This window comes from Burkholderia arboris (genome assembly GCF_902499125.1).
GTDB lineage: Bacteria > Pseudomonadota > Gammaproteobacteria > Burkholderiales > Burkholderiaceae > Burkholderia > Burkholderia arboris.
The window spans coordinates 1-56,865 of sequence record NZ_CABVPX010000044.1 but is presented as its reverse complement, the minus strand read 5'-3'; the positions used below and the strand labels follow the sequence as shown (position 1 = coordinate 56,865).

The 56,865-nt window shown below is 66.4% G+C and carries 47 protein-coding genes and 1 pseudogene; 38 read left to right on the top strand and 10 right to left on the bottom strand.

The window, feature by feature from the left end; genetic code table 11:
* Together BLA15945_RS37770 and BLA15945_RS34570 are read right to left on the bottom strand one after the other, a co-directional pair.
* Positions 1–120 (bottom strand): annotated as a pseudogene (locus tag BLA15945_RS37770) (tetratricopeptide repeat protein); the annotation flags it as partial.
* A gap of 8 nt (positions 121–128) precedes the next feature.
* Positions 129–2,198, bottom strand: a complete 2,070-nt coding sequence (locus tag BLA15945_RS34570) for a bifunctional 2',3'-cyclic-nucleotide 2'-phosphodiesterase/3'-nucleotidase (protein ID WP_059233084.1) — start codon at positions 2,196–2,198, stop codon at positions 129–131.
* Positions 2,199–2,491: 293 nt separating this feature from the next.
* Here BLA15945_RS34570 and BLA15945_RS34565 point away from each other — a divergent pair, with 293 nt between their 5' ends.
* The 10 genes from BLA15945_RS34565 to BLA15945_RS34520 all read left to right on the top strand — a co-directional run bounded on the left by BLA15945_RS34565 (position 2,492) and on the right by BLA15945_RS34520 (position 11,622).
* Positions 2,492–3,616: an MlaE family ABC transporter permease gene (locus BLA15945_RS34565; RefSeq protein WP_059233085.1), complete on the top strand. Its 1,125-nt coding sequence runs from the start codon at positions 2,492–2,494 to the stop codon at positions 3,614–3,616.
* Positions 3,613–4,527, top strand: a complete 915-nt coding sequence (locus BLA15945_RS34560; RefSeq protein ID WP_059233086.1) for an ABC transporter ATP-binding protein — start codon at positions 3,613–3,615, stop codon at positions 4,525–4,527. Before BLA15945_RS34565 ends, BLA15945_RS34560 begins: the two co-directional genes overlap by 4 nt.
* Before the next feature lie 24 nt (positions 4,528–4,551).
* Positions 4,552–5,481, top strand: coding sequence for an MlaD family protein (locus tag BLA15945_RS34555; RefSeq protein ID WP_059233087.1), 930 nt, complete (start codon positions 4,552–4,554; stop codon positions 5,479–5,481).
* 68 nt (positions 5,482–5,549) lie between these two features.
* A complete protein-coding gene (locus BLA15945_RS34550; RefSeq protein ID WP_407045125.1) occupies positions 5,550–6,188 on the top strand; it encodes an ABC-type transport auxiliary lipoprotein family protein in 639 nt (212 codons plus the stop codon).
* A gap of 19 nt (positions 6,189–6,207) precedes the next feature.
* A complete protein-coding gene (locus tag BLA15945_RS34545) occupies positions 6,208–7,359 on the top strand; it encodes a VanZ family protein (RefSeq protein ID WP_174994464.1) in 1,152 nt (383 codons plus the stop codon).
* A gap of 147 nt (positions 7,360–7,506) precedes the next feature.
* A complete protein-coding gene (locus BLA15945_RS34540) occupies positions 7,507–7,824 on the top strand; it encodes a (2Fe-2S) ferredoxin domain-containing protein (protein ID WP_059233089.1) in 318 nt (105 codons plus the stop codon).
* 13 nt (positions 7,825–7,837) lie between these two features.
* Positions 7,838–8,482: an alpha/beta hydrolase gene (locus tag BLA15945_RS34535; protein WP_059233090.1), complete on the top strand. Its 645-nt coding sequence runs from the start codon at positions 7,838–7,840 to the stop codon at positions 8,480–8,482.
* Positions 8,483–9,028: 546 nt separating this feature from the next.
* Positions 9,029–10,339, top strand: coding sequence for a D-alanyl-D-alanine carboxypeptidase family protein (locus tag BLA15945_RS34530; RefSeq protein WP_059233091.1), 1,311 nt, complete (start codon positions 9,029–9,031; stop codon positions 10,337–10,339).
* Between the two features lie 48 nt (positions 10,340–10,387).
* Positions 10,388–11,314 carry a D-amino acid aminotransferase gene (locus BLA15945_RS34525; protein WP_059233092.1) on the top strand — a complete coding sequence of 309 codons (927 nt, stop codon included), beginning with the start codon at positions 10,388–10,390 and terminating at the stop codon, positions 11,312–11,314.
* A complete protein-coding gene (locus BLA15945_RS34520; RefSeq protein ID WP_011353335.1) occupies positions 11,314–11,622 on the top strand; it encodes an HP0495 family protein in 309 nt (102 codons plus the stop codon). Before BLA15945_RS34525 ends, BLA15945_RS34520 begins: the two co-directional genes overlap by 1 nt.
* A gap of 24 nt (positions 11,623–11,646) precedes the next feature.
* Here BLA15945_RS34520 and BLA15945_RS34515 read toward each other — a convergent pair whose 3' ends face one another.
* Complete coding sequence (locus BLA15945_RS34515; protein ID WP_059233093.1) at positions 11,647–12,636, bottom strand: transcriptional regulator GcvA; 990 nt, start codon at positions 12,634–12,636, stop codon at positions 11,647–11,649.
* 102 nt (positions 12,637–12,738) lie between these two features.
* Here BLA15945_RS34515 and BLA15945_RS34510 point away from each other — a divergent pair, with 102 nt between their 5' ends.
* The 6 genes from BLA15945_RS34510 (at position 12,739) to BLA15945_RS34485 (ending at position 17,933) form a co-directional block, all read left to right on the top strand.
* Positions 12,739–13,065, top strand: coding sequence for a DUF2917 domain-containing protein (locus BLA15945_RS34510; protein WP_174994463.1), 327 nt, complete (start codon positions 12,739–12,741; stop codon positions 13,063–13,065).
* A gap of 83 nt (positions 13,066–13,148) precedes the next feature.
* Positions 13,149–13,895, top strand: coding sequence for a lipoyl(octanoyl) transferase LipB (gene lipB, locus BLA15945_RS34505; protein WP_059233094.1), 747 nt, complete (start codon positions 13,149–13,151; stop codon positions 13,893–13,895).
* Complete coding sequence (gene lipA / locus BLA15945_RS34500) at positions 13,888–14,880, top strand: lipoyl synthase (RefSeq protein WP_059233095.1); 993 nt, start codon at positions 13,888–13,890, stop codon at positions 14,878–14,880. Before lipB ends, lipA begins: the two co-directional genes overlap by 8 nt.
* 251 nt (positions 14,881–15,131) lie before the next feature.
* Positions 15,132–16,148: a taurine ABC transporter substrate-binding protein gene (tauA, locus tag BLA15945_RS34495; RefSeq protein WP_174994462.1), complete on the top strand. Its 1,017-nt coding sequence runs from the start codon at positions 15,132–15,134 to the stop codon at positions 16,146–16,148.
* 28 nt (positions 16,149–16,176) lie between these two features.
* Positions 16,177–16,974: a taurine ABC transporter ATP-binding protein gene (locus tag BLA15945_RS34490; protein ID WP_174994461.1), complete on the top strand. Its 798-nt coding sequence runs from the start codon at positions 16,177–16,179 to the stop codon at positions 16,972–16,974.
* Positions 16,974–17,933 carry an ABC transporter permease subunit gene (locus tag BLA15945_RS34485; RefSeq protein ID WP_059233098.1) on the top strand — a complete coding sequence of 320 codons (960 nt, stop codon included), beginning with the start codon at positions 16,974–16,976 and terminating at the stop codon, positions 17,931–17,933. Before BLA15945_RS34490 ends, BLA15945_RS34485 begins: the two co-directional genes overlap by 1 nt.
* A gap of 52 nt (positions 17,934–17,985) precedes the next feature.
* Here the strand turns inward: BLA15945_RS34485 and ggt are convergent, their stop codons facing one another.
* Both ggt and BLA15945_RS34475 read right to left on the bottom strand, forming a co-directional pair.
* On the bottom strand, positions 17,986–19,860 hold the full coding sequence (ggt, locus tag BLA15945_RS34480; RefSeq protein WP_174994460.1) for a gamma-glutamyltransferase: 1,875 nt from the start codon (positions 19,858–19,860) through the stop codon (positions 17,986–17,988).
* Between the two features lie 71 nt (positions 19,861–19,931).
* Positions 19,932–20,894, bottom strand: coding sequence for a LysR family transcriptional regulator (locus BLA15945_RS34475; RefSeq protein WP_059233100.1), 963 nt, complete (start codon positions 20,892–20,894; stop codon positions 19,932–19,934).
* A 242-nt stretch (positions 20,895–21,136) separates the two neighbouring features.
* On the opposite strand from BLA15945_RS34475, the gene BLA15945_RS34470 reads away from it, so the two are divergent.
* The 14 genes from BLA15945_RS34470 (at position 21,137) to BLA15945_RS34400 (ending at position 42,553) form a co-directional block, all read left to right on the top strand.
* Entirely contained in the window at positions 21,137–23,263 is a 2,127-nt protein-coding gene (locus BLA15945_RS34470) for a 3-hydroxyacyl-CoA dehydrogenase NAD-binding domain-containing protein (protein WP_174994459.1), read from the top strand.
* Between the two features lie 29 nt (positions 23,264–23,292).
* Positions 23,293–24,489 carry an acyl-CoA dehydrogenase family protein gene (locus tag BLA15945_RS34465; protein ID WP_174994458.1) on the top strand — a complete coding sequence of 399 codons (1,197 nt, stop codon included), beginning with the start codon at positions 23,293–23,295 and terminating at the stop codon, positions 24,487–24,489.
* Positions 24,490–24,503: 14 nt separating this feature from the next.
* Positions 24,504–25,640, top strand: a complete 1,137-nt coding sequence (locus tag BLA15945_RS34460) for an acyl-CoA dehydrogenase family protein (RefSeq protein ID WP_059233103.1) — start codon at positions 24,504–24,506, stop codon at positions 25,638–25,640.
* 30 nt (positions 25,641–25,670) lie between these two features.
* Positions 25,671–26,876, top strand: coding sequence for a CaiB/BaiF CoA transferase family protein (locus BLA15945_RS34455; RefSeq protein ID WP_174994457.1), 1,206 nt, complete (start codon positions 25,671–25,673; stop codon positions 26,874–26,876).
* Positions 26,877–26,971: 95 nt separating this feature from the next.
* Positions 26,972–27,277 carry a DUF485 domain-containing protein gene (locus BLA15945_RS34450; RefSeq protein ID WP_059233105.1) on the top strand — a complete coding sequence of 102 codons (306 nt, stop codon included), beginning with the start codon at positions 26,972–26,974 and terminating at the stop codon, positions 27,275–27,277.
* 11 nt (positions 27,278–27,288) lie between these two features.
* Complete coding sequence (locus tag BLA15945_RS34445) at positions 27,289–28,983, top strand: cation acetate symporter (protein WP_174994456.1); 1,695 nt, start codon at positions 27,289–27,291, stop codon at positions 28,981–28,983.
* Positions 28,984–29,254: 271 nt separating this feature from the next.
* The gene (locus tag BLA15945_RS34440; RefSeq protein ID WP_174994455.1) at positions 29,255–31,333 is read left to right on the top strand and encodes a type VI secretion system Vgr family protein; all 2,079 of its coding nucleotides are present in this window, start codon (positions 29,255–29,257) and stop codon (positions 31,331–31,333) included.
* Positions 31,334–31,350: 17 nt separating this feature from the next.
* A complete protein-coding gene (locus BLA15945_RS37765; protein ID WP_233464360.1) occupies positions 31,351–34,023 on the top strand; it encodes a peptidoglycan DD-metalloendopeptidase family protein in 2,673 nt (890 codons plus the stop codon).
* A gap of 275 nt (positions 34,024–34,298) precedes the next feature.
* Positions 34,299–34,769, top strand: coding sequence for a hypothetical protein (locus BLA15945_RS34425; RefSeq protein ID WP_174994454.1), 471 nt, complete (start codon positions 34,299–34,301; stop codon positions 34,767–34,769).
* Positions 34,770–35,203: 434 nt separating this feature from the next.
* Positions 35,204–35,818 carry a hypothetical protein gene (locus BLA15945_RS34420; RefSeq protein ID WP_174994453.1) on the top strand — a complete coding sequence of 205 codons (615 nt, stop codon included), beginning with the start codon at positions 35,204–35,206 and terminating at the stop codon, positions 35,816–35,818.
* A gap of 557 nt (positions 35,819–36,375) precedes the next feature.
* Positions 36,376–36,924 carry a hypothetical protein gene (locus BLA15945_RS34415; RefSeq protein ID WP_174994452.1) on the top strand — a complete coding sequence of 183 codons (549 nt, stop codon included), beginning with the start codon at positions 36,376–36,378 and terminating at the stop codon, positions 36,922–36,924.
* Between the two features lie 566 nt (positions 36,925–37,490).
* Positions 37,491–38,780 carry a dicarboxylate/amino acid:cation symporter gene (locus tag BLA15945_RS34410; RefSeq protein WP_059233107.1) on the top strand — a complete coding sequence of 430 codons (1,290 nt, stop codon included), beginning with the start codon at positions 37,491–37,493 and terminating at the stop codon, positions 38,778–38,780.
* Positions 38,781–38,784: 4 nt separating this feature from the next.
* A complete protein-coding gene (locus tag BLA15945_RS34405) occupies positions 38,785–40,854 on the top strand; it encodes a sensor histidine kinase (RefSeq protein ID WP_233464359.1) in 2,070 nt (689 codons plus the stop codon).
* Positions 40,855–41,197: 343 nt separating this feature from the next.
* Positions 41,198–42,553, top strand: coding sequence for a sigma-54-dependent transcriptional regulator (locus tag BLA15945_RS34400; protein ID WP_059233108.1), 1,356 nt, complete (start codon positions 41,198–41,200; stop codon positions 42,551–42,553).
* A gap of 97 nt (positions 42,554–42,650) precedes the next feature.
* Here the strand turns inward: BLA15945_RS34400 and BLA15945_RS34395 are convergent, their stop codons facing one another.
* Positions 42,651–43,187: a peroxiredoxin family protein gene (locus BLA15945_RS34395; RefSeq protein ID WP_174994451.1), complete on the bottom strand. Its 537-nt coding sequence runs from the start codon at positions 43,185–43,187 to the stop codon at positions 42,651–42,653.
* A 162-nt stretch (positions 43,188–43,349) separates the two neighbouring features.
* Between BLA15945_RS34395 and BLA15945_RS34390 the strand changes: the two genes are divergently transcribed.
* A complete protein-coding gene (locus BLA15945_RS34390; protein ID WP_059233110.1) occupies positions 43,350–43,922 on the top strand; it encodes a hypothetical protein in 573 nt (190 codons plus the stop codon).
* Between the two features lie 333 nt (positions 43,923–44,255).
* Here the strand turns inward: BLA15945_RS34390 and BLA15945_RS34385 are convergent, their stop codons facing one another.
* Positions 44,256–45,854: a YifB family Mg chelatase-like AAA ATPase gene (locus BLA15945_RS34385; RefSeq protein ID WP_174994450.1), complete on the bottom strand. Its 1,599-nt coding sequence runs from the start codon at positions 45,852–45,854 to the stop codon at positions 44,256–44,258.
* 279 nt (positions 45,855–46,133) lie between these two features.
* A complete protein-coding gene (locus BLA15945_RS34380; RefSeq protein WP_006489451.1) occupies positions 46,134–46,385 on the bottom strand; it encodes an accessory factor UbiK family protein in 252 nt (83 codons plus the stop codon).
* 355 nt (positions 46,386–46,740) lie between these two features.
* Between BLA15945_RS34380 and BLA15945_RS34375 the strand changes: the two genes are divergently transcribed.
* From BLA15945_RS34375 to ptsP, 7 genes are all read left to right on the top strand, one after another.
* Positions 46,741–47,079: a P-II family nitrogen regulator gene (locus BLA15945_RS34375; protein ID WP_038711752.1), complete on the top strand. Its 339-nt coding sequence runs from the start codon at positions 46,741–46,743 to the stop codon at positions 47,077–47,079.
* A 37-nt stretch (positions 47,080–47,116) separates the two neighbouring features.
* Positions 47,117–48,613, top strand: a complete 1,497-nt coding sequence (locus BLA15945_RS34370; RefSeq protein ID WP_174994449.1) for an ammonium transporter — start codon at positions 47,117–47,119, stop codon at positions 48,611–48,613.
* A 244-nt stretch (positions 48,614–48,857) separates the two neighbouring features.
* Positions 48,858–50,147, top strand: coding sequence for a glutamate--cysteine ligase (gene gshA / locus BLA15945_RS34365; RefSeq protein WP_006477713.1), 1,290 nt, complete (start codon positions 48,858–48,860; stop codon positions 50,145–50,147).
* 27 nt (positions 50,148–50,174) lie between these two features.
* Positions 50,175–51,131, top strand: a complete 957-nt coding sequence (gene gshB, locus BLA15945_RS34360; protein WP_059233113.1) for a glutathione synthase — start codon at positions 50,175–50,177, stop codon at positions 51,129–51,131.
* A 230-nt stretch (positions 51,132–51,361) separates the two neighbouring features.
* On the top strand, positions 51,362–51,832 hold the full coding sequence (locus tag BLA15945_RS34355) for a PTS sugar transporter subunit IIA (protein WP_059233114.1): 471 nt from the start codon (positions 51,362–51,364) through the stop codon (positions 51,830–51,832).
* A 73-nt stretch (positions 51,833–51,905) separates the two neighbouring features.
* Complete coding sequence (locus tag BLA15945_RS34350) at positions 51,906–52,175, top strand: HPr family phosphocarrier protein (protein WP_059233115.1); 270 nt, start codon at positions 51,906–51,908, stop codon at positions 52,173–52,175.
* 201 nt (positions 52,176–52,376) lie between these two features.
* On the top strand, positions 52,377–54,149 hold the full coding sequence (gene ptsP / locus BLA15945_RS34345) for a phosphoenolpyruvate--protein phosphotransferase (protein ID WP_059236597.1): 1,773 nt from the start codon (positions 52,377–52,379) through the stop codon (positions 54,147–54,149).
* A 68-nt stretch (positions 54,150–54,217) separates the two neighbouring features.
* Here ptsP and BLA15945_RS34340 read toward each other — a convergent pair whose 3' ends face one another.
* Both BLA15945_RS34340 and BLA15945_RS34335 read right to left on the bottom strand, forming a co-directional pair.
* Positions 54,218–54,970 (bottom strand): HesA/MoeB/ThiF family protein, encoded by a 753-nt coding sequence (locus tag BLA15945_RS34340; protein WP_059233116.1) that lies wholly within the window; start codon positions 54,968–54,970, stop codon positions 54,218–54,220.
* A gap of 105 nt (positions 54,971–55,075) precedes the next feature.
* Positions 55,076–56,626 (bottom strand): S41 family peptidase, encoded by a 1,551-nt coding sequence (locus tag BLA15945_RS34335; protein ID WP_059233117.1) that lies wholly within the window; start codon positions 56,624–56,626, stop codon positions 55,076–55,078.
* Positions 56,627–56,865: the final 239 nt, after the last annotated feature.

Genomic DNA, 56,865 nt, shown 5'->3' with positions numbered 1-56,865 from the left:
CGCGACGGTCACGGCCGCCGCCGCGAGCAGCGCGGCCGGCGGGAGTTTCGCGCGCAGCACGCGCCGCGCGGCGGCGGCGAGGCCGGTTTCGGCCGGCCGCATCGTCCGGATCGGTTGCATCGCGTGTCTCATTGCGTGAGGTCGATCTCGTAAGTGGCGAGGTTCTTGCCCGAGCCGTCGTCGGCCGCGACCTGCGTGATGCCGGTCAGGCCGGCCGCCGCGGCGTCGCCGAGACGGTTCGGCGCGGACGCGAACTGCACGTGCGCGACCGAGCTCGCGAGCTTCGTGAAGCGCCAGCTGCGCTGCGCGCCGTCGGCTGCGCGCGTGATCGCGCCGCGTTTCTTGACGAACGCGATCAGCACGTCGCGGTTCGCGTCGGGCGACGCGAAGATCGTCTTGCTGCCGTCGAGGCCCGGGAAGTTGCCGCCGCCGCTCGCGCGGTAGTTGTTGGTCGCGACGATGAACTGCGCGTTCGGATCGATCGGCGCGCCCTTGTACGTCAGGTTCTTGATGCGGCTGCCGAGCGGCTGCGTGACGTCGATTTCATACGCGAGATCGGCCGACGTGAACATGTCGAAGTTGTAGCCCGGGAAGGTGCTGACGAGCGGCTGCACGGTCGCCTTGGTCGGGTCGATCCGGTTGAAGCGCTTGGCGGCCGTCTCGAGCCAGTTCTTCACGTCGGCGCCGCTCACCTTCACCGCGTACACGGTGTTCGGATACAGGTACAGGTCGGCCGCGTTGTTGATCGCGAGCGCGCCCGGCGCGACGTCGGTGTAGTCGGTGCCGCCGCCGAAGCCGCTCTTGAACGGCGCGCTGACCGACAGCACCGGCAGCGACGCGTACTGCGGCAGGTTCGCCTGCACGTAGGTCTTCACGTAGTCGGCCTGCGCCTCGTTGACGATCTGGATCGCGCCCGGATCGCCGACATCCGCGAAGTACGAGTTCATCCGGTAGTCGGTCGAGCCGATCGGCGTCTTCACGTAGTCGATCGTCGCCTGGTGTTCGCCGGCGATCGCCGCGGACACCGACGGGTCGGCCGCGACGTAGCTCTTGTCGGCGTTCTGGGTCGAGCGCGCCTCGACGGTCGTCTGCGACTTGTCGACGCTCCACGTCTTGCCGTCGAACTTCAGGCCGAGCTTGATCACGCCGAGGTGCTTGCCCCAGTAGTTGGCCATCACGGTCGGCACGCCGTTGACGGTGCCCTTGACCTTGTCGACGCCCGGCAGGTTGAACTGCGACACGGTGCTGTTCGCGTCCGGGAACACCTGGTGCGAATGGCCGATCAGCATCGCGTCGATGCCCGTCACCTTCGACAGCCACCAGCTGCCGTTTTCCATCGTCGGCGAGTACGCGGAATTGTCGAGGCCGCCGTGCGAGATCGCGACGACGAGATCGGCGCCCTTCGCGCGCATCTCGGGAATGTACTTCTCGGCCGCTTCCTTCAGGCCGGTCGTGTAGACCTTACCGTCGAGCCAGCGCTTGTCCCAGTTCATGATCGCGGGCGGGGTGAAGCCGATGATGCCGATCTTCACGGGCGCGCTGACCGTCTTGCCGTCCGGCGTCGTCGCCGTCACCGTGCGCGTCAGGATCGTGTACGGCGTGAACAGCGGCGCGTTGGTTTTCGCGCTGATCACGTTCGCGAGCACCTGCGGGAAATTCGGACCCGCGCACTTCTTCTGCTGGGCCGGGGCCGGCAGGCCGTCGACCTCGAACGTGTTGCCGGTCACTTGCGACAGGTACGGCAGCCCGTAGTTGAACTCGTGGTTGCCGATCCCGCCGCCGTCGAATTTCGCGGCGTTCATCACCTTGTAGATCGCGAGCGTCTGGTCGCAGCCGACCGGTTTCACGAGCGCCTGGTAGTCCGACAGCGCGGTGCCCTGGATCGTGTCGCCGTTGTCGAGCAGCAGCGTGTTCGGGTACTGCGCGCGGGCCTGCGCGATCAGCGTCGACACACGCTCGAAGCCGAGCGAATTGTCTGCGGCGAGCTTGAAATAGTCATACGACAGCACGTTGGTGTGCAGGTCGGTCGTCTCGAGCAGCGCGAGCGTGGCCGTTGTGCCGACGGGCGCCTGGGCCTGCGGTTGCGACGGCGGCGTGGCGGTGACGTCGTCGCCGCCGCAGCCGGCGAGGGCGAAGGCGAGGCTGGCGAGCGCGGCGGCGGCCGGTACGTGGCGGCGGGAAAGCGGGGGGAAACGCATCGGTTGTCCTGTTCGGTGTTCTGTTTTATGAAACGCGAGGTACGCAACAAATGGCGGCGCGGTGCGCCGACGGCCTGATGTGCGGCGCGTGAGAGTATCGAAAGGAAACGTGACGGAAGAATGAAAGGTCGCGACGCCGGCCGCGGGCCGCGGCAGGCGGCGGCGTCCGGCGGGCCCGGCCGCAGTGCCCCGGCCGCGCGCACCCGGCCCGGCACCCCACGGAAATCCTCACGTCGCGGCGCCGGGCGGTTCGCTACAATGGCCGCTGTCATCCTTTTGCAAACAACCTGCCCTTGGACTTCGAGACTCCTCCCGGCCTGTCGGTCGACGCCGGCGGCCAGGGCCAGACGGTGCGCCTGTACGGCCAGTGGACCGCGCTCGCGCTTGCGCGCAATCGCGGCGCCGTCGCGCGCCGCGTCGCGAGCATCGCCACCGGGCGCGTGAGCGAATGGGATCTGTCCGGCATCGAGCGGCTCGATCACGTCGGCGGCCAGGCGCTGTGGCGCGTGTGGGGCCGCAAGCTGCCGGCCGGGGTCGAGCTGAGCGTCACGCAGCGCACGATCTTCGAGCGCATCGAACGGCTCGACAGCGAGCGCGAGGCGCCGGAGCGCGTCGTGCGCTTCGATCCCGTCACGCGGCTCGGCCAGGCGATCTTCGCGTTCGGCGAGCACCTGCAGGGCGGCATCGCGATGTTCGGCCTCGTGATCCTCGATGCGCTGTCGGTGCTGCGCCGCCCGAAGACGATGCCGTGGAAGGAAACCTCGGCGAACATCTACAGCGCCGGCGCGCAGGCGTTGCCGATCACCGCGCTCGTCGCGTTCCTGATCGGCATCGTGCTCAGCTACCTGTCCGCGCAGCAGCTGCAGATGTTCGGCGCGAACCGCTACATCGTGAACATCCTCGGGCTGTCGGTGATCCGCGAGCTTGGCCCCGTGCTGTCGGCGATCCTCGTCGCGGGCCGCTCGGGCTCGGCGATCACCGCGCAGATCGGCGTGATGCGCGTGACCGAGGAGCTCGACGCGATGCGCGTGATGGGCATCCCGCACGGGCTGCGGCTGATCCTGCCGCGCGTGCTCGCGCTCGGCATCGCCATGCCGCTGCTCGTGATGTGGACCAACATCATCGCGCTGACGGGCGGCGCGCTTGCCGCGAAGCTCGTGCTCGGGATCGACGTCAACTATTTCGTGCGCTCGCTGCCGGGCGTCGTGCCGATCGCGAACCTGTACATCGGCGTCGGCAAGGGCGTCGTGTTCGGCATGCTGATCGCGCTGGTCGCGTGCCATTTCGGCTTCCGGATCAAGGCGAACTCGCAGAGTCTCGGCGAAGGCACGACCACGTCGGTCGTGTCGTCGATCACGGTCGTGATTCTCGCCGACGCGGTGTTCGCGATCCTGTTCCAGAACGTGGGGCTCGGATGAACGCATCGAACGAAACGTCGGCGCATGCGGCGGCCAGCGGCGCCGGGGCGGTCGGCACGCAGCCGGCCGGGGAGGCCGATGCCGGCGACCTCGTGATCGAGGTGCGCAACCTGACCAAGCGCTACGGGCGCAACATCATTCACCAGAAGCTCGACTTCGACGTGCGGCGCGGCGAGATCGTGGCGATCGTCGGCGGCTCGGGCTCCGGCAAGACGACGCTGGTGCGGCAGATCCTCGGCCTCGAGCGGCCGACGTCGGGCACGATCAAGGTGTTCGGCGAGGACACGGCGACGATCGACGACGCGAGCGCGCGGATGATGCGCACGCGCTCGGGGATGCTGTTCCAGCAGGGCGCGCTGTTCTCGTCGATGACGGTGTTCGACAACGTCGCGCAGCCGCTGCGCGAGCTCGGCCGCGTGCCGCCGGACCTGCTGCACGACATCGTGATGCTGAAGCTCGAGATGGTCGGCCTGCCGTGCAAGCACGCGTCGAAGATGCCGGCCGCGTTGTCGGGCGGGATGGTGAAGCGGGTCGGCATCGCGCGCGCGATCGCGCTCGAGCCCGAGCTGCTGTTCCTCGACGAGCCGACGGCCGGCCTCGATCCGCAGGCGTCGGACGAATTCGTCGAGCTGATCGCGACGCTGCATCGCACGCTCGGGTTGACCGTCGTGATGGTGACGCACGACCTCGACACGATGGTCGCGCTGTCGACGCGCGTCGCGGTGCTGGCGGACCGCAAGGTGCTGGTCGCCGCGCCGGTCGAGGAGGCCGCGAACGTCGATCATCCGTTCATCCACGAATATTTCCTGGGGCTGCGCGGGCGCCGCGCATTGCAGGCGCTGCCGCCCGAGCGGCGCGCGAAGCTGCCGAAGGCGGCCCTCGAACCGGCGCTGTCGAGCGTCGAGCTGTAACAGGCAAGGACAAGGAACCCTCCGATGGAAAACAAATCACATGCGTTCTGGGCCGGCCTGTTCACGATCGCGCTGACGCTCGCGATCGCGGGCACCGTGTTCTGGTTCAACGTCGACCGCACCGTGCGCGTGCCGTATGACCTGCTCGCGCGCACCAACGTGACGGGGCTGTTCCCGGACGCGGCCGTGCGCTTTCGCGGCCTCGACGTCGGCAAGGTGCAGTCGATCGGCTTCGATCGCACGCATCCGGGCCAGATCCGGATCCGGATCCTCGTCGACCACGACGCGCCGATTACGCAGTCGACCTACGGCAGCCTCGGCTTCCAGGGCGTGACGGGCATCGCGTTCGTGCAGCTCGAGGATACGGGGCGCGACCTGGCGCCGCTGCCGTCGTCGGCGAAGTCGATCGCGCAGATCCCGATGCGGCCGAGCCTGTTCGACCAGATCCAGGAGCGCGGCGACGTGCTGCTGCGGCAGCTCGAACTGGCCGCGAAGAGCGCGAATGCGCTGATGTCGCCCGAAATGCGCGAGCAGTTGCGTGCGACGGCCGAAAGCCTGCAGCACGCGGCCGACGGCGCGACGACGCTGACGAAGCAGCTCGGCCCGGCGGTCACCGCGCTGCCGGAAACGATGCACGAGGTGAATCGCGCGATGGCGTCGGCGAACACGTTGCTGCAGCCGAACGGGCCGCTCGTGTCGAACCTGAACAAGGCCGGCACGGCCGCCGAGCAGGTCGGCGTCGCGCTGAACGACCTGAACGCGCGCGTGCAGTACGACACGTTGCCGCGCTTCAATATGCTGGCCGGCAGCGTCGGCGATGCGTCGCGGCAATTGAAGGACGTGGCCGGTGAGCTCGGCCGCAACCCGCGCAGTCTGTTGTTCGGTTCGCCGGGCGCGGCGCCGGGGCCCGGCGAAGCGGGCTTCGTCTGGCCGGGTGCGACGGCCGGGAAGTGAAGCGCAAATCCATCGATCGTCCGGCCGGAAACGGCCGGGCCATGACGCCCATCGAAACCGGAAACATCATGCAGGAACACGCCATGCCACGAATCCTTGACCGCGCGCTGCGTCCCGCCGCGGCCGCGCTTGCCGTGCTGACGCTCGCGCTGGCGGCCGGCTGCGCCGGCAACAGCGCGGTGCTGTCGAATGTCCGCTACGACCTCGGGCCGGCCGCGTCGGTCGTGACGGCCGGTTCGGGCCCCGCGCTGAAGGTGCTCGACGTCGCCGCGCCCGACGCGCTCGACTCGGACAAGTTCGCGTACCGCCTCGCGTACGCGGACGCGCAGCATGTAGCCGTCTATCGCGACAGCCGCTGGACCGCGCCGCCCGCGCAACTTCTCACGCAGCGGCTGCGCGGCGCGCTGTCGTCGCGCGGCGCGGTGCTCGAAGGGTCCGACGGCGTGCGCGCGCCGACCCTCAAGGTCGACCTGAACGAATTCGAGCAGGTGTTCGACGGGCAGTCGCAGAGCCACGGCGCGGTGACCGCTCGCGCGACGCTGACGCTCGACGGCAAGGTGCTCGGCCAGCGCACGTTCGTCGCGCGCGCCCCGTCGAGCACGCCGGACGCGGCCGGCGGCGCCCGCGCGCTCGCGACGGCGAGCGACGAACTCGTGTCGCAGATCGCCGCGTGGGTCGGCATGCAGGCGTACGCGGGCACCCCGTGACGCGCGCCGCGCAGCCGCGATGAACGCGACCGGCTCGCATCGCGCATCGCCGCTCGCGCGGCAGGCCTTCGCCGCTTACGCGGCGCTCATCGTCTACGCGTCGCTGTATCCGTTCCAAGGCTGGGTGTCGCTCGGCATCGGGCCGTTCGACTACCTGTTCGCGCCGATGCAGCGTTACGTGACCGCCTTCGACGTGGTCACGAACGTGCTCGGCTATCTGCCGTTCGGCGCGCTCGGCGTGCTGGCGCTGCACCCGCGCTGGCGCGGTGTGGCCGCGACGCTGATCGCGGGCGGGCTTGGCGTGCTGCTGTCGGGCTCGATGGAGGCGCTGCAGACCTACCTGCCGACGCGCGTCGCGTCGAATCTCGATCTTGGCGCCAACGCACTCGGCGCGCTGCTGGGCGCGGCGCTCGCCGCACCGGCCACGGGCGCGCTGCTCGATCGCGGCGCGCTGCGCCGGCTGCGCTTCGCCTGGTTCGAGGCCGACGGCGCGACGCCGCTGCTGCTCGCCGTGCTGTGGCCGTTCGCGATCCTGTTTCCGTCGCCGTTCCTGTTCGGCATCGGCGACTGGCCGGCCGCGCTGTGGGAGCGCGCCGACGCGTCGATGCAGGACACGCTGCTCGCATGGCTGCCGGACGCGTGGCGCGTCAGCGAATGGCCCGAGCGGGTCGACGGCTGGCTGTCCGATTCCGCGTGGGAAGCCACGCTCGGCGGGCTGATGCTGTTCGCCGCGCTGGCGATCGCGTCGCTTGCGATGCGGCCGCGCGCGCCGCGCATCCGGCTGCTGATCGCGCTCGTCGTGGCGACGCTGGTGCTGAAGGCGGCCGCGACGTTCATGCAGTCGGCCACCGGCCTCGTCGTCGTCTGGGCGACGCCTGGCGCGCGGCTCGGCATCGAGCTCGGCTTCGCGGCCGCGCTCGTCGCGCTGCGCGTGCCGGAGACCTGGCGGGCGACGCTCGCGGCGCTCGCGCTGCTGGCCGGCGTCGCGCTCGTGAACCTGCTGCCGGTCAACCCGTTCTTCGACTTCACGCTGTCGGGCTGGCGGCAGGGGCGTTACGTGCATTTCAACAGCATCGCGCGCTGGCTCGCCTGGATCTGGCCCTACGCGGCGCTGATCTGGCTCGGCCAGCGCGTCGAGCATGCGTGGCTGCCGGCCGCGCTGCGCCGCTGACGCGGCGGTCCAGGCCGCGCGGCGGCGGCCATATCGCGGGCAGCCGCGCGCGCCGGTCGCTATAATCTTCGGCATCCTCCGTTGCCCCGCGCAACGGCAATCGCTCCTCTTTCCGCACGGCCTCGCGCCGGGCCGCTCGCCACCATCATGGATTCCTACTACCAGCACCACGTCTTCTTCTGCCTGAACCAGCGCGAACCGGGCGCCGAACGCCCGAGCTGCGCGCAATGCGGCGCGCAGACCATGCAGGAATACGCGAAAAAACGCGTGAAGGAACTCGGCCTCGCGGGGCCCGGCAAGGTGCGCATCAACAAGGCCGGCTGCCTCGACCGTTGCGAGGAAGGGCCCGTGATGGTCGTGTATCCGGAAGGCACGTGGTACACGTACGTCGACCAGGCCGACATCGACGAGATCGTCGAATCGCACCTGCGCGACGGCAAGGTCGTCGACCGCCTGAAGATCTGAGCGGGCCGGCCGAATGAACGTTCATACGCAGAAATCGCTGATCGCGGGCCCGGTCGGGCAGATCGAAATCGCGGTCGACCTGCCTGATGCCGTGCGTGAAGAAGGCGCCGCGCCGCGCGGCATCGCGCTCGTCGCGCATCCGCATCCGCTGTTCGGCGGCACGATGGACAACAAGGTCGCGCAGACGCTCGCGCGCACGCTCGTGCAGTTGAACTACGTCGTCTACCGGTCGAACTTCCGTGGCGTCGGCGCGACCGAAGGCGTGCACGACAACGGCACCGGCGAAGCCGACGACCTCGTTGCGGTGCTCGCGCACATGCGCGCGCAGCCCGCGTACGCGGACCTGCCGCTCGTGCTGGCGGGCTTCTCGTTCGGCACGTTCGTGCTGTCGCACGTCGCGAAGCGGCTGCGCGACGCGGGCGAGTCGATCGAGCGGATGGTGTTCGTCGGCACGGCCGCGAGCCGCTGGCAGGTGGCCGACGTGCCCGAGAACACGCTCGTGATCCACGGCGAGACCGACGACACGGTGCCGATCGCGTCGGTATACGACTGGGCGCGGCCGCAGGAACTGCCGGTCGTCGTGATTCCCGGCGCCGAGCATTTCCTTCATCGCAAGCTGCACGTGCTGAAGCGCATCATCGTCGACGCGTGGCGCTAGGGCCGGCGCAAGCCCGCCAATCGCGCGAACCGGCCCCGGCCCGCGTGCGGGCGCCGGCGTAAGCGCCGGCGGCCCGTCCCGCGCACCGGTACCCGGCCGGATGCACGATCCTTCCCGAAACGTCGCGCGACATCGCGCCGCACCGCGCGGCGTTCCGCCTGCCGCACGGCGACACGACTCGTCTTGCACACCGCCTGCGCACGCCTTTCGCGCGGCTTCGAGTGCGCGGGTCCGCAGCCTGCTCGCGCTATGCTCCCGAAGCCGGTGTGCGGCCGTCCGGCGCCAGGTTCGCGAAAACGCCGTTCGCGGCCACGTATAATGGCCGCATTCCGCGTCGCCCGCGGCCCGGCTGGGCCCATGCGGCGCTCGTTTCGCCGCCTGTCCGCCCGCTCGCGACGGCCGCGAACCGAACGCGTCCGCACGAGTCCAACCGGCGCGTTTCGCGTCGCCCGGCGATTTCCGGGCGAGTGCCCGAAACGCCCGCCGCCTTGCCGTTCAACCCTGCGCGTTTCGCACCGCACTTTCTGCCATCAGCCTGAATCGATCATGCGTCTGTCTCCCCAAGGCCTCAAGTCCCTCGCTTCCTCCATCGCCTTCGGCACCGCCGCGCGCAACGTCGCGCTCGGCGTGATGCTGCCCGTCGCGCTCGCATCGACGATCGTCGTCGCCGAGGCGAAGCCGGCCGCCAAGGCCAAGGCCGCGCATGCGGCGCCGGCCGCCGAGCAGTTCACCGGCGCGCCCGCGACCTACATGCCGGGCGCGGTGCCGCCGCCGGGCGTGAACGCACGCTCGTGGGTGCTCGTCGACGCGACCAGCAACACGGTGCTCGCGTCGGGCAATGCGGATGAACGCGTCGAGCCGGCCTCGCTGACGAAGCTGATGACCGCCTACCTCGTGTTCGAGGCGCTCGACAAGAAGAAGATCTCGATGGAGCAGATCGTCACGCCGAGCGACGCGGTGCGCCGCGTCGGCCGCGACGAGTCGCGCATGTTCATCGAGGCGAACAAGCCGGTGTCCGTGCATGACCTCGTGTACGGGATGATCATCCAGTCGGGCAACGATGCCGCGATCGCGCTGGCCGAACTCGTCGGCGGCAGCGAAGGGCAGTTCGTCACGCTGATGAACGACGAGGCGGCGCGCCTCGGCATGAAGGGCACGCACTTCGCCGACGTGAACGGCATGCCCGACCCGAACCACTACACGACGGCCGGCGACCTCGCGAAGCTGTCCGCGCACCTGATCCGCGATTTTCCGCAGTACTACAGCATCTTCTCGGAGAAGGAATTCAAGTACAACAACATCCGCCAGGGCAACCGCAACCGCCTGCTGTGGCTGGATCCGACGGTCGACGGCCTGAAGACGGGCCATACGCAGGCGGCCGGCTTCTGCCTGATCGCATCGGCGAAGCGCGCGATCCCGGGCGTCGACGGCCAGCGCCGCCTGGTGTCGGTGATGATGGGCGAGCAGAAGGAAGGCGAGCGCACGCAGGACAGCATGAAGATGCTGAACTACGGCTACAGCGCGTTCGATTCGGTGCGTCTGTTCAAGGGCGGCCAGGCAATGTCGACGCCGCGTATCTACAAGGGCAAGGAAAACACCGTGCAGGTCGGCGTGAAGGGCGACCAGTGGGCGACCGTGCCGCGCGGCCTCGGCGACAAGGTCAAGACCGAAGTCGACGTGAACGCGCCGCTGATCGCGCCGCTCGCGGAAGGCCAGCAGGTCGGCACCGTGAAGATCGTCGCCGACGGCAAGACGCTGTCGGAATTCCCGGTCGTCGCGCTGCAGGCGGTGCCGGAAGCGGGTATCTTCGGGCGTATCTGGGACTCGATCCTGCTGATGTTCAGCAAGAAGAAGTAAGCGCGACGGGCCTTTGTTTTTACGACTTCATCCCCATCTGTCATAGCTATGAGCCAAGCCGAATTCGAACCGATCGTCTACCTCAGCGTCTCGGCGCAGGAGGAACTGGTGCCGCTGTCCGAAGCCCGTGTCCCGGTGCTCGACCGCGGGTTCATCTTCGGCGATGGCGTGTATGAAGTCGTCCCCGTTTATGCACACGACGGCGCGCACGTGCCGTTCCGGATCGACCCGCATCTGGAGCGGCTCGCGCGCAGCCTGAAGAAGATCGGCATCGACAACCCGCACGACGCGGCCGGCTGGCGCGCGCTGATCGAGCGCGTGGTCGAGGCGAATGCCGAAGGCCTCGGCGACGGCAACGCGCTCGTCTACCTGCAGGTGACGCGCGGCGTCGCGAAGCGCGGCCATGCGTTCCCGGCGAACGCGGTGCCGACGGTGTTCGCGATGACGAGCCCGCTGCGCCTGCCGCCGGAAGAAGAGCGTGCGAAGGGTGTGCGCTGCGTGACGGCCGAGGATCGCCGCTGGCTGCATTGCGACATCAAGTCGATCTCGCTGCTCGGCAACGTGCTGATGGCGCAGCATGCGGCGGAACACGACGCGTTCGAGACGCTGCAGTTGCGTGACGGCTACCTGACCGAAGGGTCGTCGTCGAACGTGTGGGTCGTGAAGAACGGCGAGCTGCTCGCGCCGCCGCGCAGCAACAAGATCCTCGAAGGGATCCGCTATGCGCTGATCGAGGAGCTGGCCGACGAATGCAAGATCCCGTTCGTCGCGCGCGAGATCAGCGAAGTGGAGTTGCGCTCGGCTGACGAGATCATGATCACGTCGGCCACGAAGGAAGTGCTGCCTGTCACGTCGCTCGACGATCTGCCCGTCCAGGGCGGCAAGCCGGGCCCCGTGTTCGCGGCGCTGTATGACGCGTACCAGCGTGCGAAGGCACGCGAGTTTGAACAGTTTGACCTAACCCGGAGAAAATGATGAGCGAACCGACCAAAACCATCGAGGTCACCGGCGCGATCGATACCCGGAAGGAGTCGCTGCTGGAGTTTCCGTGCGATTTCCCGATCAAGATCATGGGCAAGGCGCACCCGGAGTTCAAGGACACGATCTTCAAGGTCGTCGCCGTTCACGACAACGAGATCGATGTCGAGAAGATCGAGGAGCGCGCGTCGAGCGGCGGCAATTACACGGGCCTCACGATCACCGTGCGCGCGACGAGCCAGGAACAGCTCGACAACATCTACCGCGCACTGACCGGCCATCCGATGGTCAAGGTCGTGCTCTAAGCGCCCGTTCCGGCGCTCCGGGGATCAGCGCAAACGGCCGCTGATCCCTTTCCATCCTCCCTCCAGCGCGCACTCGGCGGGACATTTCCCCGCCGCGCGCCGCGCGTCCAGTTCGTCGCACAGCTGCTGGTATTCCACGACCTGCTCGAGCAGCCAGGACCGGAACGCCTGCACGCGCGGCGTGCTCAGTAGCGGCGGCGGACACACGAAAAAATAGTGCCACGGGCTCTGCCCGTCGATGTCGAACAGGCGCACGATGCGCCCGTCGAGCAGGTCGTGCACCGCGAGCGAGCGGCGCACCAGCGCGATGCCCTGGCCGTCGATCGCGGCCAGCAGCAGGTTCGACGAATCCTGGTACAGCACCCCCCGTTTCGGCTCGGTCAGCGTATCGAGCCCGGCCGCGTCGAACCACGGCCGCCACAGCTCGTCATCCGAGCGCAGCAGGTTGTAATGCACGAGATCGGCAGGCGTCTGCGGCAGCTTGCCGCCGTTCAGCGTCGGTGCGCATGCCGGAAAGAACACCTCCTCGAACAGCGGCTCGACATGCAGCCCCGGATAGGTGCCGGAGCCGAAGCGGATCGCGAGGTCGACGTCGTCGCGCGCGAAATCGGTGAGCGAGTTGGTCGACTGCAGCTCGACGTCGATTTCCGGATGCCGCTCGATGAACGTGCCGATGCGCGGCGTGATGAAGCGCGCGGCGAACGACGACAGCATCGACACCACCAGCCGCCGGTCGCGGTCGCTCGAGCGCACCTCGCGCGTCGCGTCGGCGATCACCATCAGTGCGGTGCGGATCTGCTGCGCATAGCGCATGCCGGCGTCGGTCAGGCACAGCCGCTTGCCGTTGCGCGTGAACAGTTGCACGCCAAGCTCTTCCTCGAGCGCGCGCACCTGGTGGCTGACTGCGCCGTGCGTGACGAACAGCTCGTCGGCGGCGCGCGAGAAATTCTCGTGACGGGCAGCGGCTTCGAACGCGCGAACGGCGTTCAGCGCCGGTAGCTGGCGGAGGTCCATTTGCTAATTTTCCTCACATCGACGTGAAAATTGGTCGTTTTGTCAGACGCCTTGAAGTGACTACGATTGTAGCCATCGAAGCATTTATTGGCGGAGTCGATCATGCAAGAAATTTCTTCAAGCATCACCTTCGAAATCCCCGTGGGCGAAACCGTGCCGATGAAGGTGCAACGCAGCACGCGGCTGATCGTTCAATGCGGGCCGGTCTGGGCGACGCGCAGCAACGACGTCGACGACTACTTCCTGGTCGACGGCGAAACGCTGAAGCTGCGCCGCGGCGAGCGGCTGTGGCTCAGCGCGGAAGGCCGCGAGGGCGCGCGCGTCGCGTTCTCGGTGTCGCGGCCGCCCCGGGAGGTGGCACTCGGCGGGCTGGCACGCCTGCGCGAACGCTTGACCACGCTGCTCCACGACGGCTGGCGCACGGTCTGACCATCATTTCGTCCGACGGATACTGACAATCCGTCCCTTTCCAAGCCCGGCGAGACCCATGGGTTTTCGGTAAACTACCGCCCATGTCCGTCTCGCCGGTTTCCATCGTGTCCACGCCTGTCGCCGTTTCCGCATCGCCCGCCGACTTTCCGGCCCAGCCGGTCGCCGTGCGCTGGCGGGGCTTCGAGGCCTACGAGACGAGCTTCGACGCGATGCGCGCGTTCACCGACACGCGCACGGCCGACACCGGCGACGAGATCTGGGTGGTCGAGCATCCGCCCGTCTACACGCTCGGCCAGGCCGGCGACCCGGCCCACCTGCTGGTGGCCGACAGCGGCGTGCCGCTCGTGAAGGTCGACCGCGGCGGACAAATCACCTACCACGGCCCCGGCCAGATCGTCGTCTACCTGCTGCTGGACCTGCGCCGGCGCAAGCTGATGGTGCGCACGCTCGTGACGAAGATCGAGGAGGCCGTGATCGAAACCCTCGCGGCGTATAATCTCGCTTCGGTCCGCAAGGCGGGCGCGCCCGGGATCTACGTAGCATCCGGCGTACACGAGGGCGCGAAAATCGCGGCCCTCGGCCTGAAGATCCGCAACGGCTGCAGCTATCACGGGCTGAGCCTGAACGTGAAGATGGATCTGCGCCCGTTTCTTGCGATCAACCCGTGCGGCTATGCCGGACTGGAAACTGTCGACATGGCGAGCCTCGAGGTTGCCGCCGACTGGAACGACGTCGCCCACACGCTGGTGCGCCGTCTGATCGCCAACCTCGACGGCGCATCCGCGGCCGCCGACAAGCCGCAGGCACTGGAACAATCGAATGACTGACGTTACCGCTTCTCCCGCACCGGCCGATTCGGCCGCCACCGCTGCGTACGATCCGACCGCCAAGCAGAAGGCGCAGGCGAAGACGGCGCGCATCCCGATCAAGGTCATTCCGATCGAGAGGCTGAAGAAGCCCGAGTGGATCCGCGTGAAGGCGGCCACCGGCAGCTCGCGCTTCAACGAGATCAAGACGATCCTGCGCGAGCACAACCTGCATACCGTGTGCGAGGAAGCGAGCTGCCCGAACATCGGCGAATGCTTCGGCAAGGGCACCGCGACGTTCATGATCATGGGCGACAAGTGCACGCGCCGCTGCCCGTTCTGCGACGTCGGCCACGGCCGTCCCGATCCGCTCGACGCGGACGAACCGAAGAACCTCGCACGCACGATCGCGGCGCTGAAGCTCAAGTACGTGGTGATCACGAGCGTCGACCGCGACGACCTGCGTGACGGTGGCGCGGCCCACTTCGTCGAGTGCATCCGCGAAGTGCGCGAGCAGTCGCCGGAAACGCGTATCGAGATCCTGACGCCCGACTTCCGCGGCCGTCTCGACCGTGCGATTTCGATCCTGAACGCCGCGCCGCCCGACGTGATGAACCACAACCTCGAAACGGTGCCGCGCCTGTACAAGGAAGCGCGCCCGGGTTCGGACTATGCGCACTCGCTGAAGCTCCTGAAGGACTTCAAGGCGCAGCATCCGGACGTCGCGACGAAGTCGGGCCTGATGGTCGGCCTCGGCGAGACCGAAGAGGAAATCCTGCAGGTGATGCGCGACCTGCGCGCGCACGACGTCGACATGCTGACGATCGGCCAGTACCTGCAGCCGTCCGAGCACCACCTGCCGGTGCGTGCGTACGTGCATCCGGATACGTTCAAGATGTACGAGGAAGAGGCGTACAAGATGGGCTTCACGCACGCAGCCGTCGGCGCGATGGTGCGGTCGAGCTATCACGCCGATCTGCAGGCGCACGGGGCCGGGGTGGTCTGAGCGTCGCAATCCCGCTGCCGTCACACGCAGTCGAAAAAGCCCGCAGCGATGCGGGCTTTTTTGTTGCTGCTGCGGCCATCCGCGCTGCCGCATGGCAATCGTCACCCGACCGGACGCGCGATCCGGTCGAACGTGGAAAGCAAAGCTGAAACGGCATCGATAGCTTCGCAGGATAAGTTCGCTCCCGCCGCGCGCAAAGCTCCTATAGTCGGCTCTCCCGCAGCAATGCCCGCATTCCGAAGGAGAGCCGCATGTCCCGTTTCAGCTTCATCCGCCGCGCCGTCGTCGCGCTGACCGCCTTTGCCGCGCTCGGCGCGGCGCACGCCGAATCGCGCGAAGTCGTGATTGCGTACCAGGACATGGTCGTGCCGTGGCGTTATGCGCAGGCGAGCGGTGAAGTCGAAAAGGCGACCGGCTACAAGGTCACGTTCCGCAAGCTCGACAGCGGCGCCGACGTGATCCGCGCGCTCGCGTCGGGCTCCGTGCAGCTCGGCGAAGCCGGGTCGAGCCCGATCGCGGCCGGCCTGTCGCAGGGCCTCGACATCTCGCTGTTCTGGGTGCTCGACAACATCAACGACGCCGAGGCGCTCGTCGCGCGCAACGGCTCGGGCGTCACGAACGTCGCTGCGCTGAAGGGCAAGAAGATCGGCGTGCCGTTCGTGTCGACGTCGCACTTCCATACGCTCGTCGCGCTGCAGGCCGCGGGCGTCAATCCGAACGACGTGAAGATCGTCAACCTGCGTCCGCCCGAAGTCGCGGCGGCGTGGGCGCGCGGCGACATCGACGCGACCTATATCTGGGATCCGGTGCTCGCGAAGGTCAAGCAGTCGGGCACCGTGCTCACGACGTCGGGCCAGGTTGCGAAAGAAAGTGGCAAGGCGACCTTCGACGGCTTCGTCGTGAGCCGCAAGTTCGCGCGCGAGAACCCCGAGTTCGTCACGCGCTTCGTGAAGGTGCTCGCGGCCGCCGATGCCGACTACCGCGCGCACGCGGCGGCATGGAAGGTCGGCTCGCCGCAGGTCGCCGCGGTGGCGAAGGTGTCGGGCGCGAACGCGCAGGACGTGCCGGCCAGCCTCGCGCTCTACGCATTCCCGACGGCGGCCGAGCAGGCGTCGCCGACGTGGCTCGGCGGCGGCGCGCAATCGGGCGCCGCGAAGTCGCTCGCGGCCACGGCCACGTTCCTCAAATCGCAGGGCACGATCCAGACGGTGCTGTCCGACTATTCGGCCGGCGTCGATCCGCAGTTCGTGCAGAAGGCCGCGCGCTGAGCGCGGCGATCATCGCGGAGTCCTGAGCATGAGCACGCTGGAAGTCCGTCAGGTATCGGTTGCCTATCCGGGCGAGCGCGGCAGGCCGACGACGCAGGCGCTCGCGCGCGTCGACCTGCGCATCGAGGCCGGTGAATTCGTCGTCGCGCTCGGCGCGTCCGGGTGCGGAAAGACGACGCTCCTGAACTGCATGGCCGGCTTCGTCGCGCCGACGACGGGCGACGTGCGCGTCGACGGCGTGCCGGTCGCGGGCCCCGGCGCCGATCGCGGCGTCGTGTTCCAGAAATACGCGCTGCTGCCGTGGCTCGACGTGCTCGGCAACGTCGCGCTCGGGCTGCGCTTCGCGCGCGTGTCGAAGGCCGAACGCGAAGCGCGGGCGCGACAGATGCTCGCGCTCGTCGGGCTCGACAACCATGCGCATGCGCGCGTGTACGAACTGTCGGGCGGGATGCAGCAGCGTGTCGGCATCGCGCGTGCGCTGGCGAGCGACCCGCGCGTGCTGCTGATGGACGAGCCGATGGGTGCGCTCGACGCGATGACGCGCGGCACGATGCAGGCGCTCGTGCTCGACGTGTGGGCGCGCACCGGCAAGACGGTGTTCTTCATCACGCACGACGTCGAGGAGGCATTGTTCCTCGCGACGCGCCTCGTCGTGATGACGCCGGGCCCGGGACGCATCGCGGAAACCTTCGAGCTGCCGTTCGCGCGCCGCTACGTCGAATCGCGCGATGCACGTGCGGTGAAATCGTCACCGGAATTCATCGCGTGGCGCGAGCGGCTGATCTCGTACCTGCATCGCGACGAGGCGGTTGCGGAGCCGGCGTGATGAGCGAACTCGCGCGACACGGCGTGGCCGTCGGGCGCGGCCGTAACAGTACTTTGCACAGGCAGGACAGCATGAGCACGCAGGATTCGTGGACGGCCGATCGCGCGGCCGCAGGCTTCGAGCAGGGCGATCGCACGCGGCCTCAGGCGGCGCGTCGTGCGCCGTCGTCGCGCCGTTACCGGCTGCCGGGGGAAGGGAAGACCGCAGGGCTGAGCGCGGCGACGGTCGCGGCGCTGGCCGTGCTGTGGTGGGTCGCGACACATCGCCAGTGGTTGCCGCCGCTGTTCCTGCCCGCACCGGAAGCCGTGTGGGCCGCTTTCGTCGATGCGTGGCACGGCCGCATTCAGGGCGGCCTGCCGCTGTCGGAACATCTGCTGTGGAGCGCGGCGCGCGTGTTCGGCGCATTTTTGCTGGCGACGGCGATCGGCGTGCCGGCGGGCATCCTGATGGGCGTGAGCCGCGTCGCGCGCGGCGTGCTCGATCCGCTGCTGGAGTTCTACCGGCCGCTGCCGCCGCTCGCGTACCTGCCGCTCGTCGTGATCTGGTTCGGCATCGACGAAACGGCGAAGCTCGTCGTGATCTTCCTCGCGTGCTTCGCGCCGATCGCGATGGCCGCACGCGCCGGCGTGCGCGCGGCGACGGTCGAGCAGATCAACGCCGCGTATTCGCTCGGCGGCAGCTTCGCGCAGATCGTGCGCCACGTGGTGTTGCCGGCCGCGCTGCCGGAAATCCTCACGGGGCTGCGAATCGCGATCGGGTTCGGCTGGACGACGCTCGTTGCGGCGGAGATGGTTGCCGCGACGGCCGGGCTCGGGCAGATGGTGCTCAACGCATCGAGCTTCCTGCGTACGGACATCGTCGTGATGGGGATCCTGATCATCGGCGCGATCGCGTGGCTGTTCGATCTCGCGATGCGGTGGGTCGAGCGGCGGATCGTGCCGTGGAAGGGAAGAGGCTGACGTCGCGCAGGCGGCGCGGGCGACGCACACGCGCCGCCTTTGCCTGCCGCACTCAATCGCCCATCGCGACCCCTTCCCGGCGCGGATCCGCGCCGCCGAACCACACCGTCTGCCCCTGCACGTTCAGCCGCTGGATTCCCTGCAGCCCCGAGTTCATCTCGACGAGCTGCACGTCGTGCCCGCGGCCCTTCAGCCCGTCGGCGAGCGCATCCGACACGCGGCCGCGTTCCAGTTGCGTCGGCCCGTTCATCGACCCGAAGTTCGGTAGCGCGATCGCCTGCTGCATCGTCATGCCCCAGTCGAGCACGCCGACCAGCGTCTTCGCGACGTGATTGATGATCGCGGGGCCGCCGGCCGAGCCGACGATCATCGTCACCTGTTTCGTCTTCTTGTCGAACACGAGCTCCGGCGACATCGCCGAGCGTGGCCGCTTGCCAGGCTGCACGCGGTTCGCGACCGGCCGGCCGTTGTCGTTCGACACGAACGAGAAATCGGTGAGCTGGTTGTTCAGCATGAAGCCGCGCACCATCAGCCGCGCGCCGAACGCATCCTCGATGCTGGTCGTCATCGACAGCGCCTGGCCGTAGCGGTCGACGATCGCGATGTCGGACGTCGACGGCAATTCGGGGCTGCGGTCGTCGGCCATCGCGAGCGTCGCGCCCTGCGGCGCGCCGGCCTGCGCGACCCCCATGCTGTTGTCGCCGATCAGCCGCGCGCGCTGCGCGAGATAGGTCTTGTCGGTGAGGCTCGCCCAGGTGCCGCCCGGCAGCGGCACGAAGTCGGGATCGGCCACGTAGCGTGCACGGTCCGCGTATGCGAGACGCCCGGCTTCGCTGAACAGGTGCGCGGCGAACGGCGTCGGCTCGTAGCCGGCATCGTTGCGCACCGGCTTCTGCGCGCCGATCTGCTGCCAGTCGGGCATCGCTTCGAGGATGCCGAGCATCTGCGCGATCGCGAGGCCGCCCGACGACGGCGGCGGCATCCCGCACACGACCGAGCGCCGGTAGTCGGCGCACAGCGGCGTGCGCACCTTCGCCTTGTAGCGCGCGAGATCCTGCAGCGACAGCAGGCCCGGGTTGGTCGGGTGCTTGCGCACCTTCGTGACGATGTCGCGCGCGATCGCGCCGCTGTAGAACGCGTTCGCGCCGCGATCGGCGACCTGGCGCAGCACGGTTGCGAGCGCGGGGTTCTTCAGCACCGTGCCGGCCGCCTTCGGCGTGCCATCGGCGTTGTAGAAGTACGCACGCGCGGCCGGGTCGTTCTTCAGGTACTTGTCGTTCGCGATCAGCGTCGCGAGCCGCGGGCTGATCGTGAAGCCGTGCTCGGCGAGCCGGATCGCCGGCTGGAACAGCCGGCGCCACGGCAGCTTGCCGTGCGCGCGGTGCGCGGCGTCGAGCATGCGCAGCACGCCCGGCGTGCCGACCGAGCGCCCGCCGACGACACCTTCGTAGAAGCCCATCGGCTGGCCGGTCGGCCCGTAGAACAGCCGGTCGGTCGCAGCGGCCGGCGCGGTTTCGCGGCCGTCGTATGCCTGCGTCGCCTTGCCGTCGAAGTACAGCATGAACGCGCCGCCGCCGATCCCCGACGATTGCGGCTCGACCAGCGCGAGCACCATCTGCGTCGCGATCGCGGCGTCGATCGCGGTGCCGCCGGCCTTCAGCATGTCGTAGCCGGCCTGCGTCGCGAGCGGGTTCGCGGCGGCGATCATGAAGTGCTGCGAAGTCCAGCCCGGCTTGTCGGTCCAGCCGGACGACAGTTCGGGCGCATGAACGCCGGGCAGCGGGACGGCCGCGCCCGATGCGGCGGCGACCGGGACGACGGCGTCCGACGGCGCGGACGGGGACGTGCAGCCGGCGTTGAGGGCGACGAGCGCGACGGCGGCAAGCAGCGTCCAGGGACGCGAAGGCGGGCGAATCCGGTCGAACATTGAACCCTCGGCAGCAGTGAATGCGAATGAGGCGATGGCGCCGGCGCAACGCGGCTGCCGGCCCCGGCGCGCTATTGTCGCCGCGCCGCCGGCGGATTGTCATCCGACAGAAAACCCTGACGCATCCCGCCGGGCCCGCCCCGGCCGGTCTTTCCGGCCTGTTCGAGGATGAACTCTATGAACGTCGACGTCGCGCGCGTGTGGTGCCGGTTCGGCATGTACAGCATGTACATGTGCGTGCCGAAGATGCTGAGCCGGTACGCGTCGAGCGACGTGACGACGGTGCCGCGCCGCATGTCGTCCTGCATCACGTAGTCGGGCACGATGCCGACGCCGATCCCCGCGAGGATCGCCTGGCGCAGGAACAGGAAGTTCTCCGAAATCAGCGTGGGCTCGAGCAGTACCTCGTGGCGCTCGTCGCCGAGATACGCGGCGATCCGCAACTGCCGGCCCATCACCGTCGCGGTGACGACCGGCGCGGCGGCCAGCGCGCCGAGGCTCGACGGCATCCCGTGCGCGGCCGCGAATGCGGCCGACGCGCACGCGACGTAGCGCACCGCACCCATGTCGCGCGCGACGAGGTTCTGCGGCGGCTCCGGCATCACGCGCACCGCGATGTCGATCTCGTCGCGCATCAGGTCTTCCACGCGGTTCTCGAACACGACGTCGAGCACGATGCCCGGATGCAGCCGCTTGAACGCGAGCAGCCATTCCGACATCACCATCTGCCCGTAGCCGCTCGGCACCGACAGCCGCACGCGGCCCTGCAGGTCCTGGCCGAGCGTCGTCACCGATTCCTGCGCGGCGAGCAGTTCGTTGCGGATGCGCCGGCCGTGCTCGTACAGCTTCAGCCCGATCTCGGTCGGCTCGATGCGCCGCGTCGTGCGCCGCACGAGCTGCTGGCCGATCGAGCGTTCGAGCTGGTTCAGCCGGTAACTGACGTTCGCGCGGCTCATCTTGAGCCGCTGCGCGGCCTTGCTGAGATTGCCCGCGTCGAGGATCTCGACGAGCAGCGTCAGCGCATTCAGGTCCATGCTCCGAGTCTCCTGATCCGTCCCGTTTAACGGTTGGAAAGCATCCAGTGTCAAGTCAGACTTGACAGCTTGTAAAAGCGAGAGGGAATTGTCAATGAATCTCGATCAATCGAGAATCGGGTCATGCTTGGTGCACAGATCGCCGTGGGGTCGGAGTAGGCGCTGAAGCGCCAACTCTGACCATCCACGCCATGGGGCTCGAGTAAGCGCTAAAGCGCTAACTCGGGCCGACAGGAGAAACCATGAATTCCCCCGCCACCCCCCAAACCGGCACGGTCACGCGCGAGCGCCGCGACAAGGTGCTCGTCGTCACGATCGACCACCCGCCCGTCAACGCGCTGTCCGCCGCCGTGCGGCAGGGCCTGGCCGACGCGCTCGACGCCGCGCAGGCCGACGACGCGATCCGTGCGGTGCTGATCGTCGGCGCCGGCCGCAACTTCATCGCGGGCGCCGACATCCGCGAATTCGGCAAGCCGCCGGTGCCGCCGTCGCTGCCCGACGTGTGCGAGCGGATCGAATCGGGCACGAAGCCGGTCGTGGTCGCGCTGCACGGCGCGACGCTCGGCGGCGGCCTCGAAGTCGCGCTGGCCGCGCATTACCGGCTCGCGGTGCCCGGCGCGAAGCTCGGGCTGCCCGAAGTCACGCTCGGCCTGCTGCCCGGCGCGGGCGGCACGCAGCGCGCGCCGCGCCTGATCGGCGCGAAGGCCGCGCTCGACCTGATGCTGACGGGCCGCCATGCGAGCGCCGAGGAGGCGCTCGCGCTCGGCCTGGTCGACCGCGTCGCGCACAGCGACGACACGCTCGCCGAAGGGCTCGCGTACGCGCAGGAACTCGTGTCGCTCGGCGCACCGGTGCGCCGCACGCGCGATGCGCAGGGGCTCGCCGATCGCGCGGCCGCGCAGGCTGCGATCGACGCGGCGCGCGCGGAGCTGCCGAAGAAATCGCGCGGGCTGTTCTCGCCGGCGAAGATCGTCGACGCGGTCGAGGCCGCGCTCACGCAGTCGTTCGACGCGGGGATGAAGTTCGAACGCAGCCTGTTCCTGCAATGCATCGACAGCCCGCAGCGCGCGGGCCTCGTGCACGCGTTCTTCGCGGAGCGCGAAGCGGCGAAGGCGCCCGAGGCGCGGCGCGCGAGCGCGCGGCCGGTCGAGCGGATCGGCGTGGTCGGCGGCGGCACGATGGGCGCGGGCATCGCGGTCGCGGCGCTCGACGCCGGGCTGCCGGTGACGATGATCGAGCGCGACGAAGCATCGCTCGCGCGTGGCCGGGCGCACGTCGAGAAGGTGTACGACGGCCTCGTCGCGAAAGGGCGGATGACGCCGGCCGCGCACGCGGCGCGGCTCGCGCGCTTCAAGGGCAGCACGTCGTACGACGCGCTCGCGCAGGCCGACGTCGTGATCGAAGCCGTGTTCGAGGACATGGCCGTCAAAAAGGCCGTGTTCGCCGAGCTTGCGCGCGTATGCAAGCCGGGCGCGGTGCTCGCGACCAATACGTCGTACCTCGACATCGACGAACTGGCCGAGAGCACCGACCGGCCGGCCGACGTGATCGGCCTGCATTTCTTCTCGCCGGCCAACGTGATGAAGCTGCTCGAGATCGTCGTGCCGTCGCGCGTGAGCGCGGACGTCGTCGCGACCGCGTTTGCGCTGGCGAAGCAATTGAAGAAGACGCCGGTGCGCGCGGGCGTATGCGACGGCTTCATCGGCAACCGGATCCTCGCCGTCTATCGCACGGCGGCCGACTACCTGATGGAAGACGGCGCGTCGCCGTACCAGATCGATCGCGCGGTGCGTGCATTCGGCTTCCCGATGGGCCCGTTCCAGGTCGTCGACCTCGCGGGCGGCGACATCGGCTGGGCGACCCGCAAGCGCCGCGCGGCAACGCGCGACCCGCGTGCGCGCTACGTGGAGATTTCCGACCGGCTGTGCGAGCGCGGCTGGTTCGGGCAGAAGACGTCGCGCGGCTACTACCTGTACCCGGACGGCGCGCGCATCGGCACGCCGGACCCGGAAGTCGACGCGATCGTCGCGGAAGAACGTGCGAAGAAGGGCGTCGCGCCGCGCACGTTCACCGACGACGACATCCTGCGCCGCTACCTCGCCGCGATGATCAACGAAGGCGCGAACGTCGTGCACGAGAAGATCGCGCTGCGCCCGCTCGATGTCGACGCGGTGTTCCTGTACGGCTACGGCTTCCCGCGCCATCGCGGCGGCCCGATGCACTACGCGGACACGGTCGGCCTCGCGAACGTGCTCGCCGATATCCGCGCATTCGCGAAGGAAGATCCGCTGTTCTGGAAACCGTCGCCGCTGCTCGTCGATCTCGTCGCGCGCGGCGCGGATTTCGCGAGCCTGAACCGCGTCGACTGAACGCCCACCGCATTCGCAACGGAACGAAGATGGACCTCAATTTCACTCCCGAAGAGGAAGCCTTCCGCACGGAAGTGCAGCGCTTCCTGCAAGCCGGACTGCCCGAGCGCATCGCGCGCCAGGTGAAGGGCGGCCTGCACCTCACGCGCGACGACATGCGCGAATGGCACGCGATCCTCAACGCACGCGGCTGGCTCGCGAGCCACTGGCCGAGCGAATACGGCGGCCCCGGCTGGAGCGTCGCGCAGAAGTTCCTGTTCGACAACGAATGCGCGCTCGCGGGTGCGCCGCGCATCGTGCCGTTCGGCGTGAACATGCTCGGCCCCGTGCTGATCAAGTACGGCAACGAAGCGCAGAAGCGCCACTGGCTGCCGCGCATTCTCGACGGCACCGACTGGTGGTGCCAGGGCTACTCGGAGCCGGGCGCCGGCTCCGATCTCGCGGCGGTGAAGACGAGCGCGGTGCGCGACGGCCATCACTACGTCGTGAACGGCCAGAAGACGTGGACCACGCTCGGCCACTACGCGAACATGATCTTCTGCCTCGTGCGCACCGCGACCGACGTGCGCAAGCAGGAGGGCATCAGCTTCCTGCTGATCGACATGGACACGCCGGGCGTCGAGGTTCGCCCGATCATCACGCTCGACGGCGAGCACGAGGTGAACGAGGTGTTCTTCACCGACGTGCGCGTGCCGGTGGAGAACCTCGTCGGCGAAGAGAACCGCGGCTGGACCTACGCGAAGTACCTGCTCACGTACGAGCGCACCAACATCGCGGGGGTCGGCTTCTCGACGGCTGCGTTCGACCGGCTGCGCGCGGTGGCCGCGAAGGTCACGAAGAACGGCAAGCCGCTCGCGGACGATCCGTTCTTCGCGGCGCGCGTCGCGCGTGTCGAGATCGAACTCGAGAACATGCGCACGACCAACCTGCGCGTGCTGGCGGCGGTCGCGGGCGGCGGCGCGCCGGGCGCGGAAAGCTCGATGCTGAAGATCCGCGGCACGCAGATCCGTCAGGAGATCACCGCGCTGATGCGGCGCGCGATGGGGCCGTACGCGCAGCCGTTCGTCGACGACGCGCTCGATGCCGGGTACGACGGCGAACCGGTCGGCCCGGACGAAGCCGCGAGCGCCGCGCAGCAGTACTTCAACAACCGGAAGCTGTCGATCTTCGGCGGCTCGAACGAGATCCAGAAGAACATCATCGCGAAGATGATGCTCGGGCTGTAACGAGGGACGCGACGATGGATTTCCAGCACACAGAAGACCGCCGGATGCTGGCGGATACGTTGAACCGCTTCATCGCCGAACAGTACGCGTTCCCGGTGCGCGATCGCATCGCGCAGTCGGCCGCAGGCTTCGATCGCGCGATGTGGCAGCGCTTTGCTGAACTGGGCACGGTCGGTGCGCTGTTTGCCGAAGCCGATGGCGGTTTCGGCGGCGCGGGTTTCGACATCGCCGTGGTGTTCGAATGCCTCGGGCGCGGGCTCGTCGTCGAGCCGTTCCTTGGCGCGCTGCTCGCGGGCCGCGCGCTGTCGCTCGCCGGCGGCGCCGCGCATCGCGACCGGCTCGCCGCGTTGATCGACGGCAGCGCGAGCGCCGCGTTCGCGCACGATGAACCGGGCTCGCACTATGAACTGACGACCGTGCGCACGCGGGCCGAACGCTCGGGCGACGGCTGGGTGCTGACGGGCGCGAAGGGCGTCGTCGACCAGGCCGCGCAGGCGGCGTTCTTCGTCGTCAGTGCGCGCGTGTCCGGGCAGGACGACGACGCGGCCGGCATTGGCCTGTTCGTCGTGCCGGCCGATGCGCCGGGCGTGACGCTGCGCGACTACCGGAAGATCGACGGCGGCCGCGCGGCCGAAGTGCGCTTCGAGCGCGTCGCGCTGCCGGCCGATGCGGCGCTCGGCGCGCCCGACGGCGAAGCGGGCGCCGCGCTGCTCGAACGCGTGCTCGGCTACGGGCTGCTCGCGCTGTCGGCGGAAGCGCTTGGCGCGATGGACGTCGCGAAGGAGCACACGCTCGAGTACCTGCGCACGCGCAAGCAGTTCGGGCTGCCGATCGGCAGCTTCCAGGCGCTGCAGCACCGGATGGCCGACCTGCTGCTCGAAGTCGAGCAGGCGCGCTCGGCCGTGATCAACGCGGCCGCGCAGCTCGACGCGCCGCGCGTGGTGCGCGAACGCGCGCTCGCGGCCGCGAAAACCACCATCGGCCGGATCGGCACGCTCGTCGCCGAGGAGAGCATCCAGCTGCACGGCGGGATCGGGATGACGTGGGAGCTGCCGCTGTCGCACTACGCGAAGCGCCTCGTGATGATCGATCACCAGCTCGGTGATGAAGATCACCATCTCGCGCGTTACATCGCGCTGTCGAAACAGTAAAGGCGCAAGACGCGAATGGAGGAGACAAGGATGACGAACGAACCGCGCGCGTTGCCGCTGGCCGGCGTGAAGGTGCTCGATTTCTCGCGCGTGCTGGCGGGCCCGTGGTGCGCGATGGTGCTCGCCGATTTCGGCGCGGAAGTGATCAAGGTCGAGCATCCGGTGCGCGGCGACGATACGCGCGACTGGGGCCTGCGGATCGGTGACACCGAAACCACCTATTTCAACAGCGTGAACCGCAGCAAGCGCTCGATCTGTCTCGACCTGCAGACCGACGAAGGGCGGCGGCTCGCGCGCGAGCTGGCCACGCAGGCCGACGTGGTGCTTCACAACTTCAAGTTCGGCGGCGCGGAAAAACTCGGGCTTGGCTACGACGCACTGGCCGAACTGAATCCGCGCCTCGTGCACTGCGCGATCTCCGGCTACGACCGGTCGGGCGCCGAGGCCGCGCGGCCCGGCTACGACCTTGTCGTGCAGGGCGAGGCCGGGCTGATGGCGCTGAACGGCGAGGCTGGCCAGCCGCCGCTGAAGTTCGGCGTCGCGGCGGTCGACCTGTTCACCGGCATGTATTCGGCGCAGGCGATCCTCGCCGCGCTGTACGAACGCCACGCAACCGGGCGCGGGCGGCGCATCGAGATGGCGCTGTTCGACTGCGGGCTGATGATCACCGCGTACTACGGGCTCGACGCGCTGCTGATGGGCGAGGATCCGCCGCGCTATGGCAACGCGCATCCGTCGATCGTGCCGTACGGCGTGTTCGACGCGGCCGACGGCCCGCTCGTGATCACGGTCGGCAACAACACGCAGTTCGCACGCTTTTGCGATGCGATCGAGCGGCCCGACCTCGCGGCCGATGCGCGCTACAAGACCAACCTCGGCCGCTCGGAGAATCGCGCCGACCTGCTGTCCGAGATTCGTCGCGAACTCGCACGCCGGTCGCGTGCGACGCTGCTCACCGCGCTCGCCGACGCGGGCATTCCATGCGGCGAAGTGCTTGGATTGCACGAGGCGCTGACGTCCGAACGAGCAACGAGCGCCGGGCTCGTCACGCGGCAGCCGCATCCGGTCGCGGGCGGCGTCGACGTGCTGGCGCCGCCGTACCGCTTCGACGGCGCTCGGCTGCCGGTGCGCGGTGCGCCGCCGGTGCTCGGTGCCGATACGGATGCGGTGCTCGGCGGCTGGCTCGGGATGTCGGCCGACGAGGTCGCGCGGCTGCGTGCGGATCGCGTCGTGTAACGGATGTTTTTACGCCGCGGCGCGGGCGGGTTCGGATCACGCGCCGGCCATCCACAGAAATCTCCTCGCGACGACGAGGAAGAAATGGAGACACCATGGAGCTTTCCGTCATCGAATCGGTCACGGCGCGCCGTGACTACCAGCAGCTCGTGCGCGCACGGCGCCGCTTCAGCTTCACGCTCACGGCGCTGATGATCGCCACGTACTACGGCTTCATCCTGCTCGTCGCGCTCGCGCCGCACGTGCTTGCGGCGCCGCTGTACCGCGGCGCGACGACGACGGTCGGGATCGCCGTGGGCGTCGCGATCATCCTGGTCGCGATCGGGCTGACCGCCTGCTACGTGCTGCGTGCGAACCGTGCGTTCGACCGCCGCGTCGACGCGATCCTGCAGCGTTCGTGATGGAGGCCGACATGCGACGTACCTCGATCGCGCCCGGCGCGCTTGCTGCTTCCCTCGCTCTCGTTTCCTCCGCCGCCCATGCGGTATCCGTCGCGGGCCCGATGCCCGACAAGGTCGAACTGAACCCGGTCGCGATCGGGATGTTTTTCGCGTTCGTGTTCGCGACACTCGCGCTCACGCGCTGGGCCGCGCGGCGCACGCGCTCGACGCGCGACTTCTACACGGCCGGCGGCGGCATCACCGGGCTGCAGAACGGGCTCGCGATCGCGGGCGACTACATGTCGGCCGCGTCGTTCCTCGGGCTGTCCGGGATGGTGTTCATGTTCGGCTTCGACGGGCTCATCTATTCGATCGGCTTTCTCGTCGGCTGGCCGTTCGTGATGTTCCTGATCGCCGAACCGCTGCGCAACCTCGGCAAGTTCACGTTCGTCGACGTCGTTGCATACCGCTTCGCGCAACGGCCGATCCGGCTGCTGACGTCCGCGAATTCGCTGACGATCGTCGTGCTGTACCTCGTCGTGCAGATGGTCGGCGCGGGCAAGCTGATCCAGTTGCTGTTCGGGCTGTCGTACGGCACGGCCGAGCTGATCGTCGGCGTGCTGATGGTCGTCTACGTGTTCTTCGGCGGGATGACCGCGACGACCTGGGTGCAGGTGATCAAGGCCGTGCTGCTGCTGTGCGGTGCGACGCTGCTCGTCGTGCTCGCGCTTGCCGAATTCGGCTTCAGCGTCGACGAGATGTTTCGTCGCGCGGTGGCCGTGCATCCGGGCGCGCTGTCGATCATGGGCCCCGGCAAGCTGATCCGCGATCCGGCCAACGCGCTGTCGCTCGGCATCGCGCTGATGTTCGGCACGGCCGGCTTCCCGCACATCCTGATGCGTTTCTTCACGGTGCCGAACGCGAAGGAGGCGCGCAAGTCGGTGCTCTACGCGACCGGCTTCATCGGCTACTTCTACCTGCTGACCTTCGTGATCGGCTTCTCGGCGATCGTGTTGCTCGCGCAGCATCCGGAATTCTTCCGGCTCGGCGCGAACGGCACGTTCAACCTGACCCACGACCTGCTCGGCGGCTCGAACATGGTCGCGGTGAAGCTCGCGCAGGCGGTCGGCGGGAACTGGTTCTACGGGTTCATCGCGGCCGTCACGTTCGCGACGATCCTCGCGGTGGTCGCGGGCCTGACGCTCGCCGGCGCGACGACGATCTCGCACGACCTGTATGCGCAGATGTGGGCGCGCGGCAAGCCCGACGAGCGCCTCGAAATGCGCATCTCGCGCGCGGCGACGATCGTGCTGTCGGCCATTGCGATCGCGCTGTCGATCCTGTTCGAGCACGTGAACGTCGCGTTCATGGTCGGGCTCGTCGCGGCGGTGGCCGCGAGCGCGAATTTCCCGGTGCTTGCGATGTCGATCTTCTGGCGCGGGATGACGACGCGCGGCGCGGTGCTCGGCGGCGGCCTCGGTCTCGCGTCGGCGGTAGTGCTCACGGTGCTGTCGAAGTCGGTGTGGGTCGACGTGCTGCACCACGCGCATGCGCCGGTGTTCCTCGACAACCCGGCGCTCGTGTCGGTGCCGCTCGCGTTCATCGGGATCGTCGTCGGCTCGCTCGCGGATCGCGGCGAGCGCGCACGGCGCGAGCGTGACGCGTTCGAGCAGCAGGAGTTTTATGCGCAGACGGGTGTGCTGGCGGGTGAGGCCGTGCAGCACTGATTCGTGATTGATGGCGGTGAAACCCCCGGAGGATTGAGATCTTTCGGGGGTTCTCGTTTTGGGGGCGGGGCGCGGGGGCATCGTCGGGACAGACGGTACTTGCGACAAAGGTTGACCGGGGCAGTCTGGTTCGATCACGGATAGAACCAGGGCAACTCACCGATATGGCGGACGCCAAGTCGCGGGAAACTCCACTTTCGAATTCGTCCAATAGACGTGGATCTCGCAATAGTTAATCGTTGCCGCAGGGCGTTCAGCGAGCAGCTTAACTATGGCTATCCAATTCGACTTGCGCTTTACCTTCACTGCCGGTGACGAGTCGTTCGATGTGGTGGAGTTCACGCTGCATGAGGGGTTGTCCGAGACCTTTCTGTTGCAGGTGGAGCTGACCAGTACCAACGCCGCGATCGACTTCAGCCAGGTGCTTGACCACAACGGTTTGCTAACGATCTGGCAGGGCGGTGTGCCCATGCGTTACGTGCACGGCGCGGTGTCAAGTTTCGTGCAAGGAGACACGGGCTTTCGACGCACCCGCTATTCCGCGGTGATCGAGCCGCGCCTGGCGCGACTGAAGCTGTCCTCCGACTGGCGCATCTTCCAGACTCTGAGCGTGCCCGAGATCGCTACGGCCGTGCTCAAGGCACACCATCAAACGCTGGACTATGAACAGCGTGTCACCAACGAGCATTTGGCGCGCGAGTATTGCGTGCAGGCGGGCGACACCGACCACGACTTCATCGAGCGCATCCTGCGCGAGGAAGGTTTTTTCTACGCCTTCCAGCACAAGGCCGAAGGCCACCGCCTGATCCACTGCGATCGCCTGTTTATCTTCGGGCGCCAGCAAGGCGAGCCGGTGATCTACAACCCCACGCCCGGCGGCGACCAGTCTGATCCTTGCCTGCGCACCTTCGCGTACACCGAGAACGTGCGCACTGCGCGCCAGGTGCAGCGCGATTACACGTTCAAGAGTCCACGCTACCCGCACGAGTACCCGCGCGAGGGTGCGGACCTGGATCACCAGGGCCGCGGCTACGCGCGCTACGACTACCCGGGCCGCTACAAGCACGAGGGCAGCGGCAAGGCTTTCACGCAGGACCGCCTGCGTGGTCACCGCCGCGATGCGCGAATGGCCAGTGTGAGCGGCGACGATGCGCGCCTGCAGCCCGGTATCGCGTTCGATCTCACCGGCCACCCGCGTGAGGACATGAATCGCGGCTGGCGTCCGGTGAGCATCGTCCATCACGGCAAGCAATACACCAGCCAGGCAGAAGAGAGCGCCGACGCGCAGCAGGGCTCGTATTACCGCTATGACGCCGTACTGGTGCCGGACGATACCGAGTGGCGTGCCGAGCCACTGCCGCGCCCGCGCATCGACGGCCCGCAGCCGGCGACCGTGGTGGGTCCGGAAGGCGAAGAGATCTACACCGACGAATTCGGCCGGGTGAAGGTGCAGTTCCCGTGGGATCGCGAAGGCAAGCACGACGAGCACAGCTCGTGCTGGATCCAGGTCGCGCAGAACTGGGCCGGCGCGACGTGGGGCCACATGGCGATCCCGCGCATCGGACAAGAAGTGATCGTGGTCAACCTGGATGGCGATCCGGACCAGCCGCTCATCATCGGGCGGGCGTACAACCGCCTGCGGTTGCCGCCGTACGAACTGCCGCGACACAAGACGCGGATGACGATCAAAAGCCAGACGCACAAGGGCGAAGGCTTCAACGAACTGCGCTTCGAGGACGAGAGGGATCAGGAGGAAATCTACGTCCACGCACAGAGGGATCAGAACATCCACGTCAACCATGACGAAACCACCTTCGTGGGCAATGACCGCAGCGAGCAGGTGGGACACGACGAAACGATCGTCATCGGTAACGATCGCAAAGAAACCGTGGGTCGGGACGAGCAGGTCACCATCGGCCAGGACCGACGCCACGATATCGGGCAGGACGACTTCCTGAGCATCGGCCGAAACCACACGATCCACACGGGCAAGGACCGAACCGAGGAAGTCGGCAACCATCGCCGCGACAAGACCGTGGCCGATCACACGGTAGATATCGGCGGGCACCTGACGCAGCGCGTGCAGGGGTATGCCGAGCTGGAGGCGGGGCAAGCAATTCGGCATCGCACCAAGGTCGTCGAGTTGCAAGCCGGCGAGGTAATCCGCCTGCGTGGCCCCGGCGGCACGATCACGCTTGACGACGGCGGTATCACGCTCGACGCCGTGGTGATTCGGTTCAAGGGCCCACTGATAGGCGACAGCGTCGGTCGTGGCAACCGCTTAGGCATCGACGGCAACCCGCTGACTGGCGTACCCACCGATCCGACTGACTTGCCGCTCTCCGAGTAACCGCCAGGAACCTACCTATGCTCATCAGCTTTCCTTTCTTGCGCGCGCCAAAACCGCAGACCGACGAGGCTCTGGATGAGGGTACCTTTGGCCTGGGGGAAAAGAGCGGAAAAGGCGCATTTCCCGTCAGTCATCAGTTTGGCTGGCACGGTGGCGTGCATCTGGTGGCGCCGGGCGGCGACGCGAATCCAGAGCCGGTGCGTGCCATCGCCGACGGCGAGATCGTGTTCGCTCGCCCCAGCGCACCCAAGCCTAAGACCACGCCCACCGGGGAAGAACGCGACACCAACCCGCTGTACTACTACGCCGGCTGGACCAGCAACGGTGTTGTCATCCTCCAGCACCGGACCGAAATTGGCGAGGGCGTCGAGGTCGTCTTCTACTCGATCTACCAGCACCTGAGCACAGTGGCGAAGGCGGACTGGAAGAGCGGCGACAAGGTGTATCGCAAGGATCCTATCGGCAAGGCGGGCGATATCTATGGCAAGCCCAATCGCATCCACTTCGAAATCGTCGCAGACAAAGCGAACGTGGAGCGGTTGATGGGGCGTAGCGAAGGCAAACTGGAGGTCGCCGAAGGGCGGCGCAGCTGTGTCTGGGGCGATATGCACATCGTGGTTCCCGCTGGCGCGCCCCTGTACGCGGTCAATCCTCGTACCGAAACCCGAAAATATGTGGTGCGGGCCTTCAACTCCACAGTGGGCGCGGCCAACGATACGCTCGAAAGCGTCGCGCGGCGCTTCCGCACAACGCCGGCGCGCATTCTCGCGCTCAACGGCAAGGCCGAGGCGCATGCTGGCGATTGGTGGCCGAGGGTCACCGGCGCTTACCAAGCGGCCATGGCATCGGCCCCCCACTCAGGCAAGAAGTCGCTTGCCCTGCCCACGAATGCGCAGCGCACCATTCGCGTACCCGCGGTCTATGGGGCGGCGGCGGCGACGCCACCCGATGACCTGACCGCCGAGGTGTGGGCGCAGTGGACCGTGCAGCCGATCAGCCGAACAAAGGAAGTGCTGATCGTCACCCTGAGCGAGGCGCGCGGCGATATTACCGTGACCACGCGTGGCATCGGCGGCGAGCGCAGGGGGAGTGAATCTGAGGCCCAAGGGGGCTACAACCTTTACAAAACTGCGGTGGACACGTACCCGGGATGCCCCAGCGCCGGCTACGAGATGCTGCGCTTCGGACGCATCCTTGGGCCCGACGCGCCTGCTGCCTCGGACCTGCACGAAGGTCGCTTGCCACATTTTCGCAAGATCGCCATCGACGCGAACACGACGGCCTTCGTCGACCTCAATTGTGCTGGCACGAAGATCTACAGCGACGCCGACTTTCCCCACTGGCAGGGCTGGACCTTTATCGACGACGACACTGACGGCAACAGCCGCTGCGACTCGATGCAATTGCTCGACCTGATCGAGCCCCGCTCCCCAACGCAGCATCCCGTCCCGGACTCGCCCGGCTCCGGCGAAGCGTCGCAAGGTGTCGCCACGGTCATCGACGCCGTTACCCAGCATCGTGGTCGGCTGATTCGCGCCTACGCTAAAGCGCAGATGGGCGAAATGCGCGAGCGCTTGAGCTACTGCGTGGTCAAGATGCCCAGCGAATGGGCACGGGACGATTTCGACAAGCGCTGGGACTGGCTGAAAGGTGTCGAAGGACAAAGCCCGGACGCCAATATCCTGTTCCCGATTTGTCTAGGCGATGCAGCCTATGAAAAGCTCAAACGCCATCATCAAGCCTTGTCGTTTTGGGAGGATGCAGTGGAGAACGGGCTGACACTGGATAAAGAGCACTATCATTTTCATCCGATGAGGGTTATCGACGCATTGAAGCGTTGCAGTTGGCGCAGTACACGTGAGTTGGCACAAACTTTACCTCGGCGCTCCTCTCTGAATGCAGGGGGCGCGATCCCGTGGTCCGTTGCTTGGGCGCGCTGGACGCGTGGTAATCGCGGAGATGGCTTTATGCCACAAAACATGCACATTGCTATAAATCGCATGTGGTTGAAATATGGGTTTATTACGCCACTGAGGCAAGCTCATTTCCTGGCGCAAATATACAAGGAGAGCGGTGCTTTTAAATCGACCGCGGAGAAAGGCGATGAGCGCTACTTTCGGACCATGTACGAAGATTTAACACCAATAGAGGCTGGTGAGGATTACGACAATAAGCGTGCTTGGTTGCAGGCTATGGGATTTCTGAGGGGCAGGGATCGTCCAACTTATATCTTGCAGCGACCAGGGGAAATTCGCGAAAAAGCTCAAAGTTTGGGGAATGTCCACCTTGGTGATGGCCCGCGTTTTCGGGGACGTGGGCTGATTCATCTTACTGGTCGGAATGGCTATAAAATCTATGGCGAGTTCCGTAATGTCGATTTCATGACAGATCCCCGCCCATCTCGGTTGTCAATAGATCCGTCTATCGCGGCAGACTCGGCTGGATATTTTTGGACAAGCAAGGTGATGGTGTCGCCAAATGCAGGTGCTCTCCGTAGTGGGATGAACATCCATCGTCGAGCCGATCTAGGTGCGGCCGACATCAATGTGTCAGCAATTACAACTCCGGTGAACGGCGGAAGTACAGGATTGTCGGAACGGCAGGAGTTTTTTAAATACATACACTTCATTTTTGATGATGGGGAGAGTATGCCGTCGAATTCGGTGTTAAAAAGGCAGGTTGAAGGCTGAGTTGTGCGTCGCTTATTAATGGGTTTCATGGGGGGGTAATGTGCAAAAATGAATTGAATTTTATTGATCTGGGGCGAGGTTTCTCGCGTTTGTCGGTAATCATTTTTGTGTTCCTTTTTGGGCTCCCTGTCTCGGAGGGTAGTGAGTCGACACAGCATTATGGTTTTTATCAGAACTGTGGTCTGTCACTTAGCCTTCCGACGATCCTTGCTCCCATTGCTGATTCTGAGGCCAGTCCTTGTGCGAACTCGTATCGAGAGCAAAGTGGAGCAACAATGCTGATCGGGTCTTTAGTCGGTGGCCAGAAAAATCCAGGTCTACTCGAAAAGCTGCCGGCATTACACATCTACAGGCGTGATCTCGATCATGTTCTGGCTTCATCGAATGGAAGTGGCTTGCGTCGAGTTGCAAATGGATCTGTCATCTCAACAAGCGAATTGGAGGGGGGGGAGTGTGGATTATCTGGGGTGGCGCATATATCTGAGGTTGTGGGGGCGAATTGGAGTGGCTGGATCGCGGAGGATTTTTACAAAAATGGCCGAGACATCGCATCGAGTCGTGACCACTGCGAGCGATTTGACAATCGACACCGATGTATCAGGTTGATCATTGGAAACGCGAAAGAAACAGTGACAATGAGTCGATATTGTCTGGTGCGTCGAGGTGGAGACTTCGACTTGGATGAAGGGCTGAGCGACGAAATTTTTATGGAAATCCTCAAGTCTATAAAACTGCTTGAAGAATGAGACCAGAGCAAGGGGCGGTTCGCTGCTGCCATGATGGCTTCTAAAAAGTGGCACAAGGCGCCGACATAGTTATCGACCCCGCCAAGTTATGCAGATTACTGGGTCTATCGTAATTGGCTCGCACTTGGTTTATTTGATGCATCATGGTGGATTAAGGCATCTTTACGTCGCCTCATGGTCGCTGATCCATAGCATATCAGCGTCGTGCCATTCAACTGCATTGATGCGGGTAGGTTTTATTGGACCGCGGGTGCTGTCAGCAACAGCTTTCAAGCGATAAACATGGTTGTTGTTAATGGCTCGATTTCTGATCAGGATGTGTTTAATGTGTAGAGAGCTATTAATTGGGTGGATTGAAGGATGAGTAGAATAATTGGGCTGAACCAGCGAATTGCACATACGAAGCGAATCGCTAAAATGGTCATGGATCAAATATGAGGCCGAGGCTGTCGCTGTTGCTTGCGTGCCTCCCTATGTGGGCGTGCGACTCCACCGCCAGCGAGCTTGAGCTGAGTGGTGGTATTACTATTGAATTGCCGAACTACGCCCATCGCCGAACGTCATTCGATGGATCAACATGTGTTGATGTTGGGAAGAAAGACTTTTTCTTTGTGGTGTGCTTCTCAGGTAGAAGGTTGAGCGAATCTGCCAGGGACAATGGGTTTAAAAAATACTCCGATATTTCGTCTGAAGATATGGGCCGGGTACAACCGCTACCATCCGAAGCGTATGTTTTTGTAACGGGCGGTTCTTATGGTTGGCTCTATCCAACGAAGCATAGGAGGTTGGGTGAGTTCGATGTGTATGAGGTCGACAATGTGTTGTGTCGCGACGATTCGCCGGGCTTAGGGCAACCTGCCACATGCTATACGGCAGCCTTGTCGTCACATGTCATCAGAAACTTACCGCTATCCATTTATGTCGACACCATCATAGAGAAGCATCTTGGCCCCGTGAATGAAATTAGTGCTATGGCAAAATTTCATATCGAATCCATTCGTGAGTTTATTAAAAAACTCAAGATTCATACTGGAAATGTGGAGCGGTGAGAGCGAAACCGGATTCACCTCGACGGGCAGTCGATGAGGATGTGAGCCTGGCTTCGTTCTTGGATTTGAACGCAAAATTCACCACGTTCGTTCGTGAAGAGCTTGCCGGAAAATATGATCTGGATGTGAGTCTGTGAGTCTGTGAGTCTGTGAGTCTGTGAGTCGGGGTGCGCTAGATGCTTTTATTGATCGATAGGAGGCGCATCTTGCGAGTGCCTTATCTATCGGATTTCTTGGGGCTCAGAATTTTTACGTTTTTGGCTTCCCGTGCCCATAAATCAATTCCAACATTCTCGAAGTATCGAGCTGATGTGTTTCTTGGGTTGCGACAGATTGAGGCAGTAATGAAGATTGTTTGCAATGCGCTTCAGTGATGCGGGGAATTTGCTACGAATCGAGATGTGTCTATGAAGACCAAATAGACTGCTATAAAAATATCGTTCATTATTATTGTTCTGTCATTTATATTTTTTGCCCCATCATCAGCATCTGAGAGGTGTGTTTGTAGCGATCTGAAGGAGGTTCGTATAGAAACATCGGAGGGTGTTGTATCTACGGTGGAGGTTGAGTATTGTGGTGGCGGTGATGGAGGTCACGTCTCTGTTAGCCTGCTTACAGGGAAAAGTAGGCGGGAATATAAATTTATCGTTGAAAATCGGGCTTATTCTGTAAGCGTGGATTCTGATATTGAATTAAAAGACGATGGTAAGCGTGGCCTCGGAGTGGTAAATGGTGGTGGAAGGGCGGGGGATGGTATGTGGTATTGGGTTTTCGACCAGAAGAAAAAATTGTACCAATACATTGGTGAGGCGCAAAGGCTTTATCGTTCTAAGGCAAAATGCGGTGAAATATTTTCAATCGAAAGTGGCAGTGGGGACGTGCAATCGGTGCGTTATGGCTATCAGGTAAAAAACGATAGATTGATCCTCGTTAGTGCTATGGGCTTCATTCCTGTCGATGACGTATATGAAATATCTTTAATGACCTGCACACCTGACTCCCGTTGTGATGAGGTTGACAGACTAAAAGATGTCTCCCCGGAGAAAGCGCAGAGGTACATGAATGGGACAAAGGATTGCGACCAAGAACGAGGCCCAGGAAACTAACCTGACCTAGTTCTTGAGTTCAGGTTGATCGAACCCAAGCCAACCACGGCCGCCAGCCCATCCTGAAGGCCAGGCCGGCCTCGGATGCCGGAGGCAGCTCCGCCGTGGATAAGCAAGTTTCTCGCAAGCAGAATCGAGCCGCGAGCGCGACGCATTCGAGCAGCAGGACTTCTACGCGCAGACGGGCCTGCTGACCGGTCACGCCGTGCAGCACCAATTCATCGGAAGAATCCGCCCATCCGTCCGAATCCCCGGACGAATATTTTCCGGAAATCCGGAATCCCGGATTTCCTTGCCTGCCGCATTATGAGAAATACAATGAAAACAACGGCTTGAGGGGTTCCGGAAACCTGGCATCGACCTTGCAATATAAAGCGCACGGCCGTCCCCCGGCCCGACTATTAAACCAAGGAGACAATCGATGACCAATGCCTTCCTCCCCTGTCGGATGTCCTGAGGCATCGCTTGTTGCGGCACGGCAGCCGCGCAGGCGAATGGCTCCCCTGACATTTGCCTGCGCGCGTGACGCCGTTTCCACCGGCTCATCTACTTCAGCAGGAACCATCGTGAAGAAGAAACCCTTCTACAAAGTGCTCTATGTGCAAGTGATCTTCGCCATCATCGTCGGCGTGATCCTCGGCCACTACTACCCGGCGCTCGCCACCGACATGAAGCCGCTCGGCGACGGCTTCATCAAGCTGATCAAGATGGTGATCGGTCCGATCATCTTCTGTACGGTCGTCACCGGCATCGCCGGCATGGAGGACATGAAGAAGGTGGGCCGCGTCGGCGGCAAGGCGCTGCTGTACTTCGAGATCGTGTCGACCTTCGCGCTGCTGCTGGGCCTCGCGGCCACGCACATCCTGCGTCCGGGCGTCGGCTTCAACATCGATCCGGCGACGCTCGACGGCAAGGCCGTCGCGTCGTACGCGGCGAAGGCGCACGGGCAGTCGACGGTCGACTTCCTGATGCACATCATCCCGAACACGATGGTCGATGCGTTCGCGCAGGGCGAAATCCTGCAGATCCTGCTGATCGCATTGCTGTTCGGCAGCGTGCTCGCACACCTCGGCGAGCGCGGCAAGGTCGTCACCGATTTCATCGACGGGCTCACGCGCGTGCTGTTCGGCATCGTGCACATCGTCACGAAGCTGGCCCCGATCGGTGCGTTCGGCGCGATGGCGTTCACGATCGGCAAGTACGGCGTCGGCTCGCTGGTGCCGCTGCTCAAGCTGATCGGCACGTTCTACCTGACGTCGGTCGTGTTCGTGCTCGTCGTGCTCGGCGCGATCGCGCGCTTCACGGGTTTCTCGATCATCCGCTTCGTGTCCTACATCAAGGAAGAGCTGCTGATCGTGCTCGGCACGAGCTCGTCGGAAGCCGCGCTGCCGCAACTGATGGAAAAGCTCGAGAAGGCTGGCTGCTCGCGTTCGGTCGTCGGCCTCGTCGTGCCGACCGGCTATTCGTTCAACCTCGACGGCACCAACATCTACATGACGATGGCCGTGCTGTTCATCGCCCAGGCGACCAACATCGAACTGACGTGGATGCAGCAGCTCACGCTGCTGGCCGTCGCGATGCTGACGTCGAAGGGCGCGAGCGGCGTGACGGGCGCGGGCTTCATCACGCTCGCCGCGACGCTGGCCGTCGTGCCGACGATCCCGCTGTCGGGCATGGTGCTGATCCTCGGCATCGACCGCTTCATGAGCGAATGCCGTGCGCTGACCAACATCGTCGGCAACGGCGTCGCGACGGTCGTCGTGTCGGCATGGGAGAAGGAGCTCGACCGCAACAAGCTGCGCCAGGCGCTGAAGGGCGGCGGCGAAGTCACGCCGACCGAGACGGCCGGCGTCTGACGTCATGAAGGAGCAGGCGGCGGCGCCGTCCGCCGGCAGCGCGGCACGCGGCGATCGGCGCGGGGATGCGGAGGCCTATGACACAATAGGCGATCCGCATCGCCAGGAAGCCACGACCGTGACGCGCCGCCTGTTCATCCTCGTCGTGCTAGCCGCCGCGCTCGTCGCGGCGTGCGCGCTGACGTGGACGATCACCTGGCGGCGCGGCGTCGCCGAGCTGCAGCGCAATGCCGCGGTGCGCGTCGACCGCACCACCAACGCGCTCAAGAGCACGCTCGATCGCTACGAATCGCTGCCTTATCTGCTCGGCAGCCATCCGTACGTGCAGGACCTGCTCGCCGAGCCGAAGCGCGGCGATTACACCGCGCGCGTCAACCGCTATCTCGAAGATCTCAACGAACACGCGCACGCGACCGTCACCTATGTGATCGGCGCGGACGGCCTGTGCGTCGCCGCCAGCAACTGGCGCGCGCCCGACAGCTTCGTCGGGATCGAATACCGCTTCCGCCCGTATTTCGTCGATGCGATGAACGGCCAGGTCGGCCGCTTCTTCGGGATCGGCACGATCTCGCGCGACCCCGGCTACTACATCTCGCAGCCCGTGTGGCGCGACGGCAAGATCGCGGGTGTCGTCGTCGTGAAGCTCAACCTCGAATGGTTCCAGGGCGCCGATGCGTCCGAGCCGCTCGTCGTCGCGGACGATCACGGCGTCGTGTTCCTGTCGTCGGTGCCCGCATGGAAGTACCACACGCTGCGTCCGCTCACGGGCCCCGTTGCCGCGTCGATCTACGAGACGCGCCAGTACGCGCAGCAACCGGTCACGCCGCTGCCGCTGCGCATCGAGCAGACGCTCGGCGCCGATGCGGAGATCGTGCGCCTCGGCCCGGGCCGGCGCGCGCCGCGCTTCCTCGCCAGCAAGCGCCGGATCGGCGAGCCCGACTGGCTGCTTGTCACGCTCGCGCCGATCGCGCCCGTCGACACCGATGCGCGCAACGCGACGATCGTCACGGGCTTCGGCTTCGTGTCGGTCGCGCTGCTCGCGTTCTACTGGCGGATGCGCCGCGCGCGCGTGCGCGAAATGATCCGCGGCCGCGCACTGCTGCAGCAGGCGTACGCGGAGTTGAACCGGCGCGTCGAGGAGCGTACGGCCGACCTGTCGGAAGCGAACGAGCAGTTGCAGAAGGAAGTCGGAGACCGGATCCACGCGGAGCAGGAGCTGCGCGCCGCGCACGACGAACTGATCCAGGCGAGCAAACTCGCCGCGCTCGGCCAGATGGCGGCCGGCATCACGCATGAACTGAACCAGCCGCTCGCGGCGCTGCGCAGCTTCTCGGACAACACGCGCGTGTTGCTCGACCGGGGCGAGCAGGCGGCCGCGCGCGAGAACCTCGAGGCGATCGCGGCGCTCACCGAGCGGATGGGCAAGATCACGAACCAGCTGAAGCTGTTCGTCGGCCGCGCGAAGCCGCGCAACGAGCGGGCGCTCGTCGTGCGCGCGCTGCGCAGCGTGCTGTCGCTGCTCGGCGAGCGCCTGGGCGGCGTCGCGCTCACGCTGACGCTGCAGGATGCAACCGTGTCGCCCGCGCACGATGAGCCGCTCGACCTCGCGCGCGACTATCCGGCGCTCGTTGCACGCTGCGAGGATTTGCGCCTCGAACAGGTGCTGATCAACCTGCTCGGCAACGCGCTCGACGCGGTGGCCGGCGTCGCGGCGCCGGCGATCGAAGTGACGATCGCGGTGTCGGCCGCGACGCTCGCGGTCGAAGTGCGCGACAACGGCTCCGGCATTGCGCCCGACCTGCTGCCCCGTCTGTTCGAACCGTTCTTCACGACGAAGGAAATGGGGCGCGGGCTCGGGCTCGGCCTCGCCATCTCGTCGTCGATCGCGAGCGACGCGGGCGGCGCGCTGACCGCGCGCAATGCGCCGTCGGGCGGTGCGCTGTTCGTCTTGACGCTGCGGCGCGCACGCACGCATCATCCGGACTCCGTATCCGAGCCGGCGGGTTCGCCAGGGACTGTTCACGCGGATGGCGGGCTTGCGAACGAGCCTTTCCGCTCGCAGTGCAAGGAGTGAGGGGCGTTGTTTGGCCGAGCCAAACGCCCCGAAGGAAGTCCCCTTGGGGGACAAGCGACGAACGACGCCGCAATGCGGGCGGAAAGGCTCGTTCCGCTGTTTGGAAAGCGTCGTTCGTGGGGCTGTCCGCCAGAAGGGCCGATCGCTGCGTCATACTCCTCGCGAATACGTCGAGTGTTCGCTTCGTCGTATTCCTTGCGCTCGGCCCTTCCGGTGGACAGCGCAAGCCCGTTATTGGCGTGAACCGGCCCCAGACCCGTCGCAGGCCCGGCCGGTGCACGACCGGCATCAACGCAGCCGCGCGCGAGACCGCCGCGCGGCTTGTCAGGAGCAAGTGAGTACGATGGCCAACCGGCTGCAAGTGATCTATATCGAAGACGATGCGCTCGTTCGCCGGGCGAGCGTGCAGAGCCTTCAACTGGCGGGCTTCGACGTCGCCGGCTTCGAGTCGGCCGAGGCGGCCGAGAAGGCGATCGTCGCGGACACCGCCGGCGCGATCGTCAGCGACATCCGGCTGCCCGGCGCGAGCGGGCTCGACGTGCTCGCGCAGTGCCGCGAGCGCGTGCCCGACGTGCCGGTGATTCTCGTCACCGGTCACGGCGACATCTCGATGGCCGTGCAGGCGATGCGCGACGGCGCGTACGATTTCATCGAAAAACCGTTCGCGGCCGAGCGCCTGATCGAGACGGTGCGCCGCGCGCTCGAGCGCCGCGAGCTGGTGCTCGAGAACCACGCGCTGCGGCGCGAGCTGGCCGGGCAGAACGTCGTCGCACCGCGCATCATCGGCCGCAGCCCCGCGATCGAGCAGGTGCGCAAGCTGATCGCGAACGTCGCGCCGACCGATGCGTCGGTGCTGATCAACGGCGACACGGGCGCCGGCAAGGAACTGATCGCGCGCAGCCTGCACGAGCTGTCGCCGCGCCGCGACAAGCCGTTTATCGCGGTGAATTGCGGCGCGCTGCCCGAGCCGATGTTCGAATCGGAAATGTTCGGCTACGAGCCCGGCGCATTCACGGGCGCCGCGAAGCGGCGCGTCGGCAAGCTCGAATACGCGTCCGGCGGCACGCTGTTCCTCGATGAAATCGAAAGCATGCCGCTCGCGCTGCAGGTGAAGCTGCTGCGCGTGCTGCAGGACGGCGTGCTGGAGCGGCTCGGCTCGAATCAGCCGATCCGCGTGAACTGCCGCGTCGTCGCGGCCGCGAAGGGCGACATGAGCGAGCTCGTCGCGGCCGGCACGTTCCGGCGCGACCTGCTGTACCGGCTCAACGTCGTGACGATCGCGCTGCCGCCGCTCGCCGAACGCCGCGAGGACATCGTGCCGCTGTTCGAGCACTTCATGCTCGATGCGGCCGTGCGCTACGGGCGGCCCGCGCCGGTGCTGACCGACCGGCAGCGTGCGAGCCTGATGCAGCGCGACTGGCCCGGCAACGTGCGCGAGCTGCACAACGCGGCCGACCGCTTCGTGCTCGGCGTGGCCGACATGCCGCAGGAAACGGGCGCGGGCGGCGACGACGCGGACAACGACCAGACGCTGAAGGAGCGCATCGAGCAATTCGAGCGCGCGGTGATTGCCGAGGCGCTGAACCAGACGGGTGGCGCGGTCGCCGCGACGGCCGACCGGCTGCATGTCGGCAAGGCGACGCTGTACGAGAAGATGAAACGCTACGGGCTGTCGGCGAAAGGCGAAACCGAGCGCTGAAAAGCAAACGGACCGTAGAACCGGGTTGTCCGGTCGTACGGTCCGTTGGTGCGGGAAGGGCGCGGCGGGCGGCCCTTCGAGCCGGATCTGGCGGCGCTCAGGCCGCGTTGCCGTCGAGCGCCTTCTTGAGCAGTGCGTCGAGTTCCGCGAACTGCGGCGCGCCGACATAGCGCTTCAGGATCTTGCCGTCCTTGTCGACGACGAAGGTCGTCGGCGTGAGCTGCACGTTGCCGAACTGCTTCGCGACGCTGCCGTCGTCGAGCGCGACCTTGAACGGCAGCTGGCGCGTCTGCGCATAGTTCGCGACGTACATCGGCGGATCGTAGTTCATCGCGACTGCGACGAATTCCAGACCCTGACCCTTGAAGCGATTGTAGGTATCGACCATCTGCGGCATTTCCTGCATGCAGGTCGCGCAGCTCGTCGCCCAGAAGTTCACGAGATAGACCTTGCCCTTCAGGTCGCCGGCGGTCGAGACCTTCTGGCCCGACAGCAGCGTGAACGTCGCGTCCGGCACGCTGGACTTGCCGTTGAACGCGAAGAAGCCGGCGACGGCGATGGCCGCGACGACGGCAGCCGCGACGATGTAGCGGACGGGGCCGGCACTGCGGCGGGCGGGAGGCGTGGTGTTCATCTGGTGCTCTCGGAGTCGGTCGATGACGCGGGTCGATGCAAAGGACGTCGAAATTCGGCGCTTATTTTAGCGCGAATGCGGCGCGCGCACCGGCGGCCACCACGCATCCCGGTTTTCAGGTTCGGCGGATAATGCCCGTTTTTGCCTGCCGCGATCCACGCCATGCCGAAGGAAGTCATCGATTCGTTGCGCCCCCTTTTTCGCCCGCTGCGACACTTCGCCGCGCTCGCTTGCGTGAGCGCCACGCTGGTGGCGTGCTCGCCGTCGTTCGACTGGCGCACGTTGCACAACGACGCCGGCTACACGATCGACCTGCCGGCGAAGCCGACCGTCGAGGAGCAGCCGGTGGCGATCGGCGGCACGACGATGCCGATGCGGATGCAGGCCGCGCACGTCGACGGCGCGGTGTTCGCGGTCGGCACGCTGACGCTGCCTGACGACCGCGACGACACACGCCGCGCCGCGCTCGAATTCCTGCGCGCCGGGCTGTCGCGCAACCTCGAAGGCGCGCCGCAGACGGCGTCGGTGCCGGTGCCGCTCGCGGCCGGCGGCGCGGTGAACGGGCTCGAGCTGCGCATCGCCGGGGCGGCCGCCGGCGGCGATCGCGCACGCAAGACGATCGTCGCGCGGCTCGCCGCGCGCGGCCGGCATGCGTACCAGGCCGTCGTGATCGCCGACGGGCCGCTCGCGCAGGAGCAGCTCGACCAGTTTTTCGGCTCGTTCAAACTCGATTGATTACGGCCGGCGACGGCGCTCGGACATACTGTGACAATTGAAAGTTCATTCGCAGCTTTCGACGCTAGTGACCGGATTTTGCGAGGTTTTTTCGGCTATCCACAGCGCATGTGGATAACTTTGTTGAAAAGTTGTCCGGATTTCCCGCTGAGCCATGCCGGACGGCCTTCCGGCCCGTTTGGCCGCTCGCTCGCCGTTTGAGAAAAATCAATGAAAACAACGAGATGCGGATTCCGTCGCGCAAAGGCCGCGGCGAGTCGCGATCCGGGGCCGGATTCGCGAAATTGTGCATAAGTCAAGTCTTGACAGCCGGATTTTGTCCTCCGAGGGCGCTCAGAGCGCCGTGAGCGCGCGCCGGTAGCGGATCGCTTCGGCGATCTGCGCGGCCGTCGGCAGCGGGTCGCCGGCCAGGTCGGCGATCGTCCGCGCCACTTTCAGCACGCGGAAATACGCACGCGCCGACCAGCCGAAACGCTCGCCGGCCTCGCGCAACAACCGCTCGCCTTCGTCGGTCGGCCGGCACAGGTCGTCGGTCTCGCGGCCGCTCAGCATGTGATTCGTCTTGCCCTGCCGGCCGAGCTGCAGCGCGCGCGCCTGCGCGACGCGCGCGGCCACCGCCGCGCTCGGCTCGCCGGGCGCCGTCGTGCGCGACGCGAGTTCGGCCGGCGACAGCGCGGGCAGGTCGATCTGGATGTCGATGCGATCGAGCAGCGGCCCCGACAGCTTGCGCAGATAGCGCGCGGCGACGTCCGGCGAGCAGCGGCAGCGCCCGGACGGATCGCCGTGCCAGCCGCACGGGCACGGATTCATCGCGGCGATCAGCTGGCACGCGGCCGGGAAATCGGCCTGCTGGGCCGCGCGCGAGATCGTGATGCGGCCGGCTTCCAGCGGCTCGCGCAGCATTTCCAGCACGTGCCGGTCGAATTCCGGCAGCTCGTCGAGAAACAGGACGCCGAGGTGCGCGAGCGTGATTTCCCCCGGCTGCGGCGGGTTGCGGCCGCCGACCAGCGCGGCGGCGCTCGACGAGTGATGCGGCGAACGGAACGGCCGCCGGCGCCACTGCGCGGGCGAGAAGCCGAGGCGGCTCGCGGACAGGAGCGCCGCCGAAGTCAACGCCTCGTCGTCGGTCAGGGGCGGCAGGAGGCCAGCCAGCCGCGCGGCCAGCATCGACTTGCCGGCTCCCGGCGGCCCGACCATCAGCATGTGATGACCGCCCGCGGCGGCGACTTCGAGCGCGCGCCGGGCGCCGCGCTGGCCGACCACCTCGGCGAGGTCGGGTGCCGCCGGCGCCGGCAGGCCGTCGAGGCACGGCGCCGCGACCGGCGTGAGCCGCCCGTCCGGCGCATCGGCGAGGTGCGCGCACAGCGCGGGCAGGTCGCGCGCCCCGAACACGGTCACGCCCGGTACGAGCGCGGCCTCGGCAGCACTGTCGAACGGCAGGTATAGCTCGGGCGCGCGTGATGCCGCCGCGGAACCCGGCATCGCGACGGCCTCCGGGCCCGAGCCGAATTCCGATCCGGTTTCCCCTGCGCGCCAGTCCCGCGCGGCGCCGCACGCCATTGCGAACGCGCCGCGCATCGGCCGCAGCGCGCCCGTCAGCGACAGCTCGCCCGCGAATTCGCGGCCGGCCAGCGCGTCGGCCGGAATCTGGCCGTTCGCGGCAAGGATGCCGAGCGCGATCGGCAAATCGAACCGGCCCGATTCCTTCGGCAGGTCGGCCGGCGCGAGGTTGACGGTGATCCGGCGCACCGGGAATTCGAATCCGCAGTTCTGCAGCGCGGCGCGCACGCGCTCGCGGCTTTCGCGGACTTCGAGATCGGGCAGGCCGACGATCGAGAACGAGGGCAGCCCGTTGGCGAGATGGACTTCGACGGTAACGTCCGGCGCGCGGCCGGAGGCGGGTGCGCGACTGCGCACCACGGCAAGCGACATGGCGAGGCTCCTGCATGACAGACGGACGACGGCCGTTCGGGGCCGCATGCCGCGGGAATCGGAGAAATCGGTGCGCGCGTGCCGGCGTGGCGCGGGGAAAGAACGAAGGACTGCGGAACGACGAACTGCGAAGAGCGACGAACTGCGAAGAGCGATGGACGGCGAAGAGCGGGGGGCTGCGAAGAACGACGGACTACGGGGAGCGGCGGAACACCTTCGGGGCGGCGGGCGCGGGCTGCACGAGGCGGCCCGCGCCCGGACCTTGGGCCGGGCGGCGCGTCAGGCTTGCGGCGCGGCGAGCTTCTGCTCGAGTTCCGCGACGCGCTTTTCGAGTTCCTCGAGGCGCACGCGGGTGCGGGCGAGCACTTGGGCCTGCGTGTCGAATTCCTCGCGCGTGACGAGATCGAGCTTCGAGAAGCCTTGCGACAGCATGGCCTTCACGTTGCGCTCGACGTCCTTGGCCGGCGAGTTTTTCAGCAGGTCGCTGACGCGCGACTGCAGATCGTTGAAAACGTCGCTGGGTTGCTTCATGTGATTCCCCTTCCTTGCACAAAAAATGTGCATCTTCAGTTGCGTACGTGCCCATGATGCACGCATGACCGGAAATGGTGCGCCGGGGGCGCGAATTCCGGGCATGGCGCCCGCATGGGTGAATGGCCCGGCAATCCGGGACGTGCGTGCACTCTAGCAACGTTCCTTTCGCCGCGCCAGCAAACCGGGCCACGTTGGCCATTCGGCCGGGCTTCTGCACCTTACATCACGGGATGCGACCCCGTTCCGGAGCCATTCGACACGGGTCTCGGGCCAACATGGCATGCGAGTTGCTGAGAAGAGTCCGTTACAACATTCCAACCAATTCGACGGGACAACCCAGCGAGAGGACTTCATGAAACTCATTACCGCAATCATCAAGCCGTTCAAGCTCGATGAGACGCGCGAGGCGCTGTCGGCGCTTGGCGTCTCGGGCATCACGGTGACGGAGGTGAAAGGGTTCGGGCGCCAGAAAGGGCACACCGAGCTGTACCGCGGCGCCGAATACGTGGTCGATTTCCTGCCGAAGATGAAGATCGAGGCGGCCGTGTCCGACGATCTCGTCGACCAGGCGGTGGAAGCGATCGAGCGGGCCGCGCGCACCGGCAAGATCGGCGACGGCAAGATCTTCGTGACGCAGATTGAGCAGGTGATCCGGATTCGCACCGGGGAGACCGGCGCTGACGCGCTGTAACAGAACAGACAAGACAAGCGACAAGAGGAAACCCAAGATGCGCAAACTTCTGATGTCCCTGCTGATGGCCGGCTCGCTGATCGCGGCCGGCGTCGGCCCCGCGCTCGCCGACGACGCGGCGTCCGCCGCGGCTGCGTCCGCGCCCGCCGCCACCGCTTCCGACGCCTCGGCTGCCGCCGCTCCGGCTGCGTCGGCGCCGTCCGCCACCGCCGCATTCGCCGCACCGGCTTCGGGCGCCGCCGACGCTTCGGCCGCCGCCGCCTCCGCGCCGGCCGCACCGGCTGCGCCGACCGAGCCGTTCTCGGTCGATTCGTCGAAGATCAGCGCGGGCGACACCGCGTGGATGCTGACGTCGACCGCGCTCGTGCTGTTCATGACGATCCCCGGCCTCGCGCTGTTCTACGCGGGCATGGTCCGCAAGAAGAACGTGCTCGCGACGGTGATGCAGAGCTTCGCGATCACCGCGGTGATCACGGTGCTGTGGACGGTGGTCGGCTACAGCCTCGCGTTCACGCCCGGCAACGGCTTCATCGGCGGCCTGTCGCGCGCGTTCCTGCACGGGATGACGTACGTGAAGGGTGACAAGGCGACGACGCTGACGGTCAGCCATCTCGCGACGACGATTCCGGAATCGGTCTACTTCGTCTACCAGATGACGTTCGCGATCATCACGCCGGCCCTGATCTGCGGCGCGTTCGCCGACCGGATGAAGTTCTCGGCGATGCTCGTGTTCATGACGCTCTGGTCGCTGATCGTCTATGTGCCGATCGCGCACATGGTGTGGGAGCCGACCGGCTGGCTGTCGTCGGACGGCGTGCTCGATTTCGCGGGCGGCACCGTCGTGCACATCAACGCCGGTATCGCTGGCCTCGTGTCGTGCCTGATGCTCGGCAAGCGCGTCGGCTTCGGCCGTGAATCGATGGCGCCGCACAACCTCGTGCTGACGATGATCGGCGGCTCGATGCTGTGGGTCGGCTGGTTCGGCTTCAACGCGGGTTCCGCGGTCGCGGCCGACGGCCGCGCCGGTTTCGCGATGCTGACGACGCAAGTCGCGACGGCCTGCGCGGCGCTCGGCTGGATGTTTGCCGAATGGCTCACGCACGGCAAGCCGTCGGTGCTCGGCATCGTGTCGGGCGCGGTCGCGGGTCTCGTCGCGATCACGCCGGCCGCCGGCTTCGTCGGCGTGACGGGCGCACTCGTGATCGGCATCGCTGCCGGCGTCGTGTGCTTCTGGTCGGCGACGTGGCTCAAGTCGAAGCTCGGCTACGACGATTCGCTCGATGCGTTCGGCGTGCACGGCGTGGGCGGGATTCTCGGTGCGCTGCTGACAGGCGTATTCGCGGTCAAGGACATCGGCGGCGCCGACGGCAGCCTGCTGCTGCAGGCGAAGGGCGTGCTGATCACGCTGGTCTACAGCGGCGTGCTGAGCTTCGTGCTGCTGAAACTGATCGACCTGACGATCGGCCTGCGCGTGTCCGAAGAGGAAGAGCGCGAAGGCCTCGACGTGGTCCTGCACGGCGAGCACGTCGAATAAGTCATAAGGATGAACGGCGGGCCGCCGCGCAGACGGCGCCCGTCACGAATGAGCGCAGCGACTTCGGCCCGCCCCACCCGGCGGGCTTTTTTTCTCCTGCCATCCACTGCCGGAGCGCATAACCCTGCGCGCTATCGGGTCAATAGCCGAAATCTTCCTCGAAACCCTTGCGAAGCCGGGAACAATCCCCAAATGGGCAGGGCAATTGCTCTACAATCTTCATTCTCCCGCTCGCGAGTGATTCATGGTTCCCCACCTCGTTACCGCGTTGAACGGTCCGCTGCTCGAACTCGAGCAGAAGATCCTCGACGCGACGCCTGCGATCGAACGCTGGTTCAGGCTCGAATGGCAGGAACACACCCCGCCGTTCTATTGTTCGGTGGACCTGCGCAACGCCGGCTTCAAGCTGGCCCCCGTCGACGCGAACCTGTTTCCCGGCGCATTCAACAATCTGCCGTCCGAAGTGCTGCCGCTTGCCGTGCAGGCCGCGATGGCCGCGATCGAGAAGATCTGCCCGGACGCGAAGAACCTGCTCGTGATTCCCGAGCTGCCGACCCGCAACGCGTTCTACCTCGAAAACGTCGCGCGCCTCGCGACGATCATGCGCCAGGCCGGCCTGAACGTGCGCTTCGGCTCGCTCGACCCGAGCATCACCGACATGACGCCGATCACGCTGGCCGACGGCCAGAAGATCGTGCTCGAACCGCTCGAGCGTTCGCAGCGCCGCCTCGGCCTGAAGAATTTCGATCCGTGCTCGATCCTGCTGAACAACGACCTGTCGGCCGGCATTCCGGCCGTGCTGGAAAACCTGCACGAGCAGTACCTGCTGCCGCCGCTGCACGCGGGCTGGGCCGTGCGCCGCAAGTCGACGCACTTCTCGTGCTACGACGACGTCGCGAAGAAGTTCGCGAAGATGGTCGGCGTCGATCCGTGGATGGTGAATCCCTATTTCGCGCACGTGGAAGGCGTCGACTGGCAGGCGCATGAAGGCGAGCAGGCGCTCGCCGACGCAATCGACGGCGTGCTGAAGAAGATCGCGCGCAAGTATCGCGAATACGGGATCAGCGAGAAGCCGTATGTCGTCGTGAAGGCCGACGCGGGCACCGCAGGGCGCGGCGTGATGACCGTGCACGATGCGGCCGAGATCGGCCGCATGACGAAGGCCGAGCGCGCGCAGATGGCCGAGTCGAAGGCCGGCCTCGCGGTGCGCGACGTGATCGTGCAGGAGGGCGTCTACACGTTCGAGCGCGTCGGCGACGAAGTCGCGGAGCCGGTCGTGTACATGATCGACCGCTACGTGGTCGGCGGTTTCTACCGCACGCACGGCGGCCGCGAGCGCGACCAGAACCTGAACGCGCCCGGCATGCACTACGTGCCGCTCGGCTTCGAGCACACCGCGCTGCCGGATGCCGGCGCGAAGCCGGGTGCCGCGCCGCCGAACCGTTTCTACATGTACGGCGTTGTCGCGCGGCTGTCGCTGATCGCGTCGTCGATCGAACTGGAAAAGACCGATCCCGAAGCCATCCAGGTGTAACGGACCTTCGCTACGTACAGGACCCGCATGGACATTCTCTTTATCGCCGACCCGCTCGAGCGCTTCAAGATCTACAAGGATTCGACCTACGCGATGATGGCCGAGGCCGCGCGCCGCGGGCATGCGGTGTACGCGTGCGAGCCGAACCACCTCGCGTGGACGGGCACCTCGGTCGAGGCCGACGTGCGGCGCATCACGTTCGTCGGCGAGCTGGACGACCTGCATCGCGAGACGTGGTTCGAAGCGGGCCCGGTCGACGCGCGCCGCCTCGAATCGTTCGGCGCGGTGCTGATGCGCAAGGATCCGCCGTTCGACATGGAGTACGTGACGTCGACCTGGCTGCTCGAGCTGGCCGAGCGCGCGGGCGCCCGCGTGTTCAACAAGGCGCAGTCGATCCGCGACCATTCGGAGAAGCTTGCGATCGGCGAGTTTCCGCAGTTCGTCGCGCCGACACTGGTCACGCGCGACGCGAAACGGCTGCGCGCGTTCCACGCCGAGCATGGCGACGTGATCCTGAAGCCGCTCGACGGGATGGGCGGGATGGGCGTGTTCCGCGTGAAGCCGGACGGCATGAACCTCGGTTCGATCGTCGAGATGCTGAGCCACGACGGCACGCGCTCCGTGATGGCGCAGAAGTTCATCCCCGAGATCAAGGCCGGCGACAAGCGTATCCTGCTGATCGGCGGCGAGCCGGTGCCGTATTCGCTCGCGCGGATTCCGCAGGGCAGCGAGGTGCGCGGCAATCTGGCGGCCGGCGGCCTGGGTGTCGCGCAGCCGCTGACGGCCCGCGATCGCGAGATCGCCGACACGCTCGGCCCGGTGCTCGCGTCGCGCGGGCTGCTGCTGGTCGGCCTCGATGCGATCGGCGACTGGCTGACCGAGGTGAACGTCACGAGTCCGACGTGCTTCCGCGAGATCATGGAGCAAACGGGCTTCGACGTCGCCGCGATGTTCATCGACGCGCTGGAGCGTGCGGCCGCCTAGGCCGCATCCCGCGCAACCCCGGCGGCGGCCGCGCAGGTCCCCCGTCGCCGGAGCAGCTTGACCGGCCTGCTACAATGCCCGCTGCCCGGTGCCGTGATCGGCGCACCGAAGGCCCGGCGGTCGGGCCGATACTGTTGCAAGGCTGAACATGAAACGTTTCCCACACTCGCTACGCTCATTGCCCCGCCGCGGGGTATCGGCCCGCCAGGGGCGGCCGGGAGCGATCTGACATGGCCGGGATCCTGATCATCGCGCACGCTCCGCTCGCCACCGCGCTGCGGGACTGCATCGCGCACATCTACGGCGGCGTGCCCGCCCGCATCGGCTGTATCGACGTGATGGCGGACAACGATCCGGCCCAGGTGATGGCGTTCGCGCACGCGGAACTCGCGCGGCTCAAGGAAGAGAACGGCGTGATCGTGCTGACCGACATGTACGGCGCGACGCCCGCGAACATCGCCGGCCAGCTCGCGAAAATCGACAACGTGCGCGTGCTGGCGGGCGTGAACCTGCCGATGCTCGTACGGGCCGTCTGCTACCGCACCGTGCCGCTCGACAAGCTGGTCGACAAGGCGCTGTCCGGCGGCGCGAAGGGCGTCCACGAGGTATCGTCCGGCACGCCGCCGCCGCCGACGGAAACCGGCTGCGGCCAGTGCGCGCCGATTCCGCCCGAACCGCAGCCGCGCACCGAATCGCACTGATTGCCCGTTTTCCGTTTTAGACAGCACCGCCGACGCGCGCCGCCGGCGGCCCCGACCGACCCGACCGAGAATCATGCTTCAACAAGAAACCACCATCGTCAATAAATTGGGGCTCCATGCGCGCGCATCGGCCAAGCTTACGCAACTGGCCGGCAACTTCCAGTCGGAAGTCTGGATGACGCGCAACGGGCGCAAGATCAATGCGAAGAGCATCATGGGCGTGATGATGCTGGCGGCCGGCATCGGCAGCACCGTGACGATCGAGACCGAAGGGGCCGACGAGCAGGAGGCGATGGACGCGCTGCTGAAGCTGATCGCCGACAAGTTCGGCGAAGGACAGTGATCGCCACGCGGGATCGTTGCCGTTTCCAGTCAGAATGCCGCGGATTTCGCGGCATTTTTTTCGTCGGAAGCATTGATGCGGAATGCGCAATGCTGCGGTGCATGCAGTCAGCGGGGAGTCGCGGAATTTATAATCGCTAACCGGGGTCATAAGCGCATCGCAGCAGTGTGCCGCGGCTTTACTTGTACAGAGGAGGTGCGCGTGTCCTTCACGCTGCATGGCATTCCCGTCTCACGTGGTATCGCGATCGGGCGAGCGTATCTGATCGCGCCGGCGGCGCTCGACGTCGCCCATTACCTGGTCGAGGCCAACCAGATCGACGCCGAGGTCGAGCGATTCCGCACGGCGCTCGACGTCGTGCATCACGAACTCGAAGCGCTGCGCGCCGACCTGACCGACGACACCCCGAGCGAAGTCGGCGCATTCATCGACGTTCACGCGATGATCCTGAGCGACGAAATGCTCGTCCAGGAAACCATCGATCTGATCCGCGCGCGCCGCTACAACGTCGAATGGGCGCTGACCGAGCAGCTCGAACTGCTCACGCGCCACTTCGACGACATCGAGGACGAATACCTGCGCGAGCGCAAGGCCGACATCGAGCAGGTGGTCGAGCGCGTGCTGAAGGCGCTCGCCGGCGCGCCGTCCGCGTCGCAGGCACTCGACCGCGCGGCCAAGAACGGCACGAACGAGATGATCGTCGTCGCGCACGACATCGCGCCGGCCGACATGATGCAGTTCAAGACGCAGTCGTTCCAGGCGTTCGTCACCGATCTCGGCGGGCGCACGTCGCACACGGCGATCGTCGCGCGCAGCCTCGGCATTCCGGCCGCGGTCGGCGTGCAGCACGCGAGCGCGCTGATCCGTCAGGACGATCTGATCATCGTCGACGGCGACCAGGGCATCGTGATCGTCGATCCCGCGCCGATCGTCCTCGAGGAATATTCGTACCGCCAGTCCGAGAAGCAGCTGGAGCAACGCAAGCTGCAGCGTCTCAAGTTCTCGCCGACGCAAACGTTGTGCGGCACCAAGATCGAGCTGTACGCGAACATCGAGCTGCCCGACGACGCGAAGGCGGCCGTCGAGGCCGGCGCGGTCGGCGTCGGCCTGTTCCGCTCCGAGTTCCTGTTCATGCATCAGAAGGAGATGCCGGAAGAGGAGGAGCAGTTCGCCGCGTACAAGCGTGCCGTCGAGTGGATGAAGGGCATGCCGGTGACGATCCGCACGATCGACGTCGGCGCGGACAAGCCGCTCGAGGCGCTCGACGAAGGCTATGAAACGGCGCCGAACCCGGCGCTCGGCCTGCGTGCGATCCGCTGGAGCCTGTCCGAGCCGCAGATGTTCCTCACGCAGCTGCGCGCGATCCTGCGCGCGTCCGCGTTCGGCCAGGTGAAGATCCTGATCCCGATGCTCGCGCACGCGCAGGAGATCGACCAGACGCTCGACCTGATCCGCGAGGCGAAGCGCCAGCTCGACGACGCGGGGCTCGCCTACGATCCGAACGTGCGCATCGGCGCGATGATCGAGATTCCGGCCGCCGCGATCGCGCTGCCGCTGTTCCTGAAGCGGTTCGATTTCCTGTCGATCGGCACGAACGACCTGATCCAGTACACGCTCGCGATCGACCGCGCCGACAACGCGGTCGCGCACCTGTACGACCCGCTGCATCCGGCCGTGCTGCACCTGATTGCCTATACGCTGCGCGAAGCGAAACGCGCGGGCGTGTCGGTGTCGGTGTGCGGGGAGATGGCCGGCGATCCGGCGCTCACGCGTCTGTTGCTCGGGATGGGGCTCACCGAGTTCTCGATGCACCCGAGCCAGCTGCTCGTCGTGAAGCAGGAGATCCTGCGCGCGCATCTGAAGGCGCTCGAGAAGCCGACGGCCGACGTGCTGGCCGCGTTCGAGCCCGAAGAGGTGCAGGCGGCGCTGCAGCGGTTGTCGGTCGCCGAGCCGCGTGCGGATGCGGCTGCGTAGGCGTTCAAGCCGCCGCTAACTGTAGTGAAGTGTCACGCATGCGCCGCCCGGCGCATGCCCGCCGCGCGTCAGTGCCGGCCCCCGCACACGGGGCAGTCGGCCTGGCGCGCGATTTTCATCGTGGTCCATTCCATCCGCAGCGAATCGAGCATCATCAGCCGCCCGTTGAGCGTCTTGCCGATGCCGCCGATCACGCGCAGCGCTTCGGCCGCCTGCATCGCGCCGATGATGCCGACCGTCGGGGCGAACACGCCCATCGTCGCGCATGCGACTTCCTCGAACGGCTGGTCTTCCGGGAACACGCACGCATAGCAGGGCGCGGCCGGATCGCGGAAGTCGAACGTGCTGATCTGGCCGTCGAAACGCAGCGCGGCGCCCGACACGAGCGGCACGCCGTGCGCGACGCACGCGCGGTTGATCGCGTGGCGCGTCGCGAAGTTGTCGGTGCAGTCGAGCACGACGGTCGCGCGCGGCACGTGCGCATCGAGCCAGGCATCGTCGACGCGCTCCGCGACCGCATGCACCGTCACGCCGGGATTCAGTTGCGCGAGCGCGTCGCGCCCCGATTCGACCTTGCTGCGGCCGACCGATGCCGTCACGTGCAGGATTTGCCGCTGCAGGTTCGTGAGGTCGACCGTGTCGGCATCGACGAGCGTGATCGTGCCGACGCCCGAGGCCGCGAGGTACATCGCGGCGGGCGAGCCGAGGCCGCCCGCGCCGACGACGATCGCATGCGCATCGAGAAAGCGCTGCTGCGCCTCGATGCCGATTTCGTCGACGAGGATGTGTCGGGAGTAGCGCAGGAGTTGATCGTCGTTCATGGGGAGTCGTGGGCGAGGCGGGCGGACGTGTCGTTATTTTAGGCGCGCATGAAAAACGGGCCATCGCGGTCTTCCCGCGATGGCCCGTCGGATGCCGGCCGGCGCTTACTTCGGCGCCGACGCGGGCTTCGGTGCGGACGCCGGCTTTGCGCTTGCGGCCGATGCCTTCGAGGCCGCAGCGGCCTTGCCGGCCGGGCTCTTCGTCGTGCTCTCGGCGAGCAGCGACTTCGATTCCTGGACCGGCTTGCCTTCGAGCTTGTTGAGCGCCTGCTGCATCATGAAGTCGTCGGTGCTGCCGAACTCGATCGGCTTGCGATCACGATCCTTCTGGCGCTGCTCCGGCGTCTTCTTGTCGTTCTGCTCTTCGAGGACGCGCAGCTGATCCATCCGGCGCTGCTCGCGCTCTTCCTGTTCCTTCTTCTCGTTCGGGTCCTGCGTGTTCGCGAGGTGGTTCGTGTAGTCGACCTCACGCGTCACGAGCACGTCGTCCGGATCGCCGTCTGCGTACTGATCGACCGGCACGTCCGGCGTGATGCCCTTGTTCTGGATCGAACGGCCGCTCGGCGTGTAGTAGTACGCGGTGGTCAGGCGCAGCGCGGTGTCGGCCGTCATCGGGCGGACCGTCTGCACCGAACCCTTGCCGAACGTCGTCTTGCCCATGATCTGCGCGCGCTTCGAATCCTGCAGCGCACCGGCGACGATTTCGGACGCGGACGCCGAATAGGCGTTCGTCAGCACGATCATCGGCACGGTCTTGAACACCGGCGGCAGGTTCTTCAGCGGATCGCCGTCGAAAGAAGGCAGGCGATAGTTGTCGTACGTATCGCGGTAGACCTGCTTCGAATCGGGGATCTGGCCGTTGGTCGACACGACGACCGAGTCGGGCGGCAGGAACGCGCCGGCCACGCCGACCGCGCTCTGCAGCAGGCCGCCGCCGTTGTTGCGCAGGTCGAGGACGAGGCCCTTCAGGTTCGGCTGCTGGCGCGCGATGTCCTGCAGCTTCGCCGCGAGGTCAGGCGTCGTGCGCTCCTGGAAGCTCGTGATGCGGACATACGCGTAGCCCGGATCGAGGATCTTCATCTTCACGCTCTGGACCTTGATGATCGCGCGCGTGACCGTGACCGGGAACGTGCGGTCGTCGCTCTTGCGGAAGATCGTCAGCGTGACCTTGGTGCCCGGCTCGCCGCGCATCTGCTTGACGGCCTTGTCGAGCGTCATGCCGCGCACCGGCTTGTCGTTGATGCGGGTGATCAGGTCGCCCGGACGGATGCCGGCGCGGAACGCGGGGGTATCTTCGATCGGCGAGATCACCTTGACGAGGCCGTCTTCCTGCGAGATCTCGATGCCGAGACCCGCGAAGCGGCCCTTCGTCTGCTCCTGCAGCTCGTCATAGTCGGTCTTGTCGAGGAACGACGAGTGCGGGTCGAGGCTCGACACCATGCCCTTGATCGCCGCCGTCAGCAGCTTCTTGTCGTCGACCGGTTCGACGTACTCGCGCTTGATCTGGCCGAAGACTTCCGCGAACAGGCGGAGCTGGTCGAGGGGAAGCGGCGCCGTGGCGGTCTGCTCGGCCGATGCGGAAACCTGCAGCGTGGCGAATACGCCCGTGGCGAGGCCCGCGGCAATCAGGCCGATGTTCTTCAATTTCATTCGCATAGAGATCTGGTGCGGTCGGGAAGCGCGTGGCGGTAGCGGGGATGTAGCGGACAAGTATAACTGTTCGTCCGATCACTCAGTGGAACGGCGCGAAAAGCGTCGAACAGGGCCCGGAGCCGGCCCGGCAAGGCACCGCCGGCCGCACTGCGGGTTCGAAAGCGGATTCGACAGCAGCGGGGCCGCGAAGGTTCGCGCGGGGGGCGGGCCGCGGCCGGGCACGCCGCGCCGGACGCGGCGCG

What these genes read in the sequence shown, in the direction of transcription:
- BLA15945_RS34570 (WP_059233084.1), bottom strand. Translation starts at nt 2,198, where the DNA reads ATGCGTTTCCCCCCGCTTTCCCGCCGCCACGTACCGGCCGCCGCCGCG.
- BLA15945_RS34560 (WP_059233086.1), top strand. Translation starts at nt 3,613, where the DNA reads ATGAACGCATCGAACGAAACGTCGGCGCATGCGGCGGCCAGCGGCGCC.
- BLA15945_RS34555 (WP_059233087.1), top strand. Translation starts at nt 4,552, where the DNA reads ATGGAAAACAAATCACATGCGTTCTGGGCCGGCCTGTTCACGATCGCG.
- BLA15945_RS34550 (WP_407045125.1), top strand. Translation starts at nt 5,550, where the DNA reads ATGCAGGAACACGCCATGCCACGAATCCTTGACCGCGCGCTGCGTCCC.
- BLA15945_RS34545 (WP_174994464.1), top strand. Translation starts at nt 6,208, where the DNA reads ATGAACGCGACCGGCTCGCATCGCGCATCGCCGCTCGCGCGGCAGGCC.
- BLA15945_RS34540 (WP_059233089.1), top strand. Translation starts at nt 7,507, where the DNA reads ATGGATTCCTACTACCAGCACCACGTCTTCTTCTGCCTGAACCAGCGC.
- BLA15945_RS34535 (WP_059233090.1), top strand. Translation starts at nt 7,838, where the DNA reads ATGAACGTTCATACGCAGAAATCGCTGATCGCGGGCCCGGTCGGGCAG.
- BLA15945_RS34530 (WP_059233091.1), top strand. Translation starts at nt 9,029, where the DNA reads ATGCGTCTGTCTCCCCAAGGCCTCAAGTCCCTCGCTTCCTCCATCGCC.
- BLA15945_RS34525 (WP_059233092.1), top strand. Translation starts at nt 10,388, where the DNA reads ATGAGCCAAGCCGAATTCGAACCGATCGTCTACCTCAGCGTCTCGGCG.
- BLA15945_RS34520 (WP_011353335.1), top strand. Translation starts at nt 11,314, where the DNA reads ATGAGCGAACCGACCAAAACCATCGAGGTCACCGGCGCGATCGATACC.
- BLA15945_RS34515 (WP_059233093.1), bottom strand. Translation starts at nt 12,636, where the DNA reads ATGGACCTCCGCCAGCTACCGGCGCTGAACGCCGTTCGCGCGTTCGAA.
- BLA15945_RS34510 (WP_174994463.1), top strand. Translation starts at nt 12,739, where the DNA reads ATGCAAGAAATTTCTTCAAGCATCACCTTCGAAATCCCCGTGGGCGAA.
- lipB (WP_059233094.1), top strand. Translation starts at nt 13,149, where the DNA reads ATGTCCGTCTCGCCGGTTTCCATCGTGTCCACGCCTGTCGCCGTTTCC.
- lipA (WP_059233095.1), top strand. Translation starts at nt 13,888, where the DNA reads ATGACTGACGTTACCGCTTCTCCCGCACCGGCCGATTCGGCCGCCACC.
- tauA (WP_174994462.1), top strand. Translation starts at nt 15,132, where the DNA reads ATGTCCCGTTTCAGCTTCATCCGCCGCGCCGTCGTCGCGCTGACCGCC.
- BLA15945_RS34490 (WP_174994461.1), top strand. Translation starts at nt 16,177, where the DNA reads ATGAGCACGCTGGAAGTCCGTCAGGTATCGGTTGCCTATCCGGGCGAG.
- BLA15945_RS34485 (WP_059233098.1), top strand. Translation starts at nt 16,974, where the DNA reads ATGAGCGAACTCGCGCGACACGGCGTGGCCGTCGGGCGCGGCCGTAAC.
- ggt (WP_174994460.1), bottom strand. Translation starts at nt 19,860, where the DNA reads ATGTTCGACCGGATTCGCCCGCCTTCGCGTCCCTGGACGCTGCTTGCC.
- BLA15945_RS34475 (WP_059233100.1), bottom strand. Translation starts at nt 20,894, where the DNA reads ATGGACCTGAATGCGCTGACGCTGCTCGTCGAGATCCTCGACGCGGGC.
- BLA15945_RS34470 (WP_174994459.1), top strand. Translation starts at nt 21,137, where the DNA reads ATGAATTCCCCCGCCACCCCCCAAACCGGCACGGTCACGCGCGAGCGC.
- BLA15945_RS34465 (WP_174994458.1), top strand. Translation starts at nt 23,293, where the DNA reads ATGGACCTCAATTTCACTCCCGAAGAGGAAGCCTTCCGCACGGAAGTG.
- BLA15945_RS34460 (WP_059233103.1), top strand. Translation starts at nt 24,504, where the DNA reads ATGGATTTCCAGCACACAGAAGACCGCCGGATGCTGGCGGATACGTTG.
- BLA15945_RS34455 (WP_174994457.1), top strand. Translation starts at nt 25,671, where the DNA reads ATGACGAACGAACCGCGCGCGTTGCCGCTGGCCGGCGTGAAGGTGCTC.
- BLA15945_RS34450 (WP_059233105.1), top strand. Translation starts at nt 26,972, where the DNA reads ATGGAGCTTTCCGTCATCGAATCGGTCACGGCGCGCCGTGACTACCAG.
- BLA15945_RS34445 (WP_174994456.1), top strand. Translation starts at nt 27,289, where the DNA reads ATGCGACGTACCTCGATCGCGCCCGGCGCGCTTGCTGCTTCCCTCGCT.
- BLA15945_RS34440 (WP_174994455.1), top strand. Translation starts at nt 29,255, where the DNA reads ATGGCTATCCAATTCGACTTGCGCTTTACCTTCACTGCCGGTGACGAG.
- BLA15945_RS37765 (WP_233464360.1), top strand. Translation starts at nt 31,351, where the DNA reads ATGCTCATCAGCTTTCCTTTCTTGCGCGCGCCAAAACCGCAGACCGAC.
- BLA15945_RS34425 (WP_174994454.1), top strand. Translation starts at nt 34,299, where the DNA reads ATGCTGATCGGGTCTTTAGTCGGTGGCCAGAAAAATCCAGGTCTACTC.
- BLA15945_RS34420 (WP_174994453.1), top strand. Translation starts at nt 35,204, where the DNA reads ATGAGGCCGAGGCTGTCGCTGTTGCTTGCGTGCCTCCCTATGTGGGCG.
- BLA15945_RS34405 (WP_233464359.1), top strand. Translation starts at nt 38,785, where the DNA reads ATGAAGGAGCAGGCGGCGGCGCCGTCCGCCGGCAGCGCGGCACGCGGC.
- BLA15945_RS34400 (WP_059233108.1), top strand. Translation starts at nt 41,198, where the DNA reads ATGGCCAACCGGCTGCAAGTGATCTATATCGAAGACGATGCGCTCGTT.
- BLA15945_RS34395 (WP_174994451.1), bottom strand. Translation starts at nt 43,187, where the DNA reads ATGAACACCACGCCTCCCGCCCGCCGCAGTGCCGGCCCCGTCCGCTAC.
- BLA15945_RS34390 (WP_059233110.1), top strand. Translation starts at nt 43,350, where the DNA reads ATGCCGAAGGAAGTCATCGATTCGTTGCGCCCCCTTTTTCGCCCGCTG.
- BLA15945_RS34385 (WP_174994450.1), bottom strand. Translation starts at nt 45,854, where the DNA reads ATGTCGCTTGCCGTGGTGCGCAGTCGCGCACCCGCCTCCGGCCGCGCG.
- BLA15945_RS34380 (WP_006489451.1), bottom strand. Translation starts at nt 46,385, where the DNA reads ATGAAGCAACCCAGCGACGTTTTCAACGATCTGCAGTCGCGCGTCAGC.
- BLA15945_RS34375 (WP_038711752.1), top strand. Translation starts at nt 46,741, where the DNA reads ATGAAACTCATTACCGCAATCATCAAGCCGTTCAAGCTCGATGAGACG.
- BLA15945_RS34370 (WP_174994449.1), top strand. Translation starts at nt 47,117, where the DNA reads ATGCGCAAACTTCTGATGTCCCTGCTGATGGCCGGCTCGCTGATCGCG.
- gshA (WP_006477713.1), top strand. Translation starts at nt 48,858, where the DNA reads ATGGTTCCCCACCTCGTTACCGCGTTGAACGGTCCGCTGCTCGAACTC.
- gshB (WP_059233113.1), top strand. Translation starts at nt 50,175, where the DNA reads ATGGACATTCTCTTTATCGCCGACCCGCTCGAGCGCTTCAAGATCTAC.
- BLA15945_RS34355 (WP_059233114.1), top strand. Translation starts at nt 51,362, where the DNA reads ATGGCCGGGATCCTGATCATCGCGCACGCTCCGCTCGCCACCGCGCTG.
- BLA15945_RS34350 (WP_059233115.1), top strand. Translation starts at nt 51,906, where the DNA reads ATGCTTCAACAAGAAACCACCATCGTCAATAAATTGGGGCTCCATGCG.
- BLA15945_RS34340 (WP_059233116.1), bottom strand. Translation starts at nt 54,970, where the DNA reads ATGAACGACGATCAACTCCTGCGCTACTCCCGACACATCCTCGTCGAC.
- BLA15945_RS34335 (WP_059233117.1), bottom strand. Translation starts at nt 56,626, where the DNA reads ATGCGAATGAAATTGAAGAACATCGGCCTGATTGCCGCGGGCCTCGCC.